This is a genomic window from Rhodovulum imhoffii, from assembly GCF_003046545.1.
In the GTDB taxonomy this organism is placed as follows: Bacteria; Pseudomonadota; Alphaproteobacteria; order Rhodobacterales; family Rhodobacteraceae; genus Rhodovulum; species Rhodovulum imhoffii.
The window spans coordinates 1-57,671 of the sequence record NZ_QAAA01000003.1 but is presented as its reverse complement, the minus strand read 5'-3'; the positions used below and the strand labels follow the sequence as shown (position 1 = coordinate 57,671).

Annotated in this window: 40 protein-coding genes and 3 pseudogenes (1 of these 43 running past the window's edge); 20 read left to right on the top strand and 23 right to left on the bottom strand. The window is 61.3% G+C overall.

Features of this window, described 5'->3' with window-relative positions; translation table 11 throughout:
* The 4 genes from C8N32_RS03305 to C8N32_RS03290 all read right to left on the bottom strand — a co-directional run.
* On the bottom strand, window positions 1–363 hold the start of the coding sequence (locus C8N32_RS03305) for a BMP family ABC transporter substrate-binding protein (protein WP_107891239.1). Its footprint begins 711 nt before the window's first position; the window shows 363 of its 1,074 coding nt (coding positions 1–363); the start codon lies at window positions 361–363; its stop codon lies beyond the left edge, outside the window.
* Between the two features lie 47 nt (window positions 364–410).
* Window positions 411–1,343 (bottom strand): ABC transporter permease, encoded by a 933-nt coding sequence (locus C8N32_RS03300; RefSeq protein WP_107891055.1) that lies wholly within the window; start codon window positions 1,341–1,343, stop codon window positions 411–413.
* Window positions 1,343–2,428 (bottom strand): ABC transporter permease, encoded by a 1,086-nt coding sequence (locus C8N32_RS03295; RefSeq protein WP_107891054.1) that lies wholly within the window; start codon window positions 2,426–2,428, stop codon window positions 1,343–1,345. Before C8N32_RS03295 ends, C8N32_RS03300 begins: the two co-directional genes overlap by 1 nt.
* A 135-nt stretch (window positions 2,429–2,563) precedes the next feature.
* Entirely contained in the window at window positions 2,564–4,084 is a 1,521-nt protein-coding gene (locus C8N32_RS03290; protein WP_107891053.1) for an ABC transporter ATP-binding protein, read from the bottom strand.
* Window positions 4,085–4,271: 187 nt separating this feature from the next.
* Between C8N32_RS03290 and C8N32_RS03285 the strand changes: the two genes are divergently transcribed.
* Entirely contained in the window at window positions 4,272–4,610 is a 339-nt protein-coding gene (locus C8N32_RS03285; protein WP_107891052.1) for a VOC family protein, read from the top strand.
* Window positions 4,611–4,650: 40 nt separating this feature from the next.
* Entirely contained in the window at window positions 4,651–8,151 is a 3,501-nt protein-coding gene (dnaE, locus tag C8N32_RS03280) for a DNA polymerase III subunit alpha (protein WP_107891051.1), read from the top strand.
* Here the strand turns inward: dnaE and C8N32_RS03275 are convergent.
* Genes C8N32_RS03275 through C8N32_RS03265 form a run of 3 tightly spaced genes read right to left on the bottom strand, consistent with a single transcriptional unit; the run spans window position 8,148 to window position 12,958 of the window.
* Window positions 8,148–9,269, bottom strand: a complete 1,122-nt coding sequence (locus C8N32_RS03275) for an ABC transporter permease (protein WP_107891050.1) — start codon at window positions 9,267–9,269, stop codon at window positions 8,148–8,150. The genes dnaE and C8N32_RS03275 overlap by 4 nt on opposite strands.
* A 1-nt stretch (window position 9,270) precedes the next feature.
* A complete protein-coding gene (gene rbbA, locus C8N32_RS03270) occupies window positions 9,271–11,985 on the bottom strand; it encodes a ribosome-associated ATPase/putative transporter RbbA (protein WP_107891049.1) in 2,715 nt (904 codons plus the stop codon).
* Window positions 11,975–12,958, bottom strand: coding sequence for an HlyD family secretion protein (locus C8N32_RS03265; protein WP_107891048.1), 984 nt, complete (start codon window positions 12,956–12,958; stop codon window positions 11,975–11,977). Before C8N32_RS03265 ends, rbbA begins: the two co-directional genes overlap by 11 nt.
* 149 nt (window positions 12,959–13,107) lie before the next feature.
* Between C8N32_RS03265 and C8N32_RS03260 the strand changes: the two genes are divergently transcribed.
* Window positions 13,108–17,031: a hybrid sensor histidine kinase/response regulator transcription factor gene (locus C8N32_RS03260; RefSeq protein ID WP_107891047.1), complete on the top strand. Its 3,924-nt coding sequence runs from the start codon at window positions 13,108–13,110 to the stop codon at window positions 17,029–17,031.
* Between the two features lie 428 nt (window positions 17,032–17,459).
* On the opposite strand, the gene C8N32_RS03250 is transcribed toward C8N32_RS03260, so the two are convergent.
* Genes C8N32_RS03250 through C8N32_RS03230 form a run of 5 tightly spaced genes read right to left on the bottom strand, consistent with a single transcriptional unit; the run spans window position 17,460 to window position 21,923 of the window.
* Window positions 17,460–18,521 carry a HesA/MoeB/ThiF family protein gene (locus C8N32_RS03250; RefSeq protein WP_242509625.1) on the bottom strand — a complete coding sequence of 354 codons (1,062 nt, stop codon included), beginning with the start codon at window positions 18,519–18,521 and terminating at the stop codon, window positions 17,460–17,462.
* Window positions 18,521–18,988, bottom strand: coding sequence for a dUTP diphosphatase (gene dut / locus C8N32_RS03245; RefSeq protein ID WP_107891044.1), 468 nt, complete (start codon window positions 18,986–18,988; stop codon window positions 18,521–18,523). The genes C8N32_RS03250 and dut overlap by 1 nt, the downstream gene beginning before the upstream one ends.
* Window positions 18,985–20,178 carry a bifunctional phosphopantothenoylcysteine decarboxylase/phosphopantothenate--cysteine ligase CoaBC gene (gene coaBC, locus C8N32_RS03240; protein WP_107891043.1) on the bottom strand — a complete coding sequence of 398 codons (1,194 nt, stop codon included), beginning with the start codon at window positions 20,176–20,178 and terminating at the stop codon, window positions 18,985–18,987. The genes dut and coaBC overlap by 4 nt, the downstream gene beginning before the upstream one ends.
* 57 nt (window positions 20,179–20,235) lie before the next feature.
* On the bottom strand, window positions 20,236–21,048 hold the full coding sequence (locus C8N32_RS03235; protein ID WP_107891042.1) for a ChaN family lipoprotein: 813 nt from the start codon (window positions 21,046–21,048) through the stop codon (window positions 20,236–20,238).
* Window positions 21,045–21,923, bottom strand: coding sequence for an RNA polymerase factor sigma-32 (locus C8N32_RS03230; protein WP_107891041.1), 879 nt, complete (start codon window positions 21,921–21,923; stop codon window positions 21,045–21,047). The genes C8N32_RS03235 and C8N32_RS03230 overlap by 4 nt, the downstream gene beginning before the upstream one ends.
* Window positions 21,924–22,127: 204 nt before the next feature.
* On the opposite strand from C8N32_RS03230, the gene C8N32_RS03225 reads away from it, so the two are divergent.
* Both C8N32_RS03225 and C8N32_RS03220 read left to right on the top strand, forming a co-directional pair.
* Complete coding sequence (locus C8N32_RS03225) at window positions 22,128–23,636, top strand: YifB family Mg chelatase-like AAA ATPase (RefSeq protein ID WP_107891040.1); 1,509 nt, start codon at window positions 22,128–22,130, stop codon at window positions 23,634–23,636.
* A 426-nt stretch (window positions 23,637–24,062) separates the two neighbouring features.
* Window positions 24,063–24,710, top strand: coding sequence for a WYL domain-containing protein (locus C8N32_RS03220; protein ID WP_170106720.1), 648 nt, complete (start codon window positions 24,063–24,065; stop codon window positions 24,708–24,710).
* A 257-nt stretch (window positions 24,711–24,967) separates the two neighbouring features.
* Here C8N32_RS03220 and C8N32_RS14920 read toward each other — a convergent pair whose 3' ends face one another.
* The 4 genes from C8N32_RS14920 to C8N32_RS03200 all read right to left on the bottom strand — a co-directional run bounded on the left by C8N32_RS14920 (window position 24,968) and on the right by C8N32_RS03200 (window position 32,653).
* Window positions 24,968–25,129 carry a hypothetical protein gene (locus C8N32_RS14920; RefSeq protein WP_170106719.1) on the bottom strand — a complete coding sequence of 54 codons (162 nt, stop codon included), beginning with the start codon at window positions 25,127–25,129 and terminating at the stop codon, window positions 24,968–24,970.
* Window positions 25,130–25,338: 209 nt separating this feature from the next.
* Window positions 25,339–26,493: a TIGR03032 family protein gene (locus C8N32_RS03215; RefSeq protein ID WP_201132421.1), complete on the bottom strand. Its 1,155-nt coding sequence runs from the start codon at window positions 26,491–26,493 to the stop codon at window positions 25,339–25,341.
* A gap of 25 nt (window positions 26,494–26,518) precedes the next feature.
* On the bottom strand, window positions 26,519–27,088 hold the full coding sequence (locus C8N32_RS03205; protein WP_170106718.1) for an invasion associated locus B family protein: 570 nt from the start codon (window positions 27,086–27,088) through the stop codon (window positions 26,519–26,521).
* 114 nt (window positions 27,089–27,202) lie between these two features.
* Window positions 27,203–32,653: an autotransporter outer membrane beta-barrel domain-containing protein gene (locus tag C8N32_RS03200; protein WP_146159678.1), complete on the bottom strand. Its 5,451-nt coding sequence runs from the start codon at window positions 32,651–32,653 to the stop codon at window positions 27,203–27,205.
* A gap of 467 nt (window positions 32,654–33,120) precedes the next feature.
* Here C8N32_RS03200 and C8N32_RS03195 point away from each other — a divergent pair.
* Window positions 33,121–33,308, top strand: a pseudogene (locus C8N32_RS03195) (IS6 family transposase); the annotation flags it as partial.
* A 24-nt stretch (window positions 33,309–33,332) separates the two neighbouring features.
* Here C8N32_RS03195 and C8N32_RS15265 read toward each other — a convergent pair.
* The 5 genes and pseudogenes from C8N32_RS15265 to C8N32_RS03170 form a co-directional block, all read right to left on the bottom strand.
* Window positions 33,333–33,431, bottom strand: a pseudogene (locus tag C8N32_RS15265) (IS6 family transposase); the annotation flags it as partial.
* Window positions 33,432–33,619: 188 nt separating this feature from the next.
* Window positions 33,620–34,462, bottom strand: coding sequence for a sugar phosphate isomerase/epimerase family protein (locus C8N32_RS03185; RefSeq protein WP_107891036.1), 843 nt, complete (start codon window positions 34,460–34,462; stop codon window positions 33,620–33,622).
* Window positions 34,462–35,613, bottom strand: coding sequence for a dihydrodipicolinate synthase family protein (locus tag C8N32_RS03180; RefSeq protein WP_107891035.1), 1,152 nt, complete (start codon window positions 35,611–35,613; stop codon window positions 34,462–34,464). The genes C8N32_RS03185 and C8N32_RS03180 overlap by 1 nt, the downstream gene beginning before the upstream one ends.
* Before the next feature lie 12 nt (window positions 35,614–35,625).
* Window positions 35,626–36,384, bottom strand: a complete 759-nt coding sequence (locus C8N32_RS03175) for a 3-ketoacyl-ACP reductase (protein ID WP_244905892.1) — start codon at window positions 36,382–36,384, stop codon at window positions 35,626–35,628.
* An 8-nt stretch (window positions 36,385–36,392) separates the two neighbouring features.
* Window positions 36,393–37,538, bottom strand: a complete 1,146-nt coding sequence (locus C8N32_RS03170) for an acyl-CoA dehydrogenase family protein (protein WP_107891033.1) — start codon at window positions 37,536–37,538, stop codon at window positions 36,393–36,395.
* 131 nt (window positions 37,539–37,669) lie between these two features.
* Here C8N32_RS03170 and C8N32_RS03165 point away from each other — a divergent pair, with 131 nt between their 5' ends.
* Window positions 37,670–38,683, top strand: coding sequence for an aldo/keto reductase (locus C8N32_RS03165; RefSeq protein WP_107891032.1), 1,014 nt, complete (start codon window positions 37,670–37,672; stop codon window positions 38,681–38,683).
* Window positions 38,684–39,164: 481 nt separating this feature from the next.
* On the opposite strand, the gene C8N32_RS03160 is transcribed toward C8N32_RS03165, so the two are convergent.
* Complete coding sequence (locus C8N32_RS03160) at window positions 39,165–39,887, bottom strand: TetR/AcrR family transcriptional regulator (RefSeq protein WP_242509621.1); 723 nt, start codon at window positions 39,885–39,887, stop codon at window positions 39,165–39,167.
* Between the two features lie 173 nt (window positions 39,888–40,060).
* Between C8N32_RS03160 and C8N32_RS03155 the strand changes: the two genes are divergently transcribed.
* From C8N32_RS03155 to C8N32_RS03125, 7 genes are all read left to right on the top strand, one after another.
* Window positions 40,061–41,173: a sugar ABC transporter substrate-binding protein gene (locus C8N32_RS03155; protein WP_107891031.1), complete on the top strand. Its 1,113-nt coding sequence runs from the start codon at window positions 40,061–40,063 to the stop codon at window positions 41,171–41,173.
* A gap of 91 nt (window positions 41,174–41,264) precedes the next feature.
* Window positions 41,265–42,263 carry an ABC transporter permease gene (locus C8N32_RS03150; protein WP_244905891.1) on the top strand — a complete coding sequence of 333 codons (999 nt, stop codon included), beginning with the start codon at window positions 41,265–41,267 and terminating at the stop codon, window positions 42,261–42,263.
* A 10-nt stretch (window positions 42,264–42,273) separates the two neighbouring features.
* Window positions 42,274–43,779: a sugar ABC transporter ATP-binding protein gene (locus tag C8N32_RS03145; protein WP_107891030.1), complete on the top strand. Its 1,506-nt coding sequence runs from the start codon at window positions 42,274–42,276 to the stop codon at window positions 43,777–43,779.
* A 58-nt stretch (window positions 43,780–43,837) separates the two neighbouring features.
* Window positions 43,838–44,731, top strand: a complete 894-nt coding sequence (locus C8N32_RS03140) for an ABC transporter permease (protein ID WP_242509414.1) — start codon at window positions 43,838–43,840, stop codon at window positions 44,729–44,731.
* Complete coding sequence (locus C8N32_RS03135) at window positions 44,728–45,756, top strand: zinc-dependent alcohol dehydrogenase (protein ID WP_107891028.1); 1,029 nt, start codon at window positions 44,728–44,730, stop codon at window positions 45,754–45,756. Before C8N32_RS03140 ends, C8N32_RS03135 begins: the two co-directional genes overlap by 4 nt.
* Window positions 45,757–45,825: 69 nt before the next feature.
* On the top strand, window positions 45,826–47,328 hold the full coding sequence (locus tag C8N32_RS03130) for an aldehyde dehydrogenase family protein (RefSeq protein ID WP_107891027.1): 1,503 nt from the start codon (window positions 45,826–45,828) through the stop codon (window positions 47,326–47,328).
* A gap of 10 nt (window positions 47,329–47,338) precedes the next feature.
* A complete protein-coding gene (locus C8N32_RS03125; protein ID WP_107891026.1) occupies window positions 47,339–48,943 on the top strand; it encodes a GMC family oxidoreductase in 1,605 nt (534 codons plus the stop codon).
* A 52-nt stretch (window positions 48,944–48,995) separates the two neighbouring features.
* Here the strand turns inward: C8N32_RS03125 and C8N32_RS03120 are convergent, their stop codons facing one another.
* Complete coding sequence (locus C8N32_RS03120) at window positions 48,996–49,814, bottom strand: aldo/keto reductase (protein ID WP_107891025.1); 819 nt, start codon at window positions 49,812–49,814, stop codon at window positions 48,996–48,998.
* Between the two features lie 123 nt (window positions 49,815–49,937).
* On the opposite strand from C8N32_RS03120, the gene C8N32_RS03115 reads away from it, so the two are divergent.
* From C8N32_RS03115 to C8N32_RS15535, 6 genes and pseudogenes are all read left to right on the top strand, one after another.
* Window positions 49,938–51,518: an acyl CoA:acetate/3-ketoacid CoA transferase gene (locus C8N32_RS03115; protein WP_107891024.1), complete on the top strand. Its 1,581-nt coding sequence runs from the start codon at window positions 49,938–49,940 to the stop codon at window positions 51,516–51,518.
* Window positions 51,515–52,345 carry an enoyl-CoA hydratase/isomerase family protein gene (locus C8N32_RS03110; protein ID WP_107891023.1) on the top strand — a complete coding sequence of 277 codons (831 nt, stop codon included), beginning with the start codon at window positions 51,515–51,517 and terminating at the stop codon, window positions 52,343–52,345. Before C8N32_RS03115 ends, C8N32_RS03110 begins: the two co-directional genes overlap by 4 nt.
* Window positions 52,302–52,613 carry a Dabb family protein gene (locus C8N32_RS03105; RefSeq protein ID WP_107891022.1) on the top strand — a complete coding sequence of 104 codons (312 nt, stop codon included), beginning with the start codon at window positions 52,302–52,304 and terminating at the stop codon, window positions 52,611–52,613. Before C8N32_RS03110 ends, C8N32_RS03105 begins: the two co-directional genes overlap by 44 nt.
* Entirely contained in the window at window positions 52,613–53,887 is a 1,275-nt protein-coding gene (locus C8N32_RS03100; RefSeq protein ID WP_107891021.1) for a glycerate kinase type-2 family protein, read from the top strand. Before C8N32_RS03105 ends, C8N32_RS03100 begins: the two co-directional genes overlap by 1 nt.
* 533 nt (window positions 53,888–54,420) lie before the next feature.
* On the top strand, window positions 54,421–57,183 hold the full coding sequence (locus tag C8N32_RS03095) for a hypothetical protein (protein WP_107891020.1): 2,763 nt from the start codon (window positions 54,421–54,423) through the stop codon (window positions 57,181–57,183).
* A gap of 89 nt (window positions 57,184–57,272) precedes the next feature.
* Window positions 57,273–57,500 (top strand): annotated as a pseudogene (locus C8N32_RS15535) (IS6 family transposase); the annotation flags it as partial.
* Window positions 57,501–57,671 lie beyond the last annotated feature (171 nt).

Below are 57,671 nucleotides of genomic sequence, written 5' to 3'. Positions count from 1 at the left end.
GGCGCGCTTGTAGCCGGTGGCATGTTCGAACTTCACGTCCGGGAACTTCGCGGCAACGTTCATCGTCGGATCCATGAACCCGAACGAAGTGGAAAAGATCAGGTCCGCACCCGACAACGCCATCTGGGTCAGAACCCGTTCGGCATCGGCCCCTTCGGGGACACTCTCCTGGTAGATGGTCTCCACGGCATCGCCGAACTTTTCCTCTACCGCCAAACGCGCAACATTGTGCTCATGCGTCCAGCCGCCATCGCCGATCGGCCCAACAAAGATGAAGCCCACCTTCGTCTTGTCCGCGGCGGCGGCAACCCCCGCCAACCCAAGAGCCAGCGCCAGACCGGCCAGAACAGGTTTCAGTTTCATTTGATCCCCCAAATTCATCCGGGCCCACGCCCGGCATCAGATCGCCCCTAGCTCGAGGCATGGAAAACCCGGCCCAGCGACGCGGGCGCGGCCACCGCCGCCCGGCCGCGCCGGGACGACATGATCACAAGCACGATAATTGTTATCAGGTAAGGTGACATCGACAAGTATTCCACCGGCACCGGCACCCCCGCCGCCTGCAGGTTCAGCTGCAACACCGCAACCCCGCCGAAAAGGTAGGCGCCCAGAAGAACACGCCCCGCACGCCAGCTTGCGAATACCACGATCGCCAAGGCGATCCAGCCCGCACCGGCGGTCATCCCCTCGGTCCATTGCGGCACACGGATCAGGCTGAGATAGGCACCCCCCAACCCTGCGCAGGCGCCACCGAAGGCGATCGCCATCAGCCGGATACGCACCACCTTGTAACCCAGCGCATGGGCGGCATCATGCCCTTCCCCCACCGCCCGCAGGATCAGCCCTGCGCGGGTGACCCGGAGAAATGCCCAAACCGCTGCGACAAGCCCAAGGCTGACATACACCATCGGATCATGGGAAAAGAGAACCCGCCCGAGAACCGGAATATCCGATAGCGGCCCAAGATCCAGCCGCGCAGTTGCGGGAGGCTTGACACCCTGATACCTCTGACCGATCAGCGCCGACAACCCCAACCCGAAAAGCGCCAATGCCAGACCCGTGGCCACCTGGTTCGACATCAACACCTGCGTCAGAAAACCGAATATCAGCGCCAGCCCCGCGCCCCCCAGCGCCGCGGCCAGAAACCCCAGTGCCGGACTTCCGGTTTCCACCGCTACGGCAAAGCCGCAGATGGCCCCGGCAATCATCATTCCCTCGACCCCGAGGTTCAGAACACCGGACTTCTCCACCACCAGCTCCCCGATCGCAGCCAGCAGAATCGGCGTTGCCGCCACCATCAGGGAGGCGGTCAGGATCACCGGGTTGATGGCAGACAGATCCATCACGCGGTCTCCCTGATACCAATACGCACGCGGTAATTCGTCAGCACATCAACCCCCAGCAGAAAGAACAGCAACATCCCCTGGAATGCCTGAATCGCCGCCGCCGGGATCTGCAACATGAACTGCGCAAGCTCGCCCCCGATATAGGTCAGCGCCATCAGCAACCCGGCGAAAAGGATACCGACCGGGTGCAGGCGCCCCAGAAAGGCGACAATAATCGCTGTAAACCCGTAGCCCTGGTTGAAGTCGATATTCACCTGCCCCGCCGGCCCCGAGACTTCGAACAACCCCGCCAGCCCGGCCAGAGCGCCCGACACCCCAAGACAGAAAACCACCAGCCGGTTCGCATTCACCCCAGCAAACCGCGCCGCGCGCGGCGACTGCCCCGCAAGCCGGATCTGAAAGCCCAGGATATGGCGGTGTAACAGGATATACGCCATGATGAGTGCGACAAACGCCACCACCACGCCCCAGTGGAGGCCAGTGCCGGAGATCAGCTCCGGGTTGGCCGCCGAGGGGTATTGCTGCAGGTTGCGGCTGCCGGGAAACCCCCCACCCTCCGGATTACGCATAAGCCCAAGCGACATCGACGCCAGAAACTGCTCCGCCACGTAAACCAGCAAAAGAGAAACGAGAATCTCGTTGGTGCGGAACCGCGTCTTCAAAAGCGCGGGTATCATCGCCCAGGCCCAACCACCCAACCCCCCGGCCAATACCATCAACGGAAAGACATACCACGCCTCCAGCGGATAAAACGCCAGGCCCACACCCGCGCCACACAAGGCCCCGACGATATATTGCCCCTCGGCCCCGATGTTCCATACTCCAGCCCGAAACCCCAGGGCCAGCCCGGTGGCGATCAGGATCAGCGGGCCCGCCTTTACCAAGAGCTGTGGGCGCGAGTAGCTGGCGAACTGCGCATTGAAAAGCGGGTCCCAGAAGATCGTGCGAATGGCGGCGACCGGGTCCTTGCCCAGTGCGGCAAACAACACCCCCCCCGCAAGCATGGTCAGCGCCACGGCCAACAAGGGCGTCACAACCGTCCAGAACCGCGATGGCGCGGCCCGTTTTTCCAACCAGATCATCAGATGACCTCCGTCGCACCAGAGACATCTGGCCTCCGGCGGGGATATTTTGGCCAAAGCAAGTCCCTTGCTGTGCCCCCCCCCGTCTTGCTTTGGAAGAAAATATCCCCGCCGGAGGCAGAAAAGTTTGTTCGCTCAGCCCACGGCATGGGGCACCTCCATATCATGGGCTCCACCCATCATCAGGCCGATCTCCTCCAAAGTCAGTCCTCTGGACGGGCGTGCGGGGGTCAGGCGACCTTCGTTCAGGGCGGCGAACCGGTCGGAGATTTCCATCAACTCATCAAGATCCTGGCTGATGACCACCACTGCGGCACCGCTTTCGGCCAAATCCAACAACGCCTGGCGGATCGACGCGGCGGCAGCAGCATCCACGCCCCATGTCGGCTGGTTGACCACCAGGACTTCGGGTTTTTGCAAGACCTCCCGCCCGATCACGAATTTCTGCAAATTTCCCCCCGAAAGCGAACGCGCCACGTTTCCGGGACCGGGGGTGCGTACATCGAAGGTTTCGATCACCTTTTGCGCGAAGGCGCGGGCGGCGGGCCATTTCAGGAACCCGCGTTCAGCCAACCCCTGCCGGATCGCAGCGGTCAGCAGGGCGTTTTCCGTCAGACTCATGTCCGGGGCTGCGGCATGGCCCAGCCGTTCTTCTGGGGCGGAGAGCACGGCAATGCGACGCCGCGCCCCCGGTCCCAGCGCGCCGATCGGCTGTCCGAACAGGCGGATCGTGCCCGCGCTGGCAATCGCCTCTCCGGACAAAGCGGAAAGCAGCTCATCCTGCCCGTTGCCCGCAACGCCGCCGATGCCCAGAATCTCACCCCGGTGGACAATAAAGGAAATGCCGCGCAAACTGGTGCCAAACGGATTGACCGAGGGCAGGCTGAGTTTTGCGACCTCAAGCATGACCTCTCCCGGCGCACTGGCGGCACGCCTCGGCACCGAAAGCTTGGCCCCCACCATCATCTCGGCCAGTTGGGCGGCGGATTTTTCACGCGGATTGCAACTGTCCACCACCCTGCCACGCCGCAAAATCGTGGCACGGTCACACAACCTGCGGATTTCTTCCAGCTTATGGGAAATATACAGAATCGCCGTACCCTCGGCAGCCAGGGTGCGCAGGGTTGCGAAGAGAATCTCCACCTCCTGGGGGGTCAGGACGCTGGTCGGCTCGTCCATGATCAGAAGCCTGGGATCTTGGAGCAGGCAGCGCACGATCTCGACCCGCTGGCGTTCTCCTGCGGAAAGATCGCCCACCAGCCGCTCCGGTGACAGGGGCAGACCATAGGCTTCGCTCACAGCGCGGATGCGCTCTGCCAGATGGCCCATGGGTGGCGGGTTTTCCATGCCAAGCGCGACGTTTTCCGCAACGTTCAGCGCGTCGAACAGCGAGAAGTGCTGAAAGACCATCGCCACACCCGCCGCACGGGCGGCGCGGGGTTCTGCCGGTGTGTAGGGCTGACCTCGCAGGACCATCCGCCCGGAATCGGGCCTGACCAGTCCGTAGATCATCTTGACCAGTGTCGATTTGCCCGCGCCGTTTTCGCCCAGCAGGGCGTGGATCTCGCCCTCGGCGATATCGAAGCTGACATCGTCATTTGCCACGACGCCCGGATAGGCCTTGGCCAGGCCTTCGACTTTGAGAAGAGCGGTCACCCGGCGATGCTCCAGAATCCCCAGTTGCGCGGGTTAGTAGCGCGGGGCCGGGGCAATGCGCAATGGTTTGCGAGTCGTGATAACCGTTCCGCACCACGAAATGGCCATTTAGACGCAATTGCAGACAAATCGGGCGGGTTGTACACAACTACAGGCGGGTTAAGCTGTTGGAGAAGAGAGGCCCACCATGTACCCCCATGCGCTGCATCATGTTCAGCTTTCCATCCCGCCGGGGGGCGAAACCACGGCACGCGCCTTTTACAGCGACCTGCTGGGATTGGAGGAAGCGCCACCCCCCGAAGGCCGCACCGGGCTGTGGTTTTCACGTGGCGAACTGTACCTTCATCTGGACGTATCGGAAAATTTCCGTCCTGCCCGTAGCGCGCACCCGGCCTTCCTGGTGCGCCGGCTCCCCCCCCTGGCAGAGCGTCTTGGCCGCGCCGGCGTGGCGGTGGACTGGGCGGAAGACCGCTTCTTCCTGAACGATCCGTTCGGCAACCGGATCGAGATCATCCCGGAAGGGTAACGCACTGGCTTGCGCCGACGTGCTGGGCTAGCCTGAACCGATGACACAGCCCCGATTCATCCACCTGCGCCTGCATACCGAATACTCCCTTCTGGAAGGGGCTGTGCGGCTGAAAAAACTGCCCGCCCTGTGCGAAGCCGCGGCGATGCCCGCGGTGGCGGTCACCGACACCAACAACCTGTTCGCCGCGCTGGAATTTTCGGTTCTGGCCAGCAATTCGGGGATACAGCCGATCATCGGCTGTCAGGTCGATGTCGCCTACGACCCTCCGGCCCTGGGCGAACGTCCGCGCCCACCCGCGCCCGTGGTTCTTCTGGCCCAAAACGAAGCCGGCTACCTGAACCTGATGAAACTGAATTCCCACCTTTATGTGGACAAGAACGGCCAGCTTCCGCAGGTTACGCTGGAGGAACTGGAGACCCATTCGGCGGGCCTGATCTGCCTTACCGGCGGGCCGGACGGGCCTGTCGGGCGTCTGCTGCGCGCTGGCCACCCCGCCCGCGCCAAGGCCCTGATGAAGCGCCTTGCCGCCGCCTGTCCCGGTCGGCTTTACGTGGAACTTCAACGTCATCCCGGTGAAGGCGGGACCTGCCCCGAAGCCGAAACCACGACCGAGCGCCCTCATATCGAGATGGCCTACGCCATGGGCCTGCCGCTGGTGGCCACGAACGACGTCTACTTCCCCAAAACGGACATGTACGTGGCCCATGACGCGCTGCTGTGCATCAGGGACGGCGCTTATGTCGATCAGGCCACGCCGCGCCGCCGTCTGACGCCCCAGCATTATTTCAAGACGCCCGAGGAAATGGCCGCCCTGTTTGCCGATCTGCCCGAGGCGCTGGAAAACACCGTGGAGATCGCCCGCCGCTGTGCCTTCAAGGCAGAGAAGCGCAAGCCGATCCTGCCGCGCTTCGCCGCCGACGAAGTGGAGGAACTGCGCCGTCAGGCCCATGAGGGGCTGGCCGCCCGGCTGGCGGTGATTCCCCATGCCGCCCCGGTGGAGGAATACGAGAAACGGCTGAGATTCGAGCTGGACATCATCGAAGGCATGGGCTTCCCCGGATATTTCCTGATCGTGGCCGATTTCATCAAGTGGGCGAAGGATCACGACATCCCCGTCGGCCCCGGACGTGGCTCCGGGGCGGGCAGCCTTGTGGCGTACGCCCTGACGATCACCGACCTCGACCCCCTGCGCTACAGCCTGCTGTTCGAGCGGTTTCTCAACCCCGAGCGGGTTTCCATGCCTGACTTCGACATCGACTTCTGCATGGACCGGCGCGAGGAGGTCATCGGCTATGTTCAGCGCAAATACGGCCGTGAAAAGGTTGCCCAGATCATCACTTTCGGTGCGCTGTTGTCGAAGGCGGCGGTCCGCGACGTGGGACGGGTATTGCAGATGCCCTACGGGCAGGTGGACAAGCTGTCGAAGCTGATCCCGGTGGAAGGGGTCAAGCCCGTGTCCATCGCCAAGGCACTGGAGGAGGAACCCCGCCTGCGCGAAGCCGCCCGCGCCGAGGAAGTCGTGGAACGGTTGCTCACCTACGGCCAGCAGGTCGAGGGGCTGTTGCGCAATGCCTCCACCCACGCCGCTGGGGTGGTGATCGGGGATCGCCCCCTCGATGAACTGGTGCCGCTCTACCGGGATCCCCGCTCGGACATGCCGGCAACCCAGTTCAACATGAAATGGGTCGAGCAGGCCGGGCTGGTGAAATTCGACTTCCTCGGCCTCAAGACCCTGACGGTGATCCGCAATGCCATTGAGCAGATCCATGCCGCGGGCCGGAACCTGCATGAGGGTGCCGACGGCACCCGCCTTTACGATCCTGCCGAGGGGGCGGAAAACGATATTGGCCATATCCCGCTGGACGACGAGAAGACCTACGATCTTTACGCCAGTGCGAAAACCGTCGCCGTGTTCCAGGTGGAAAGCTCCGGCATGATGGATGCGCTGCGGCGCATGAAACCCACCTGCATCGAGGACATCGTGGCGCTGGTGGCGCTTTATCGTCCGGGACCGATGGAAAACATCCCCAAATACTGCGAAGTCAAGAACGGCCTGTCGGAACGCGACCGCCTGCACCCACTGATCGACGACATTCTCGATGAAACGCAGGGTATCATCGTCTACCAGGAACAGGTGATGCAGATCGCCCAGAAAATGGCGGGCTATTCCCTGGGCGGCGCCGATCTGCTGCGCCGCGCAATGGGCAAGAAGATCAAGGAAGCCATGGACGCCGAGCGTCCCAAGTTCATCGACGGGGCCAGAAAGAACGGCGTTGACGACGCCAAGGCGCTGGAAGTGTGGAACCTGTTGGAGAAATTCGCCAATTACGGTTTCAACAAGTCTCATGCCGCCGCCTATGCGGTGGTCAGCTATCAGACCGCATGGCTGAAGGCGAACCACCCGGTGGAGTTCATGGCCGGGGTGATGAATTGCGACATTCACCTGACAGACAAGCTGGCCGTCTATGCCGAGGAGGTCCGCCGGGGCCTGAAAACCGGGATCGTGCCGCCCTGCGTGAACCGCTCCGCCGCAACGTTCGGGGTGGAGGCGGGGCGGTTGGTCTATGCGCTGGGGGCGCTCAAGAATGTCGGTGTCGACGCGATGAAGACGATCGTCGCGGCGCGGGCGGACAAACCTTTTGCAACGCTTTACGATTTCGCCCGCAGGGTGGACATGAAGCGCGTCGGAAAGCGTCCTCTGGAAATGCTGGCCCGCGCCGGAGCGTTCGATGAACTGGATCGCAACCGCCGCCGCGTTTTCGACAGCCTCGACGTCCTGTCGGCCTACTCGGCCGCGGTGCATGACCAGCGCGCCTCGAACCAGGTGTCGCTTTTCGGCGAAGCCGGCGCCGACCTGCCCGAACCGCGCCTGCCCCCGGTCACCGACTGGCTGCCCAATGAGCGCCTTGCCGAAGAACACAAGGCCGTTGGCTTCTACCTTTCCGGCCACCCGCTGGACGACTACATGCCCGCGCTCCGGCGAAAGAAGGTTTCCACCCTTGCGGAAGTGGCAGAGGCGGTGAAATCCGGCCCCCGCGTGACGAAGATCGCCGGGGCCGTCTCCGGCCGGCAGGAACGCAAATCCGCCAGAGGCAACCGTTTTGCCTTTGCCCAGCTTTCAGACCCGACGGGGCTGTACGAGGTCACGATCTTTTCCGATGTTCTCGAGGCTTCCCGTGACTTGCTGGAGGCAGGCACGAACGTCGTTCTGGTTGTCGAGGCCACTTACGAAAGCGAGCAGATCAAGCTGCTGGCGCGCGGGGTGCAACCGATCGACCAGGAAGTCGCCGATGCGGGGGGCGCGGGACTGCGCGTGTTCGTCGAGAACGAACCGGCAGTGGCCGAGGTCGCCAAGCTTCTGATCCGCACCAAAGGCGAAAGCGGTCTGCGCGGGCGCGGCCCGGTGTATTTTTGCCTGCTTGCCCCGGACCTGCCCGGTGAGGTGGAGATGGCCCTGCCCGGCCAGTTCCCGGTAACCCCACAGATCCGCGGCGCGATCAAGTCCCTGCCCGGTGTCGTGGCCGTAGAGGAATTCTAGCCCACCGACATGGTGCGCCGGAACCGGTACAGCGCCAGGGCACAAAACACCGCCCCGATGGCGGCCACGGCCAGAAGATCCCGCCAGACCAGATCCAGCCCCGCGCCCCGGTACAGAACAGCCTGCGCAAAACTGGTAAAGTGGGTTGCGGGGGAAAACTGCATCCCGGTATGCAAGGGTTCGGGCATTGCCTCAAGCGGGGTCATCCCCCCCGACAGCATGTAGAGAACAACGAAAACCGGGATCGCCAGCAACCCGAACTGGGGCATCGTGCGCGCGAAGGTGGCCAGCATGATTCCCAGCGAGGTTACCGCGAACAGATACACCCCCGCCCCCATGGCGAAGACCGCAACCGATCCCGGCACCGGGATTCCCAACACCCCCCGCACAACCAGAACCAGGGACAGAACCGCCGCCGACACGATCACCAGACCGTTGGCCCAGATCTTGGCCAGCATGATCTCGATCGGGCGCAAGGGCATGACCAGCAGGTGTTCGATGGTACCGTGCTCACGCTCCCGGATCACCGCTGCGCCGGACAGGATCACCGACAGGATCGTGATGTTCCCCGTCACCTGCATCACGGCCAGGAACCACTTCGACTCGAGATTCGGGTTGAACCGCGCCCGGCTGACGATCTCCGCGGGCAAAACGCTCTGCCGGCCGTCCTCAGCCACGAAGCGCTCCAGTTCCGTCTGGACGATACGCTGGATATAGCGCGTCCCATTTCCCGCCAGCGTCATCGCCGTGGCGTCGACATTCAACTGGATCTCGGGCTGTTTGCCGGCCAGCAGATCACGCTGAAAGCCGCTGGGGATGGTCAGGACGAAACTGTAATCCCCCCGGTCCATGGCCGGGTTCATCTCTTGCGAAGAGATCACGCGGGGCGGCTTGAAATAGGGCGGTAACAACGCTCCGATGATCCGCGACGAGATCCCGGAGCGATCCTCATCCACAATGGCGACGGCGGCGTTGCGCACCTCGGTCCGCACGCCATTCGCAACGGTAAAAACGGCAAAGGTGAATGTGTACAGGATCAGCCCCATCAAGACAGGGTCACGCGCGAGGCTGTACAATTCCTTTACCCCAAGGCGGAAAATATTGCCCAGGGCCCGCATCCTATGCCTCCTGCTTTTTCAACAAAACCACCGCCAGCACCCAGAACAGCACGCAAAACCCTGCCAGGGCCAGGTGATTGGGATACAGCGCCTCGAACGGCAGACCCTTGTTGAAGACGCCGGTGCTGATGCGCTGAAAGTAAAGTGGCGGGAAGGCCTCCCCGATCAGGCGCGTGCCCCGGTCCAGCGTGGAAACGGGATAAAGCATCCCGGAAAAATTCACCGTCGGGATCATGACGATGATCGAACTGGCGAAAATAGCCGCAATCTGGGACCGAACGAAGCTGGAAATCACAAGCCCGAAACCGGTCGCTGCGGTGACGTAAAGCACCGCCCCCCCCACCAGCGCCCCAAGACTGCCCTGAATCCGAAGACCGAATACTTCCAAAAGCATCGCCAGAAGCAACACAAAGCTGACCATGGCCAGCAGGATGTAAGGGGCCTGCTTGCCCAGAAGGAACTCCAGCTTTCGCACCGGTGCGGCGTAAAGGTTGGTGATCGATCCCATCTCTTTTTCCCGGACGATGCCAAGCGCCGTCAGCATGGTCGGGATCATGATAAGCATCATCATCAGAACACCGGGAGGGATCGCATAGGCCGATTCGAAAGACTGGTTGTAGCGAAACCGCGGCACGACCCGGGCAGAAGACAGAACCGGCGTGGTACCGCTCTCCCCCCGCGAAAGCTCCGCAAGGTAGGACAGAAACGCCGCTTCCACGTAGCCGCGTGCGGTCTCCGCCCGCACGGTGTTGGACCCGTCCAGCCACGCGGCCACCTCGGGGCGCTCTCCGCTCAACAGGTCATGCCCGAAGCCCGGCGCAATCACCACCGCCAGGGTAATGTCGCCCGCGCGCAGGCGGCGGTCGATCGCGGCAAGGTTTTCCATGGGCGGCTTCTCCGCGAAATAGGTGGAACTGGACAACTGGCGCAGAAAAGCGCGGCTTTCGGCGCTTTGGTCCTGATCCAGCGCGGCATAGGTCAGGTTCTTCACATCGAAGGAAATGCCGAACCCGACCGCCAGCATCAGCACCATCGGGCCCAGCAGCGCGAAGGCCAGGCGGATGCGATCACGCAAAAGTTCCACCGCCTCCCGGCGGGCGAAGGCCCAGATCCGCCTGGGCGACAGCCAGCCGGACGCACCGGGAACCACCCCTTGCGGGGGGGAGGGGGTACCGGTGTCCTCCTGTCCGCCCGCGTCTTCGAGATAGGCGATAAAGGCATCTTCCAGCGTCCCGGCGCCACGCATGTCACACAACTCTTGTGGTGTCCCGACCGCCAGAACCCTGCCTGCATGCATGAACGAGATACGGTCGCACCGCGCGGCCTCATTCATGAAATGAGTGGAGATGAAAATCGTCACACCGTCCTGTCGCGACAAGGCGATCAGCAATTCCCAGAACGCATCGCGCGCTACCGGGTCAACGCCGCTGGTAGGTTCGTCCAGGATCAGCATCTCTGGCTCATGCAGCACCGCGACGGCCAGTTGCAACCGCTGGCGCAGGCCCAGGGGCAGGCTCTCGGGGCGGGCCGACGCCACGTCCGCCAGGTCGAACCGCTCCAGCAGTTCCGCGACCCGCGCCCTCTGGCGAGCGGGCGACAGCTGGAACAATTGCGCATGCAGGGACAGGTTTTGCCGGACAGACAGTTCGGAATAGAGCGAAAACGACTGCGACATGTACCCCACCCGCCCGCGAATGGTCAGGTCAGCGGTGTCCACCTCCTGCCCGAACAGGTGCGCGTGGCCTTCGCTGGGGGTCAACAGGCCGGTCAGCATTTTCATCGTTGTGGTCTTGCCGCAGCCATTGGACCCGAGAAACCCGAAAATCTCCCCTCTCTCGATACGGAAGCTGACATGATCGACCGCGGTAAAATCGCCAAAACGCATGGTCAGGCCATCCGCCTCGATGGCGATCGCGCGGTCGGTGCGATCCCGCGGCGGCAGCACCACCTTGCGGTGTCCGGCACGCTTTTCCCGGGGCAGCAGAGCAACGAAGGCGTCTTCCAGCGTCGCGCAACCGGTACGGGATTTCAGCTCTCCCGGGGTGCCGGTGGCCAGGACCCGCCCCGCATCCATGGCGACAAGATGATCGAACCCCTCCGCCTCGGACATGTAGGCGGTCGCGGTGATCACCGTCATGCCGGGACGGCGGGTGCGGATGCGGGCGATCAGTTCCCAGAATTGCCGGCGCGAAAGCGGGTCCACTCCGGTGGTCGGTTCGTCGAGGATCAGCAGATCCGGATCATGGATCAGCGCACAGCACAACGAAAGTTTCTGCTTCATTCCCCCCGAAAGCTTCCCCGCAGGGCGCTCCGCGAAGGGACCAAGCCCGGTGCTGTCCAGAAGTTCGGCGATACGTCCGGCCCGTTCGCGGGCGCCCTGCCCGAACAGTCGACCAAAAAAATCGACATTCTCCCGCACTGAAAGCGTCGGGTAGAGGTTCCGCCCCAAACCCTGCGGCATATAGGCGATACGCGGATAGGCGGTGGCACGGTGGGCCGGGTCTGCCATATCCCCCCCGAGCACCGCGACATACCCATGCTGAATTTTGCGCACCCCGGCAATCAGCCCCAGAAGCGTGGACTTGCCTACGCCATCGGGCCCGATCAAACCCACCATCTGCCCTGCGGGCAGGGTCAGCGAGACATCCTCCAGCGCCTGAATGGGGCCGTAGCGGTGGCTGACCCTCCGCAGGCGAAGACCGGCCTCATCTGGCATCGGGCAGCCTGACGGCCAGATCCCCGGGCCACTGCGCTGCAGGGTCCACCTGCACGGTGGCCACCCCCGGCACACCGGTTTTCACGATATCCTGATGGGCGCGCAACACCTCCGGCGGCAGGGTCAGCTTGACGCGGAACATCAGGTTTTCCCGCTCTTCTGCGGTTTCCACGTATTTCGGAGTGAACTGGGCCTCCCCCGCCACGAAGCTGACGGTTGCGGGCACCACGAAATGCGGCGCGGCATCGAAGACGATGCGCGCCTGTGCCCCGTAGGCCAGACGCCCGGCGGCAGCGGTGGGCAGGTAGATGGTCATCGAAACATCGGTCAGGTCCAGTAACGTGACCACCCGCGCACCGGGGGACAGAACCTCACCCGGCTCGGCCAGCCGGTACTGCACCCGCCCCGCCCGCGGCGCGGTCAGGGCATATTCGTCCAGATCCGCGTCCAGGCGGTCCACGGTGGCCTGCGCCGCCTCGATCCGCGCCCTGGCGGTCGCCACACCGGCCTTTGCCGAAGCCACTGCCGCCTCTGCCGCAGTCAGTTGCGTGCGGCGCAGATCCACGGTTTCTGCGGGGGTATGCCCACGCTTCTGCAAGGATTCGGCGCGAAAAAGCTCCTGCCGGGCAAAGGTCAGGCCGCTTTCACGCTCGGCCAGGACCGCGCGGGCCTCCGCCAGCCCCTGTTCGGCGGCACGCACACCGGCCCCGGCCTCGCGCAACTGGGCCTGCAACTGGGTGGAGTCGAGCCGTGCCACCACCTGTCCGGCGGCGACTCGGTCCCCTTCGGCCACGGTGATTTCCGCCAGCCGCCCGCCGAAACGGGTGGAAATGTCGATCCGTTCAGCCTCGATCCGGCCATTGGACTGGGCAAATCCCGGCGGCAACCGCCCACTCGTGCTCTGGACCCAGATCCAGCCCGCGACGAGCGCAACCGCGACAAGGCCCAGAATGGCAAAGGCCCGAGATTTCATGATGTCTTCCTTTCAGATCCGCCCCGCTCTTTTGCATGTATGTTCCGGCTTCGGAAACACCAAGGCCCGTCGGCATTTGCGTATTGGTTGGACAGGGAAACTGTGCAGAATGTGCCTGACCGCAACCTGACTTTACGGAAAGGACCGGTATGCCGAAGTCCCTTGCCTGTGTGGGTTTTCTTTTCGGACTGCTGGTGACCTTTTCGCCCGCGATGGCGGATGTTCCCAAGACCGTGCACAGGATTTCGATTGAAGACGGCCTGTCGCAAAGCACTGTATCGGGCATCGCACAGGCCCGCGACGGACGCATCTGGTTCGCGACCGGCGACGGGCTGAGCATTTATGACGGGGCGGGATTCACCTATATCCACCGGCAGTTCGGAAACGACAACGGGCTGCAAAGCAACTATCTCAGCAGCGTCTTCAGGGACAGCCGCAACCGGATGTGGGTTGGCACGATGGGCGGTGGCGTAACGGTATTCGACACTGCCGGGCAGGTTCTTGCCGGGTTCCAAACGGCCAACAGTGCCCTGCCCAGCGATGACGTCTATGACTTTGCCGAAGACAGCGCCGGCCGCATATGGGCGGGCACCGAGCGCGGGGTCGCAATGTTCTTGCCCGAGGGCAGTTCCTTCACCGTAAGCAGCGCCACCCTGCCGGACTCCGGCGGTGGCGCGCTGTCCGTCCGGGCCGTACTGATCGACCGGCGCGGCGCGGTTCTTCTGGGCACGGCCCGGCAGGGGCTGCTGCGGCTGGCCATCGATGCGGGCAGGGCGGAGTGGTTCACCCCCGAACAGGGAGGGTTACCTGGCCGAAAGGTCAACACCCTGTTCGAGGACAGCAACGGCGGCATCTGGATCGGCACCGAAGATGCCGGGTTGAACTTCATGGATCCGGTCACACGCGCCATCAGCCGTCCCGTTGTTCTGCCCGACACGGATGTCGGCGCGATTGCCGAGGGCGATGACGGGCGGTTGTGGTTCGGCACATGGGCGCACGGGCTGTTCACCTACGATCCGGTGTCACGCCGGCTGGAAAACCATCGGGCCTCGATTGCCCAGCCGTATCGCTTGCCCAGCGACAGCGTCATCGCGCTTTATGCCGCACGCACCGGGCGGATGTGGATCGGAACCTACGATCAGGGCGCGGCAAACGTCTCGCTCCTGCCCGACGCATTCCTGAGCTATTTCGAAGATCCGGCCGATCCGGCGGCGGGGCCGCTTTCAGGGGCTGTCTGGGCGGTCGCGCAGACCGGCGATGGGGTGGTCTGGATCGGAACGAAGGGTGGTCTTTCCCGCTTCTTGCCCGACGAACATCGCTTTGAGGCGGTCCCGCTCGGCTCAAAGGCCAGAGATGTGCGCGCCTTGCTGCCCTGGAATGGACGGTTGCTGATCTCCTTGCGCGGGCATGGGCTGCTGAGCTACGACCCCGCGACCGGGACCATCGATGAGCCGCGCGGCCCCGGCGGGCGAAACCTGTTCGAAAGCCGCGTGATCCGGCTGCTGGAGGCCGACCATGACGGTACCCTCTGGGCCGGAACAGAGTCGGGGTTGCTGCATCTCGATGAAAACCTGAACGTCCTCGAAAACCTCGGCACGCGGGCCGGGCCGGGCTCTCTGCCCCATGATCGCATCCGCGGCCTCTACGAGGCCCCGGACGGCGCATTGTGGATCGGAACAAGCGGCGGCCTGAGCCGGCGCGACCCCCAGACAGGGGAACTGGAAAGCTATACCGCACCCCATCTTCTGCCCGACCCCGATGTGCGCGACGTCCTCCGCCTGCCCGACGGTCAGGTGCTGGTGGCAACGGGCGGCGGCCTGTCGATCCTCGACCCGGTCTCCAGGACCGCCCGCTTCCTGCTGCGCGAACACGGCCTGCCGAACGAAACGCTTTACGGGCTGTTGCCCGAAACCGATACCGTGGTCTGGATCACCACCAACGGCGGACTGGTGCGGCTGGACCTCACGGATGACAGCCTGAACGTGTATCATGCAAGCGATGGCTTGCAGAGCAGCGAATTCAACTTCAACGCCCATGCGGTTCTGCACGACGGGCGTCTCGCCGTGGGCGGGGTAAAGGGGCTTTCCGTCTTCGATCCGGCTACGGTCGGCACCAACATCCGGCCGCCCATCGTTTCCTTCAGGGCACGCCCCGCAGACGGAACCGAAAGCGGTGAGGGCACGGCCCTTGCGAGTGCCCCCGCAGATGTGGAATTCACCTTTGGCGTTCATCATTTCGAACGCCCCCAGAGAAACGCTCTGCTGTGGAAACTGGAACCGCTCGATTCCACCTGGTCGCGTGCGACCGGCGTGCACCACGTACTCCATCGCCCACGGCTGGGCCCGGGCCGGTATGAGATCAAGTATCAAGGCGAAAGCGCCGCCGGAGCCCGCACCCCGGTGCAATCCTACAGCTTCACCGTGGCTCCGAATGTTTTCCGGCGCTGGTACGCCTACATCTATTACGCCTTCATCGCCGCAATGGCCCTGTTTGCACTGTCGTCCCTGCGGATGATACGAATGCGCACGCGCAATGCCGAACTGCGCCGCAAGGTAGAGCAGAAAACCCGCGATCTGGTTGAAATCAACGCGGAACTTACCCGTTCCGCGCAGGAACGCGCCCAGTTCTATGCCCGCACAGCGCATGAAATCCGGACCCCCCTGTCGCTGATGCGCGCCCCGCTGGAAACGGTATTGCGCAGCCCCAACCTTCCGCCCGAGGAACACAGGTTGATAGATCTCGTCGGCCGGGCCACGGCGCGGCTGGTACAACTGACTGAGGAAATGGCCAATGTCGCGCAGGAAAAGGGCGGGCTGAGAAGCGGCCATGCCAGTGTCGATTTCGAAGCCTTCATCGACCCGGTGCTGCAACTTTACCAGGACGTCGCCCATGAAAAAGGCGTGCATCTGGCCTGTGTCCTGGAAAATATCGGCGCAATCACCATCGACAGCGCCGCCTGCGAAACGCTTTTGCATAACCTGTTGTCGAACGCGGTACAAAACACGCCCGCGGGCGGCCACATCAGGCTGAACTGCGCCCTGCGCGATGCAAAGCTTGAAATCCGGGTCCAGAACGACGGGCTGGAAATTCCCGAAGACGTGGCGGCCCAGATGGGCCTGTTCGCGCAAAGCGCCAACACCCGCCCTGCCAGCAAGGGGGCAGAGATCATCGGTGCGGTGCTGGCGAAATCCGGCGGATCCTTGTCGATCGACCGGGAAAGAAACGAGATCATCGCCCGCTTTCCGGTGCATGGACAGGCCTTGCCCGGCCCAACGGATACGCCCCCCCCAGAAACCGGCCTGCCCCCGGTCCTGATTGTCGAGGATGACGGCGAAATGCGCAATTACCTTGCCACGCTGCTGAACGATATCGCAGCGCCGCATGCAGTGGCTTCCCTCGCCGCCGCGCGCCGTGCTGTGGCCACCCGCGCCTTCGACCTGATCCTGTGTGACGTGATGCTGCCGGACGGGTCAGGGTTCGACTTTGCCCACGAGGTCAAGGAACATGCCGAAACGGCCCATATCCAGATCGTCTTCCTGACCGCGCTGGGCAATGCTGACGCCCGGCGCAGCGGGCGGCTGGCCTGGGCGGACGACTACATTACCAAGCCATTCGAGGTTGACGACCTGCGCGACCGGGTTCAGATCCGCCTGCGCGCCGGAACAACGTTGCGCAACCATGTCAACCGCCAGATCAACACCCTTGGCAACGACACTCCGACCGCAAAGGGGGTGACGACCGCACCCCGTGATCTGAGCTTTGCCGAGACGCTGGCCCTGGCGCTGCAGGCGGGCCTGTCCGATCCGGATTTTGGAATCGACCAGGCTGCGGCAGCCTGTGCAATGAGTCGGCGCGCCTTTCAACGCAAGACGGACCAGATTTACGGCAAAGGATTTTCCGCCCTCCTGTCAGAAAAAAGGATGGAGCATGCCGCCCACCTGATTTCCTCCGGGGTCAGTGTCACCGAAGCCGGAAAAAAATGCGGCTACGGGAATCTTTCGAGTTTCTCAAGAAAATTCAAAAGCTTCCACGGAGTTTCCCCTCGAAACTTTGCATCTGGCGACAAAACTTGACTTTGCATTGCGGGTTCTTTTTGTGCGGCTCGCGCCAAGTTTGCAGATCGATCCAACCCCAGGATTGATCGTTCGCCGAGTTCCCGGCATAGACACCTTGTGTTGCAGCGCGTTACGCCGTATTTGAGCATTGGCGCTTTTCAGGATCTATTCTCGCGTCACCGCTGCAACACGCCAATTACCAAGGCCAGAATTTCAGAGTCGATAGATGCGTATATTTGCGGGTTCAATTGCGGTTTTCCTTTTGCTTCTCACAATCGGTGCCCCGGTCCACGCAGGCGGTGTCAGCAGCATATCGGAGGACGGAAAGTCGGGCGGCAGTACGGCCTATCAGGTCATTTGCACGAACGGCAAAAAGTTCCGCATCTGGAATGACGGATCTCAGTGGCGCGACGCGGTCGGCGCGCAGGGCGGCAAGGGGCGGAGCATCACCCAGCAGGCGGAGTTTCTCTGCCGCTGAGACCTCCGCAAACCAGGCAGTTTGGTGTCGGGCGGGTCCGGATTTCACGCCAAATCGCACCTGAACCATCGTAGATCAGCATCCTGCCGCGCAAATCTTCCCCCGCACCTGTCAGGAACTTGACGGCTTCCAGCGCCATCATCGTACCAATCACGCCGGGCAATGGCCCCACCACGCCGCCCTCCGCACAGGATGGCGCCAGCCCCGGTGCCACGGCTTCGGGAAAAACGCAGGCATAGCACGCCCCCCCGCGTACCGGGTCGAACAGGCTGATTTGCCCCTCCCACTGGCTGACGGCACCCGAAATCAGCGGCGTCCCCAACGCCACCGCGACCTCATTGATCAGGTAGCGGGTCTGCGCATTGTCGCTGCCATCAAGGATCAGGTCATAACCGGCAAGCAGGTCACGGACATTCCGCCGGGTCAGGCGGCAATTGTGGGGCTGAACCGTCACATGGGGATTCAGCGCCGTTACCGCTGCCTGCGCCGAAATCACCTTGGCCTCGTCCCGCCGCGCGTCGGTGTGAACCACCTGCCGCTGGAGGTTGGACCCCGACACCACGTCATCATCCACCACTCCCAGGGTTCCCACACCGGCCGCACCAAGATAAAGCAGGACAGGCGATCCAAGCCCCCCAGCCCCGACAACCAGAACACGGGCAGCCTTCAGCCGTTTTTGCCCCGGACCTCCAATCTCGCGCAGGACGATATGACGGGCGTAACGGTCGAGTTCATCCGCAGTAAACGGCCCCTCGGGGACAGGAGCGGGGTTCCGGGCCTCAGCCCGGCGGTGCAATACGCGCACCCCCGCACGGTAAAGGGCCAAAAACCCCACGATCACGCCCAGGGCCGCCCATCCCCGCGGTGTTCCGCCGATGGCCACGCGCAACGGGTGGGCGACCGGCATCGACACCTGTATCACCAGCACCCCCACATATACTGCGACAATTGCCACCCACCGGGTGCGCGGCGCAACTTTCAGAACCGCGCCCAAAACCCACAGACCCAGCGCAAGCGCCAGAACCGCCATCAGTCACGCCCCGTGGAGCCGAACCCGCCCGCGCCGCGGGCGGATCGGCTGAGCCCCTGGGCCACCTCGAAATGTGCCTGGACCACCGGCGCAACGATCATCTGGGCGATGCGGTCTCCATGCCGAACGGTGTAGCTCTCTGCCCCGAAGTTGATCAGAAGTACGCCCAGCGGGCCACGGTAATCGCTGTCGATGGTCCCTGGGGTGTTGGGCAGGCTCAGCCCGTGTTTCAGCGCCAGGCCCGAGCGGGGCCGGATCTGCACCTCAAACCCCGGCGGGATTTCCAGCCGCAATCCGGTGGGCACGATCCGGCGTTCCATCGAAGCAAGGACCAGCCCCACGGCACGAAGTTCGGCTGGCAGGTTGGCGCGAATATCCGCCCCGGCCGCACCTTCGGTTTCATAGGCCGGCAAGGGCAGGGAACGATCCGCCCACTCTTCCCACACAACGTGCAGAACCGGGGTCATGCCAGTGCTCCGGCGATGCGCGCGGCCAATTGCCTGGCGGTTTGCTCCTTGGTCATGCGCGGCCAGGCCTCCCCCCCTTCGGCGGTGATCAGAGTCACCTGATTTTCCGCCCCGCCCATGATGCCGGTCCCCGGCGAGACATCATTCGCCACGATCCAGTCGCACCCCTTGCGGGCAAGCTTCTCGGTCGCATGGCGTTCCACGTCATGGGTTTCGGCCGCGAACCCGACAACCAGGGACGGACGCCCGGACGCCATCCGGGAAATGGTGGCAAGGATGTCCGGGTTCTCGGCGAATTCCAGAACCGGCAGACCCCCGGCATTTTTTTTCATCTTCTGTCCGGAGGCATTGGAAACACGCCAGTCCGCCACAGCGGCAGCAAAGACCGCCGCATCGGCAGGCAACGCGGCCTGAACAGCCCTTAGCATTTCCGACGCGGTTTCCACGGGCACCACCTTCACGCCGGGCGGCGGCGGCACCTGCGCCGGTCCGGTGACGAACACCACCTCCGCCCCCAGCCCCGCCAATGCCCCAGCCAGCGCCGCCCCCTGCGCGCCGGAAGACCGGTTGGCGATGTAACGCACCGGGTCAATGGATTCATGGGTCGGGCCGGAGGTGACGATAATGCGCCTGCCTGCCAGCGGGCCATCGGCCAGCGCGTCGCGAATGGCATCCAGAAGCTGCGGCACTTCGGCCATGCGGCCGGGTCCATGCTCCCCACAGGCCATGTCGCCGGTATTGGGGCCAACAAGGCGCACCCCGTCGGCCTGAAGGGTCGCAAGGTTGCGCCGGGTCGCCGGATGCTGCCACATCCGCACGTTCATCGCCGGGGCCAGAAGCACCGGCGTATCCGTCGCCAGAAGCACGGTGGAAGCCAGGTCGTCCGCCTGCCCGGAGGCCATCTTTGCCATCAGATCGGCCGTGGCAGGAGCGGCCACGATCAGGTCCGCCACGCGCGAAAGCTGGATGTGACCCATCTCTGCCTCGGAGGTGAGATCGAAAAGGTCGGTATAAACCTTCTCCCCCGCCAGGGCCGAAACGGACAGCGGCGTGACGAACTGCGCCCCGGCACGGGTCAGAACCGGGCTCACCCGTGCGCCTGCCTCACGCAGGCGGCGGATGAGATCCAGCGACTTGTACGCGGCGATGCCTCCTGCGACGATCAGAAGAATACGTTTGCCTGCCAGCATGGAATCCCCTTTGAAACCTTCCTTTCTGTCTAGGCGGCGGACAGGCATGGCACAAGCTTACTTGGCGAAGGCGGCACAGGGGTCTTCCCGCTCGGCAGGGGCGGTGACCAGCCACAGGTCGAAAGGTTGCGCACCTTCGGGCACCGCCTCGAACTGGGCGACGGACAGCACGGTAACCGCCGGTGCCCCAAGCGCCAGCGCCGCCGGAACGCCCCAATCCAGCCGGGCGTGGCCATTGCCGGTAATGACCGCCACCGGCCCGCCCGTTTCCGCCACCGCCTGTGCCGTGGTGCGAGCCAGCACGGCATCGCGCAGGCGCTGGGCCTCAACCAAACCGGACAAAAGGGTTTCGGGCAAGGCGTTGCAATGCGCCTCCATCTGGTTGGCCTCGCGGGCGGCCTTTTGCGCGGCGGGCAGGGGAGCGGCAAGACCCCAGGCCTCCGCCTCCGGACCGAAAACGGTGGCCGCGCCCTCGGTCACCGCGCGGCGGACGGTGTCTCGGGGAAGGGCGGCACCATAAACGGCCGCCTGCGGTGCCGCGGCAAAGATGGGGTGATACATGTCGAAATCGGGCCATCCGGACCCGGCCCAGCCCAAAGCTTTGCCAAGCGCGACCGCATCGCCGCGCAGATCGTCGGTGACACGGGCGGCCTGATCGGGTGTCAGCATCTCGAAGACAAGGGCGACGGGGCGCAACGCCGCCACCGCACGGGCCTGATTTACATGGTGATGGGGGTTGTCGTGCACCTCCCCCAGAACGACGACATCGGCCCGGGGCAGGCTGGCGATGGCCCCCGGCGCGATTTGTTCCGCCCCGGCGGGGAATGCGGCCAGCACCGCACAGGCGGCGGTTTTCATCAGTTTCCTCATGCGAGGAAGTGATGCACCTCCGCCGATTCGGTTTCAAGGGTCTTGCGCATCTTGCCGAAAGCGGCCGCCTCAAGCTGGCGGACCCGCTCCTTCGACAGGCCAAGCTCCCCCCCGAGACTTTCCAGCGTGCGCGGTGTGTCACGCAATTTACGCTCGCGCACGATGAAGCGTTCGCGCTCATTGAGATCCGCCATCGCCTGAACCAGCCAACCGCGCAGCCTGGTACGGTCGTGGCGATCCTCGACCAGCGCCGCGGCCTGTCGGGACTCGTCCTGGATGGTGTCGATCCACTCGCGCCCCTCATCCTCGGCGGACTGGGTTGCGTTGAGCGAAAAGTCGCTGCCCGCCAGGCGGCCCTCCATCATCTCCACATCCTGAAGCGGAACACCGACTTCCTGCGCGATCATCTCGCGCAGCTGGTGACGGTCGAGTATCTCGCCACGGGCGGAGGCTTCACGCTCCAGCCGGGCCTGCACCCGGCGCATGTTGAAAAACAGAGACTTCTGGCTGGAGGTGGACCCGGTACGCACCACAGACCAGTTCCGCATCACGTAATCCTGGATGCTGGCCTTGATCCACCACACCGCATAGGTCGAAAAGCGCACCCCACGGTCCGGGTCGAACTTGTCAGCGGCCTTCATCAGACCCAGGCTTGCCTCCTGGATGAGATCGTTCATCGGCGCGCCATAGCGTTTGAACTTTGCCGCCATCGAAATGGCCAGCCGCATGTAGGCTGTGATCAGGCGGTGCAGCGCGGCCTCGTCGCGCTCATCGCGCCAGGCGCAGGCAAGCCTGAATTCGGTTTCCGCATCCAGCAGTTCGGCCTGCATGGCATGACGGGAAAGATTGGCAGAGTCGAAACCTGTGGTCGCCATTACGCCCTCCGGCTGATTCGATCCATTAACTGTTACGGTTCGTCGCAGGGTATTACGTCGCACTACAAGGATCGGATCACATGTGTGTCACATTGGTAAGCATAGCATTTCGAACTTGTGCTGTTCAAATTTGCACAGCTTTGAAGGAATTTACTTTTTGTAAATAAAGGCCGGCCACAATCCCCTGAAAGTCGAGGGGTCGGAATGGTTGCGCGCGCCTACACGGTGGCCTTTGAAGGGGCCGAGGCAAGGCTGGTAGAGGTGCAATGCGCCATTTCCCCCGGCCTGCCTGCCTTCACCATTGTCGGCCTGCCCGACAAGGCTGTCAGCGAGGCCCGTGAACGGCTGCGTGCCGCCTTGGCGGCGATGGATATGGCGCTGCCATCCAGGCGAATCACGGTGAACCTGTCGCCTGCCGACCTGCCCAAGGAAGGGTCGCATTTCGACCTGCCGATCGCGCTGGCGCTTTTGGGGGCGCTGAATGTCGTCTCGCCCGAAGACATCGCGGCAACCGTCTCGCTGGGGGAATTGTCGCTGGACGGATCACTGGTGGCAGTGGTCGGTGCACTGCCCGCCGCGCTGGCTGCCGCAGAAGCCGGGCGCGCCCTGATCTGCCCCCGCGCCTGCGGGGCCGAGGCTGCGTGGGTCGGGGCCACACAGGTATTGGCGGCACCGGGGCTGGCCGAGGTCGTGCGGCACTTCACCGGCCATGCCCCCCTGCCCGTGGCCGAACCGGGGGAGGTTTCCCCCCCGCCCGCGCCCAAGGACCTGTCCGATGTAAAAGGACAGGACCGGGCCAGGCGCGCGCTGGAAATCGCCGCGGCGGGGGGGCACCATATGCTGATGGTCGGCGCTCCGGGGGCGGGAAAATCCATGCTTGCCGCACGGATGCCGGGGGTGTTGCCCCCGCTTTCAGCGGCGGAGGCGCTGGAAACCTCGATAATCCACTCCGTCGCGGGACTGCTGGATGAAGGCGGCATCTCCCGCAACCGCCCGTTTCGTGCCCCGCATCACACGGCCTCGGTTGCCGCGATGGCCGGTGGCGGACGCGGGGCAAAGCCGGGGGAGATTTCGCTGGCACATAACGGCGTTCTGTTCATGGACGAACTGCCCGAATTCCCGCGCGCGGTTCTGGAAACCCTGCGCCAGCCGCTGGAGACGGGGGAGGTCTGTGTTGCCCGTGCAAACGCTCATATACGTTACCCAAGCCGGGTTCTGCTGCTGGCGGCGGCCAATCCCTGCCGCTGCGGTCACCTTGCGGATCCGGCACGCGCCTGTTCCCGCGCACCGGGCTGCGGGCAGGACTATCTCGGCCGCATTTCCGGCCCCCTGATGGATCGCTTCGACCTGCGGGTCGAGGTTCCCCCGGTCGATTATGCCGATCTCGACCTGCCGGCGGACGGGGAATGCTCTGCTACCGTGGCCGAAAGGGTCGCGGCGGCGCGGGCGGTGCAAGCCACCCGGTTTGCCGGGGCCGAACCCCGCGTGAATGCCGGGGCGGAGGGCCGCCTGCTGGAAGAGATCGCCACCCCCGATGCCGAAGGGCGGACCTTGCTGGCACAGGTGGCGGAGCGTTTCGGCCTGTCGGCACGCGGCTATCACCGGGTGCTGCGTGTGGCACGCACGATCGCGGACCTTGACGAGGCCACCTCTGTCCGGCGCCCCCACGTGGCGGAGGCGGTCAGCTTTCGGATCAGCTTTACATGCGTCTAGGGCCAGAAGCCAAAGTTCGGAAGTTGAGTTCTGGGTTCGCGGACAGAACCGTTTGACCGCCGCGGGGATTTCATCACCGGCTTCGCCTGCCGGCATGGTCTGGCTGTCTTTTGGCCCTCGATAGGGGCGTATGCCGGCCTCGGCTTCGACCGTGGAGCCATGTCTGCCCCGTTGAAATTGCTTTCGGCGGCTTTGCAAAGCGCTCTGGACCTGCGAATCCACGATCCGGATGGGGCGGAAAACGGATATACCAGTGGGGTCGGCGCGCGGGCCTTGGCCTGATCCTGGGGTTTTGTGAGCGGCGTGGCTGCCCATGGCAAAAATGAAACAGGCCACCGTTCGATGGCACGCTTGCCTGCAAAAAACTTGACCGGAATACTCACGACATGCGATTTAACGTCCCTTTCGCCCCAAGGAGGAATCATCATGCGCCCCGGTCGTTCCCGACCCCTGACCCTGACACGCCGCGCTCTCGGCACCCGGTTTGCCGGTGCTGCTGCCGCGATCGGCTTCGGGAACGGCACTGCGGCCAGCGCCATGCAAGACCCGGTACCGGTCCTGAACCCCGATCTGCGCGATGCGGCCCTGCGCGGCCTGGCTCTTGCGGGCTATCGTGGCGATCCGGTCACCGCAGCCGCCGCGAATGCCGCGATCGAACGGCTGTCTGAGTCCGACCCCGAGGGCGCGCTCCTCGCCCGCATCTACCAGATGCTGGACGTGCGCCCGGCACAATACCAGCCGGAATACGTTCCCGAGGCCGCGGCGGCGGACCTGGCCACACTGCACGCGGCCATCCGGGCCTGCCAGCCGGTGGCGTTCGGCTATACCGACCTGTCCGGAAACAAAACCACGCGCACAGTCCTTCCGCTGGCACTGGTGCATCCGCCGCAAGGGGTGAAGCTGCTTGCCAGGTGCGAGGAGCGCAAGGATTTCCGACAGTTCTTCGTGCGCGCCATCAGGGATCTCGGCCTGCGCGCCGGCAATTTCACCGAGGAACGTCTGGCTCTGCTGGAAGGTCTTCTGGAAAAGGAAGCCGGACGGTCCAGGCCCCCCGGATTTCCTGCCGCCTCCTGACCGGGGCGGCAGAGACCCGCCAAACCCCGACTGTCATGGGATGGGGGTCTACGATGCTTCTGGTATCCCCGTTGAAAATACCAACCTGACGCCCCCCTGCCCGGCCGCATCCGTTCTGGAAAGCGGGAACCAAAAGCGAAAAGGGGATGGGGCCGCACCTGCCGATTACTGTCCCAGTCCTGCCGCCACGATGAAACACAGGCCGCGGCGATCCCGGTCAACTGAGCCTCCCCCAGTGAAGTGGCCCGTCGTCATGGTCAGGAAAACGGGGACCCGGAATGGCTGCCAAGCCGCACAAGCCGGACGGGATTGTCACGAAGCTGCGGCAGGTGAAGTACTTGCCGGTCCTTCGAAAGTGTCATCTCGATCTCACGCAGAAGCTTCAGGGCGTCCTTGCCCGAATACCGTTTCCGGGCCATCTCCCGTCCGCCTTCCTTTCCTGGTTCAAACAATGGCCGGTTCCAGGGGGCGTCACAGATGACGATGTTCTCCGGATCATGGGCCAGTCGTGAGAGCGTGCGCGGGTCTGCCGCGCTTCCGGCGCGTGCGGCGTGCCTGGCCTGTCATTGTTTTTGGGAATTTCGCCTGGCTTGGGCGGATGTCCTGGGTGGGGAAGGCGGCGGAATTTTCAATCCTGCTCTATTGTCAGAAAGTTTTCGAGTTCCGGTGCGCCCAGGGGGATGACCATGGGGGTAACAAAGCCGGGCACCAGTTCGGTATCGTAAAGCTCGGCGACCTCGCCATCGATATTGAACCAATTCGAGCAATTCTTCTTTTTCAGATCAAGGATCTGTATGCCGCACCACGGATCGCTGTCGGTCTTTTTCAGCCGGTCATCCAGTTCCAGGCCCTCGAACCGTTTATAGCGGGGCTTGGACAAGCCCACGATGGCATAACCATTGTGAAGGACAAGGCCGCGCAGAAATCCGGGGCAGAAAAAGCGTGGCTCGAACCGGCCCTTGCCGCTCTCCAGATCGGCCACCACGCCGACCTCGCCCGTGCCGGAATTCAGCAGCCACAACTCACCGTCATGCCAGCGCGGCGAATGGGGCATCGACAACCCCTCGCAGACAACCGCGCCGCTGGCCACATCGATCACGACCCCGCCGTCGCGGCGTCGTTCGCGCCAGCCGTCGATCGTATCCGACCGCGACAGCGCCGTCGCATAAGCCGGCGCCCCATTGCGCATGGCCAAACCGTTGAGATGGCAACGGTCCTCGTCAACCAATCCGCTGATGAAACCGGGGCGCCAGACCGGACGAAAGCTGTGCCTGACCGAAGGTGTGGCCAGGCAGTTGAAGCGCGTGTTGACGAAGACAACCTCATCGTCCTTGTCAACTCCGACATCATGCGCATCCAGGGCGCCGGTCACCAACACCCTGCGCGCCACGAAACAGGCGTCAAACGTGCCGTTCACGCGCTGATCGGAGCGCAAGACGTTTTCAAAGCGCAGGATGGATGACTGGGAAATGACTGTCATCTTGCCCCGACCATGGTAGCTGATCCCCATCGGGCGCGGGATGCTGGCCTGATGCAGATGCACGCCGCCATTCGGGTTCAGCCCCAGACTGTAAAGGATCCCTGACTGGTAGGAACTGAACACGATACTGGCCTGTTGCTTTGCAATCCATGCAGGCAGGCCGGCAGAGAAGGCGTAGTCCGTTGTCTTTTCCGTTGTCTTTTCCGTTGTCTTTTCCGTTGTCTTTTCCGTTGTCTTTTCCGTTGTCTTTTCCGGTTTCTTTGCTGCGGAAGCGGGTTTCCCGATCTCGTCCTCAAGCGCCATGTTTTTGCCTGTTTTCATTTCGTATTTATTCTGATGTCAGGTCCGACAGGGCCGCGGCGAACCCCGCGTTGGCAAAGGTGACCCGCAACGGCTCTGCCTCGTCCAGGCGCGGGAGGCCGATTGTAAGCGTCTCGTTTTGCGACATGATCTTCTGCGCCTCTGGGGTCAGATCCGCGCGCAGGATACATCCGGCAGGCACACAGGTCCGGAATTTTGCATTCAGGAACACCCCGTTTTCCGTAAGCATCTGCGCCTGTTGGTTCAGATCCAGACCAAAAGGCCCCAGGATCACCAGAACAAGCCCTTCATCCTGTTCCTGCACGGACAATGCCAGAATCCGCCGGCCTGTTTTTTCGTCGCTGAGCGTCTGTCCCATTTCACAGACCTGGCCGGGGGCTTCCCCGCTGCCATCCGGGGCCGCACCGGCCGTCTGGGCGCGGCACCTGACCGTCCAGGTGCCGAAGACACGGGCGCTGGCTTCCGGAGTGGCGTTCGGCGTTTCTGCCCGTGCCACCTGGACGGCCGCGGGCACAATCGCCACGCCCCACGCCAGTATCGTCCCATGCAACAGAGTGCGGATGAAATCCTTGGTCATGGGCAGCTTCCAACTCACAAGACGACCCGCGGATAACAGGTCACGGAAACAGGCATATGTCATGTCCTGCAGCAAACCCGGGGCTTTCGCCCCGGGCTGCTTTCTCACACCGGTTCAGAAGCTCCACCGGACGCCGATATTCCCGCGCACGCTGGTGTCGCTGTCAAAGCTTGTGCTGCCTGCAACCTCGCCGAAGACATGCGCATTGGTGCCGACCTTTGCGTCCACGCCAAAGCCGACCTCGAAACTCAGATCTTCGGTCGAGTTGGACAGTGAAACGCCCGACACCCTGACCTCCGTGCTGTCGTCGAAATTGTAGTAGACGTTCATGAGCCCGTAGACAACGTCGCCCGGGGTGTCGCCGATCTGCTGTTCGGCGGTCAGACCCACCCGCAGCTCCATCTTGTCGCCGTCCCCCGCGGAAACCCGGGCACCGCCCGGACCGGTGAATGTGTCGAAATCCACATCGGTATACATCAGCTGTGCCTGTGGGGTCAGGATCAGGCCATCTTCCAGGCCGATTCTTTGACCCAGTTCAAGCGAGGCGGAAATCCCGTTGCCATCGCGGCTGTTTTTAAGCTTCCCCAACCTGCTGGACTTCAGATCCGTGCTGAACCAGCTGTAGCGCAACTGCGCGTCGGCATAAAAGCCGTCGTAGCCCGCATAGGTCGCGGTCAGACCGATGCCCACGGCATCCGTGTCGATATCGCCATTGCCAAAGCGCGACCGGACATCCGTGGAAGCCTGACCATAGGACAGGATGACACCGCCATAAAGCTTGCCCGTTTCCATCTCCGACAGTTGCGTATCAAACCCGGCTTCGATCATGAACCGGTCGATATCGCCTTTGGCCCCTGTGGTACTGTCATCGAGCGCGTGGTCGATATGGCTCCCGCTGAGGCGCAGCCAGAACGGGCTCTCTTCCACCGGACCGGGCACATTGCTGTTCTGGTTCATCAGGCTGGAATAGTTCTGGCTGCTGCGTATGGCGCCCAGCCGTGTGCGATAACTCGGCAGACGCGCAAGCGCGTAAAGATTGTTCAGATAGAGCTCATAGACCGGGGCGGCCGGCTGATAGAGCGGCTTGCTGGGCGGCTCCGGCGGCACAACGGGCGGCTCCGGCGGCACAACGGGCGGCTCCGGCGGCGGGGGCGGCGGCGGCGGCGGAACCGGGATCTCTTCTGAAAGCAGAACCAGATTGCCGCCGGATTCCGCCAGAGTATAGGCGTAGGCTCCGGCAATGACCGCAGGACGCCCATCCGTGGTGGTGTAATCGCCCAGCAGCGTCTGCGTGCCGCCCAGCGTCCCGCCGACATCCACCAGCTTGATCCCCAGAGACGTCACATCGCCGCCGCCGCCGATATTGGCGACCGCGATGTTCGAAGTCCCGCTGAAATCGCCGTTGACCACGATCATGTCGCTGGCGCTGGTATCGTCTCCCAGGACGGTATCGAAACTCAGCGTGCCGCCCGAGCCGGTGAAATTGCCGTTTATCGTCAGCACATCGCCCGGGGCCCCGTCCTGCAAGGTGATGGTTCCGGCATTGGTCACCGCGCCATTCAGGGAAATCCCGCCCGCGGAGGCGTTGAAGGTACTGCCGGTCCCGACGTTGAAGAACCCGGTAAACGAAGAGGCGGCGCCGGCCGTGACGTTGGCCCCGTTGAGAAGCGAAAAACCGGTGCCCGGCGTTCCGTCCCCCACGGTGTAATCGTCGCTCCCCACCGTGAGGTCGACGCCGTCGACCTCCAGCAGTTCCCAGTTGGTGAAGACGGAAAGATCGAACGCGCCGGCCGACAGATCGACCGGGGCGTTAATGGTGATCACGTCGATGAAGCCATCGGCGGAGGATGTATCGTCCCCCCCGTCGAGCAGGGTCAGGCCCGAAAGGTCCCCGCCCCTGAAGACGAACCGGTCGCTGCCATCGCCCAGCAACACCTCTCCGGTCACTGCCGAACCCGCATTCATGGTGAGCGTGGTATCGGCAGCCCCTTCGACGATGGCAACGCCGTTGCCGCCGCTTACATCCGCGCCGCCGTTCAGCGTCACATCGACCGTTGACCCGGCCTGGGCGTCGATTGCAATACCATCGCCGGTTGTCGCGGTGACGACCCCGCTCACCGTGATTGCCGTCGACCCCGCACCGGCGTTGGAGGCATAAATCCCGCGGCTGACGCCACTGACATCCGCCGCCGTGACCGTCAAATCCGTGCCGGAGGAGGCGTTGAGGGCCACAATCCCATACCGCCCGCCGCCGGTCACGGCGCCGGTCGCGGTGACGCTGAGCGCGCCGGTGCCGTCGTTCCGTGCGGCGATGCCGTCATATGTGGTGCCGGTCGCATCCGCCGCCGTGACCGTCAGATCCGTGCCGGAGGAGGAGTTTGTGGCCAAAATCCCATTCCGCCCGCCGGACACGGCGCCGGTCGCGGTAACGCTGAGCGCGCCAGAGCCGTCGTTCCCTGCGGCGATGCCGTCTCCTGTGGTGCCGGTCGCATCCACCGCCGTGACCGTCAGATCCGTGCCGGAGGAGTAGTTATTGGCCAAAATCCCATACCGCCCGCCGGACACGGTGCCGGTCGCGGTAACGCTGAGCGCGCCGGTGCCGGAGTTCCCTGCGGCGATGCCGTCATATGTGGTGCCGGTCGCATCCGCCGCCGTGACCGTCAAATCCGTGCCATAGGAAGAGTTTGTGGCCACAATCCCATTCACTTCGCCGGTCACGGTGCCGGTCGCGGTGACGCTGAGCGCGCCGGTGCCGTCGTTATATGCACTGATGCCGCTTATTGTGGTACCGGTCGCATCCACCGCCGTGACCGTCAGATCCGTGCCGGAGGAGGAGTTTCTGGCCAAAATCCCATTCCGCCCGCCGGACACGGCGCCGGTCGCGGTAACGCTGAGCGCGCCAGAGCCGTCGTTCCCTGCGGCGATGCCGTCATATGTGGTGCCGGTCGCATCCGCCGCCGTGACCGTCAGATCCGTGCCATAGGAAGAGTTTGTGGCCACAATCCCATTCACTTCGCCGGTCACGGTGCCGGTCGCGGTGACGCTGAGCGCGCCGGTGCCGTCGTTATATGCACTGATGCCGTTGCTTGTGGTACCGGTCGCATCCACCGCCGTGACCGTCAGATCCGTGCCGGAGGAGGAGTTTCTGGCCAAAATCCCATTCCGCCCGCCGGACACGGCGCCGGTCGCGGTAACGCTGAGCGCGCCAGAGCCGTCGTTCCCTGCGGCGATGCCGTCGCTTGTGGTGCCGGTCGCATCCACCGCCGTGACCGTCAGATCCGTGCCGGAGGAGGAGTTTCTGGCCAAAATCCCACTCCGCCCGCCGGACACGGTGCCGGTCGCGGTAACGCTGAGCGCGCCGGTGCCGTCGTTCCCTGCGGCGATGCCGTCATATGTGGTGCCGGTCGCATCCGCCGCCGTGACCGTCAGGTCCGTGCCAGAGGAGGAGTTTCTGGCCCAAATCCCATTTCTTTCGCCGGTCACGGTGCCGGTCGCGGTGACGCTGAGCGCGCCGGTGCCGTAGAGATATGCATTGATGCCGTCGCCTGTGGTGCCGGTCGCATCCACCGCCGTGACCGTCAGGTCCGTGCCGGAGGAGGAGTTTGTGGCCAAAATCCCATTCCGCCCGCCGGACACGGCGCCGGTCGCGGTAACGCTGAGCGCGCCGGTGCCGTAGTTCCCTGCGGCGATGCCGTCATATGTGGTGCCGGTCGCATCCGCCGCCGTGACCGTCAGATCCGTGCCATAGGAAGAGTTTATGGCCACAATCCCATTGGTTTTGCCGGTCGCGGTCCCGGTCGCGGTGACGCTGACCGCGCCGGTGCCGGAGTTGTTTACACTAATGCCGTTGCTTGTGGTGCCGGTCGCATCCACCGCCGTGACCGTCAGATCCGTGCCGGAGGAGGAGTTTCTGGCCAAAATCCCACTCCGCCCGCCGGACACGGTGCCGGTCGCGGTAACGCTGAGCGCGCCGGTGCCGTAGTTCCCTGCGGCGATGCCGTCATATGTGGTGCCAATCGCATCCGCCGCCGTGACCGTCAGGTCCGTGCCAGAGGAAGAGTTTTTGACATAAATCCCATTCACTTCGCCTGTCGCGGTCCCGGTCGCGGTAACGCTGAGCGCGCCGGTGCCATCGTTACGCGCATAGATGCCGTCTCTTGCGGTGCCGGTCACATCGGCCGCCGTGACCGTCAGATCCGTGCCAAAGAGATAGTTGGCGGCAAAAATCCCATCCGTGCCGCCGGTCACGGTGCCGGTCGCGGTGACGCTGAGCGCGCCGGTGCCGTAGTTAAGTGCGGAGATACCGCTCAATCTGGTGCCGGTCACGTCCGCCGCCGTGACCGTCAGGTCCGTGCCAAAGTTTCCGGCAGAAATCCCAAACCACCAGCCGGTCACGGTGCCGGTCGCGGTGACGCCGGTCGCGCCGGAGCCATCGTTACGCGCGAAGATGCCGCTGCTTGTGGTGCCGGTCGCATCGGCCGCCGTGACCGTCAGGTCCGTGCCATAGGAAGAGCTTCTGGCATAAATCCCATTCACTTCGCCGGTCACGGTGCCGGTCGCGGTGACGCTGAGCGCGCCGGTGCCGCGGTTATATGCACGGATGCCGCTGCTTGTGGTGCCGGTTACATCGACCGCCGTGACCGTCAGATCCGTGCCGGAGGAGGAGTTTGTGGCCACAATCCCATTCACTTCGCCGGTCACGGCGCCGGTCGCGGTGACGCCGGTCGCGCCGGTGCCGTAGTTGCGTGCAAAGATGCCGGTGCCTGTGGTGCCGGTCACGTCCGCCGCCGTGACCGTCAGATCCGTGCCGGAGGAAGTGTTGATGACCCGAAACCCATCCCGCCCGCCGGACACGGTGCCGGTCGCGGTGACGCTGACCGCGCCAGAGCCGGAGTTGCGTGCATATATGCCCTCGATTGTGGTGCCGGTCACGTCCGCCGCCGTGACCGTCAGGTCCGTGCCAGAGTTTCTGGCAAAAATCCCAAACCGCTCGCCGGTCACGGTGCCGGTCGCGGTGACGCCGGTCGCGCCGGTGCCGTTGTTGCGTGCAACGATGCCGTCTCTTGTAGTGCCGGTCGCGTCCGCCGCCGTGACCGTCAGGTCCGTGCCGGAGGAGGAGTTGAGGGCATAAATCCCATGCGAGTCGCCGGTCACGGTGCCGGTCGCGGTGACGCTGACCGCGCCGGTGCCGTAGTTACGTGCATATATGCCGTCGGTCGCGCCGGTGATGTCCGATGAATAATTGTCCACAAAAGCGATGGATCCGCTGGCATGGGTATTCACCAGGGCTATTGCGTGACCTGTTGTGGTGGTAATTCCAAACCCGGCCACCGTACTGACATCCAGCACGCCCGTGGTGGGAGAATTGGAGGGGGATTGAGTCGTGTCGGTCCCCGCGACCGCGCCGCTGCACGTCCAGACCCCGGTCCCCGCGCCTGTTTCCGCACAACTGCCGGCAAGCGCCCCCGGAGGGATTGCCCCGATCAGCGCCGAAACCGAAACCGTCGCGGCCAATTGCGCCAGACAAGGCGACAGGCTGGCCACCTGCCCTTTCCATTTCGTCATGCGCCCGCCCCGCAAAACAACAATGCCCTGTGAGGAATGGGAAACAGAACCGTTCGGCATCTTTAAGACCCTCGCAACTTGGTAAACCGGATAGATGAATTCCTGAAACCCGCGGAAACCGGGGGGGTTTGCGGCCTGACGCTATCGCCCAAAGAAAACCCCGGAAAAAAGCCTTGCCGCAATCCCGATGCGGCCCTCCGGCGAAAAATTCTTTGCGATAAACTTATGCACATTTGAGATTTATCGGGCGAAAGAGACGTTGTGTCAATTATTAAGTTCTACGTGTACATACCGGGATTCATTTGGTTCAGGGATTTATTGATTTAGGGTCAGGAGGGGCCTTGTTGCGCAAATCGGGCGAGGGATTCAAGAACCCGAAGCACCGCCAGCAATGGCGCAACACGATTGAAACGGGACTGTTGCATTATTCGGCATGCGCGGCCAGGTTTGGCTCTTTGAGATTCTACATGCCGCGCCCTTCACCATTCAAGCATCATCGATTTCCGCGCGAGATCATCCCGTGCGGTGGTACCTGCGTTACCCACTATCCTATCAGGATGCGGTCGATCTTCTGGCAGAGCGCGATGTCATCGTTGACCGGTCGACCATCTATCGCTGGGTTCAGAAGTTCAGCCCCGAATTGACGAAGCGAACCGAGAAACACTTGCGCCGGGCGAGTGTCGATCATGACGCCGCGCTCTTCCAGGAGGTCTACTACGTCTTGGTACGATAGCGGGTAACGCAGATACCATCGCACGGCGCAGAGAATGATTTGCGCGGAAATCGATGATGCTTGAATGGCGATTTACGTGGCATGCTCAACCTCGAAAACTGTAAATTCCCAAAAACCCGTGATTAATGCAACAGTCCCGGCAAGGGATGGTTTATGTAGCGTTCGTCCTCGACGTCTTTGACCGGAACGAGCGCCTTCACAGCGATGCTTCTTCATTATATTTGCGGTTTCGTTCAGCAAACTGTCTGAAAACGCTCCACGATTATGTCGAGGACCTGATCGGGAGAACGCTTCCACCAGGTGTCTGCCGAAAAGATTTCGACCTCGCATAAGCCGTCATATCCGGCACCTTCAACGGCGCGACGGATTGCTTTCAAGTCGGCCACGCCATCGCCCATCATTCCACGGTCGAGCAACATATGAGACGTGTTTTCCAGCCAATCACAGAGGTGATAGCCGAATAAACGGCCTGTCGCATCCTTCAGAGTTTCGGGCAAGGTCCGGTCCCACCAGACGTGGTAGACATCGACAGCTATTCCGAGATTCGGCACGTTTACTTCGGAGCATATCCCCAATGCGTCCCGCACCGTGAACAGGCATGTCCGGTTTCCGCCGAACATCGGGTTGAGCGGCTCCAGGGCCAGTTTCACCTTGTTTTGTGCTGCATGTTCCGCATGGCGTGCGACACGGTCCGTCAACCGCTTTCGGCTTTCCTCCAAACCCAAAGTGCCCGGCTCTGTCCCACCGGTCACGATCGTCAGAACCGGTGCGCCGAGCGCGGAAGCCATATCGATGGAGGCCTTGATCTCATCGTCGCTGCCGGCCTCACGGCCGATAAGGTATGGCGTACGGCAAAGGCCCGCAACATGCAGGCCGGCGGCACGCACCCGCTCGCCAATTTCGAAAGCGCGCGTCCCGATCTCCCGACACCAAAACACAATACCGCCATAGCCACGCGCGGCACAGGCGTCGATCACCTGTTCCGGCGACCAGCCTGCCCCATACCCATCGATGTTGTGTCCCAACGTCGCTGTGTTCAAAGCAAGTGGCGAATGATCCTGTGAAAAATCTCGCATCAGGTGGCGCAATACATGGCCAGCAACCGTTTCATCCGCGTGATTGCAAGTTCAGGATCGCGCAGCAGTCCACACCCATCGGCGAGGCGGAACACTTCGGTGAAATACGGCAGCGGGCGCATCGCCTGCGCCCCGTTCAACATGACGAAGTGGTCCTGGAAACCGTTCAGCCACGCCAGAAAGACCACACCTGTCTTGTAATATTGTGTCGGAGCCCGGAAAATCAGCCGCGCCAGGGGCACCGTCGGATCGAGCGTGGCGCGGAACCCAACGGCATCCCCCTGCCCAAGCTGGGTCACAGCATGCGCGGCGGCTGGCGCCAGTGGATCGAAAATCCCCAGAAGCGCGTGGGAAAAACCCTGATCGTCCCCCTCAATCAGTTCAGGGTAATTGAAATCATCTCCGGTATACATGCGCACGCCGTCAGGCAGGCGGCGGCGCAAAATGACTTCCTTGTCCTTGTCGAGCAGGGAGATCTTGATGCCATCGACCTTGTCGGCATTGGCGTCGATGATCGCGACGACTGTTTCCAACGCGCTTTCGAAGTTATTGCCGCCCCAATACCCCGCCAAGGCCGGATCGAACATGTCGCCCAGCCAATGAAGGATCGCGGGATGGTCGCAGGCGGTCAGCAACTCACCGTAAAGTGCGATGTAGTCATCAGGCCGCGACGCGACATGGGCCATGGCCCGACTGGCCATCAGGATGACCCGCGCATCCAGCGCCTGAATGACCTCAAGCTGTTCCATGTAGGCGCGTTTGACATCATCAAGGCTGCGCGCCTTCGGCGTATCCAGATGATCGGTCCCACACCCATTGGCGACCAGGGCATCGGGCAGTTCGGACCGCGTCCGACGGATGAGCTCCAGCGCGCCACCCCAATCCAGACCCATGCCACGTTGAGCAGTGTCCATGGCTTCGGCAATCCCAAGGCCCAATCCGTGAAGGTGATGGCGAAAACGCATCGTCGCGTCCCAATCCACGGTTGCTGGGCCGGACGGATCGTTGGCAGTGAATGGATCGGCCACCACATGCGCGGCAGAATATACGATACGGGCGGGGTTTGCTGGCAGCCGCGCCTCGGGCAGTGGCTGCCCGACAAGCGTGTAGTCGGTCAGTTTGCCGGTGTCATCGGGCAAAGAAATTTTCATGGCAAACGTCCTTCAGAAGCGCGGGACAAGCATCCCGGCATCCGCCGAAATCGCCTGTCCGGTTGTGTATGGGAGTTTTCCGGAGGCAAGGGAGGCAATGATACCGCCCATATCTTCGGGTTGCCCGACACGTGGCATCAAGGTGAGTCCCGCTTTGGCACGCTCCTCGTACTGCGCAATCACGGGTGCCGTCATTCCGGTGGCAATCAGACCCGGCTGCACATCATAAACGGCAATATTTTCGCGGCCCAGCCGCACGGCCCAGGCTTTGGAAACCATGGCAGCGGCGGCCTTTGACACACAGTATTCGGAACGTGGTTCGGCCACGGCAACCGCGTTGGATGATGTTACGTTGACAATGCTATGAAACAGCGACACATCGCGATCGCGCGCCAAAAGCCTGCGGGCAAAGGCCTGGGTCAGAAAGAACATTGCCTTTGTATTCACCGCGAGACAGCGATCATAACTGTCTTCGGAAACTTTTAGGGGGTCCCCTCTCTGCATCACGCCGACACCCGCGTTATTGACCAGTGTCGTCAAGGGCCCCAAGGCGTCTTCTATCTCTCCAAGCTTATGATCATGAGCAGAAAGGTCCGTTACGTCAAAAGGTGCTGCAACCGCGCGGACACCTGCACGCTGTACAGTTCCCACCGCCGCTTTCAATTCGGCATCGTCCGCAGGCCCATTGACGGCGATGGCGAAGCCTTCGCGCGCCAAAGCCACTGCGGCGGCCAACCCAATACCCCGGCTCGATCCAGTGATCAGCGCCACCTGCCCGCTCATGCTGTTGCGCCTTTCGCCAGCAATTCACGTGCGATGATCATGCGCTGAATCTGGTTTGTGCCCTCATAGATCTGGGTAATTTTCGCATCGCGATAAAGTCGTTCGACTTCGAACCCCCGGATATAACCGGATCCGCCAAAAACCTGCACAGCGTCCGCGGTACGTGCGACGGCCATATCCCCTGCAAAACATTTTGCCATGGAGCAGTATTTCGTGGCGTCGGCGCCGGTGTCGATTTTCTGCGCCGCGTTCAAAACAAGAAGACGTGCAGCCGCTACGTCTTTGGCAATATCGGCCAACAGCCATTGAACGCCTTGAAATTCCGAGATCGGTTTCTTGAACTGCTTCCGCTGCCGGGCATAGTCTACAGCGGCTTCCAGTCCGGCTTGCCCGATCCCCACCGCCAGCGCGCCGATGCCTACACGTCCCTTGTCGAGGACACTCATCATCATGTGAAAGCCGCGCCCTTCCTGCCCCAACAGAGCTTTTGCGGGCAGACGCACATCGTCAAAATTGAGCGCGCCGACTTGGCTGGCGCGCTGACCCATCTTGTGTTCCTTGGGGCCGCGCGACACGCCATCTGCGTGCAGGTCAACGACAAATATCGACATGCCGCGATGCCCTGCTTCTGGATCCGTGCGGGCAAGAACGAACCCGACATCTGCCACAGGTGCGTTGTGAATCCAGATTTTATCGCCATTGAGCACCCAACCGTCGCCATCCCTTTTGGCCACGGTTCTAATACCGGAAACGTCCGTGCCGGCCTCCGGTTCGGTAATGCAGTAGGCGCCCCGGAGCCTGGCCGTCATAAGGGCCATAAGCCATTGGTCACGCTGTGCGCCAGTACCATGCCTCACCAACAGGGTCGAAAGCAGCTCAACCAGGCCACACTGGTCTGCGACACTGGCATAGCCGCGTGACAGCTCTTCCATGACAAGTACATAAGCGACCGTGTCGAAGCCTGCCCCCCCCATCTCTTCAGGGACGCCGATACCAAACAGGCCCAGTTCACCCATCTGGTCATATATCTCGCGCGGGAACCGTTCTTCGCGATCAAGTTCTTCTGCAACAGGGCGGATGACATCTTCGGCGAACTGCCGTGTCATTTCTCGCACCTGGCGATGGGTTTCAGTCAGAAACATATGGCCTCCCGCAGTAACTGAGTGGTTACTTTTAGGCTCGGATGTTGCCCCGGTCAAGACTTTCATAAGGGTTGATTTATTAAGCGGAATATGTGCCATTTAACCATATGGTTACTTATGGGAGGAATGGCATGCAGCCGGACAGCAAGGTGAAATTCGGGCGCGCGGATCTGAAGGTGACCCCCTTCGGCTTCGGCACGGCCCCCATCGGCAACATTTTTCGCGAGATCGACGAGGAAACGTCCGACGCGATGTTTCAGGAGGCCTGGGCACAGGGTGTCCGCTACTTCGATACGGCGCCCATGTACGGACATGGCCTGTCCGAATTGCGCACCGGCCATTCCCTGCGTTGGAAAAACCGTGACGATTTCGTACTTTCATCAAAGGTGGGCCGCATTCTCAAGTCTGCGCGCAAGAAAGATATCGATTATGCCCCCTGGACCAATGCCGGTCGCTTCACAATGCATTTCGATTACAGCTATGACGGCACGATGCGCAGCGTCGAGGACAGTCTCCAGCGGCTGAACCTTGAGCGGATGGATATCTGCTTCATCCACGATATTGACGTTTTCACACGCGGCGATGAGCAGCCTGAGGTTTTCAAACAGGCCATGGACGGGTCATGGAAAGCTCTTTCTGACCTGCGCGACCAGGGAGTGGTCAGGGCCATCGGCGTCGGGGTGAATGAATGGGAAGTATGTCACGCGGCCTTGCAGCAGCGCGATTTCGACTGTTTCCTCCTTGCGGGGCGCTACACTCTTTTGGAACAGGACGCCCTGAATGAGTTCCTGCCGCTTTGTGAAGACCGCGGCGCCGCCGTGGTCGTGGGCGGCGGGTTCAATTCGGGGATTCTCGCCACGGGGGCGAAAGAGGGCGCAAAATACAATTATGCCCCTGCCCCGGATGACGTCATGGCCAAAGTCCAAAGAATCGAGGAGGTCTGCAAGGAATACGGCGTTCCCCTGCCCGCCGCCGCGCTGCAATTCGTGGTGGCGCATCCGGCTGTCCCGACATTCATGGCCGGCACAAGGACGGTTGAGCAGTTGCAGCAAAACATCGCGTGGTTCAGCCACCCGATACCTGATCAGTTCTGGGCAGACCTGAAAACCAAAGGGTTGCTGCGCGAAGACGCTCCGACACCGTGATCGCCCGCACACTGGGGCCAGGCCGCCACGGCTTGGCCACATCAAAGTAGAAGCGATTGCTTTGTTCGGGCAGGATGCCAGCACGGGCCGCGAACGCTTTTGGGATCGCATAAATCCGGCCAAACTCGACGTCTTTGTCCTTGAAAGTGTCCGTCCGCAACTCGACGGCCTCATAGTGACCTGCCCCTTTTTTCAGGGCCACTCGTAAATCGAGTTTGCTCTTCATTTGAGTGCCATCATTCGGCGGCGTGAGCAATGGGCGCGGGCGCGGAGCCCTCAGATAGCTCAAGCGGTTGTCTGCGATCTCTACTCGTCTCACGAATGCTGGAACTACTTCAAGGCGGCCGGATATGCCTCAGGTTAAAGGCGCGAGGCTTTAAGGTCTGAGCCTATTGATTTTCCGCCGGGGTCGCGGTTCACAGCTTTTTTGCGCGTGAGGAACGCGGTCGCGCCTGAAATCAGTGGGTCCTGGGCCTGGCGTTCAGGGGTTTACGCAGACCATGCGCATGATGGTTTCGATGTTGAAGGCCAACCTTTCCTCCAAAGCCTCGGGGGCCATCAAGTCACGTTGGAATACGAGCGATCCTGTGAAGCGGTTGGTGAGGTAATAATACCCGATGGCCGCGATCGTGATATTCAGCTGTACGGGATCTATTCCAGGGCGGAACACGCCCTCCTCCACACCCCGGTCCAGAAGAGCGCCGACCATACCAACGAACCGCTTGAACAGTATCTCGATCTTGCCCGACTTCTTCAAATGCCGCGCCTTGTGGAGATTCTCGCTGTTCACCAATGTGATGAATTCAGGGTTCTTCAGGTAATATTCCCAAGTAAACCGGATCAACTTTTCAAGCGCATCGCGGGCAGGCAGATGCTCCAGTTCCAGTGCCTGTTCGGCGGTTCGAATATCAGTATAGGCCTCTTCCAGAACGATTCGAAACAAATCTTCCTTGTTGCCGAAGTAGTGGTAGATCATCCGCTTGTTGGCTTTCGCACGGTCAGCGATTTCATCCACGCGTGCTCCGCCCAGGCCATTTTTGGCGAATTCTTTCTTGGCTGCGGCCAGAATCCGCGCCTGCGTCGCATCCGCATCGCGAATTTTCCTTGTTGTTTTCACTGCCATGCCTCCACCGAGCCTTGTCACTTTCTTATGCGTGATGCCCATTTCCGCCCGGACAACCAAAATCCAATTCCGAAGCAGCATTTTATGCGCGACGCAACTTTATCATAGGGCTTGACGGAGGGACCCGCAAGAAAGTAACTAGTTAGTGCGTTGTGTGCCTTTTGACCTGGCGACACGGGTCGCAGAGACCAAGGCGTCGAATGTAGCGGCCTGATTGTCCTGTTCCAGCTTGAAGCCGATAAGGGAGGAAACCAATGTCTACGTTCATCAAGGACTTCATCGAAAAAGAGAAAATCAACCGACGGAACTTTCTGTTTACCTCTGCCTGCGGGCTTGGTGGCGCCGCAGCCATGGGAGTTCTGGGCCCCGGCATGGCACGTGCGGCGCTGACCGATCCGACCATCGCATGGTCCTATCGCAACCGCACCAACCCGTACTGGAACGAGATCGTTTCCGGCGGCGAGGCGTTTGTCGAAAGCCTGGGCATGCCCAAAGACGCGCTAACCCACCTGATCAACGAAGGCTCGTCAGAGAAATCGCTGGCCGATGTCAAAGCGATCCTGGCCAAGACCGGCGGCAACCTGGCGCTGGCCATCGACACGAATGACGCACCAAACGCGCGTCCCGTCGTTGGGGCCGTGGCGGAAGCCGGGGCCTATGTGTCGACCTTGTGGAACAAGACCGACGATCTTCATCCCTGGGATTTCGGGGACAACTATGTCAGCCACATGAGCTGGTCGGATGAAGGCCCTGCGGAACAGACGGCGCGTGTCCTTCTGGAGGCCATGGGCGGCAAGGGCGGCGTGGTTCATTTGGGTGGCATCGCCTCGAACAACCCGGCCATCGAGCGCCTGAACGGCCTGAAGAATGCGCTCAAAGACTATCCCGATGTCGAACTTCTGGCGGCTGAACCGGCAGACTGGGACACCCAGAAAGCCAATCAGGTGATGAGCGCCTTCCTTACCCGTTACGGCGACGAAATTGCCGGTGTGCATTGCGCCAATGACACCATCGCCTATGGCGTACTCGAAGCCCTGCGCGCCGAAGGCATCGAGGGCATGCCCATCGTATCCTACGACGGCAACCCGCAGGCGGTTCAACTGGTCGCCGAGCGCAAGATCCTCGCCACGGTGTTCACCAATCCCCATTGGGGTGGCGGCATCACCGCGGCGCTTGCGTATCATGCGGCCATCGGCACCTTCAAACCCTCCGAAGAGCCGAACGAGCACCGCGAGTTCTACGGTCCGACGATCATGGTGCAGCCGGACGACGCGCTGGAATTCAAGGCAAACTACCTCGATAGCGTGCCGACCTACGACTGGACGGATTTCTGGGGGCCGTCGAACGGACCCATCGTCTACAAGTAAGGGCTGGTCGGCCGGACCCCGCGTCCGGCCGGCCCACTCCGCAAGTCATCGCCGAGAAGGTGGCGCTGAAGCGCTTTTGGGAGGAAGCACCTTGGCCAAGACACTGACAGCCGACAAAGCAGGCACCGGGTTCAGCATCAGGCGCGAAACGCTGGTGAAATGGGCCCCGCTTCTGGTTCTAATCGTGCTCTGCGCCTTTTTCGCCGTGATGGAGCCACGGTTTCTGTCGACACGGAATTTTGCACGCATCCTTATCGCCGCCTCGCCCGCACTCATGGTGGCCATCGGCGTAACCTTCGTCATCATAATGGGGTCGATCGACCTGTCTATGGAAGGCACTGTGTCTGTCTGCGCCGTCGCCTTCGCGTTCTGTTTTCTTTGGCTGGGTGGCACCTTGGCCAGCTGGGCATGGCTTGCTTTGCCGTTTGCAATGCTGGTCGGAGCGGTACTTGGCTTCGTCAACGGGCTGATCCACGTCAAGCTCAGGATTCCGTCTTTCATGGCCTCGCTGGCGATGGGCTTTGTCGGCACGGGTCTGGCCATGGTGATGACAGGCGGTGATCGAATTCGCATCGAAGACGCGTTGTTCCGATCCCTTCTCACCGAACGAATTCTCGGATTCCCTTTGATGGTCTATGTCGCTGGGGTTTTCCTGTTGGTTGCCTGGTTCATTCAGACGCGCACCACGCTGGGCCGCAATTTCTATGCGGTCGGAGGCGGCGAGGACCTGGCCATCGCGTCGGGTCTGAACGTGAACCGTGTCCGCGTCCTGGGCTTTACGGTTGCCGGCGTTTTCTTCGCCGTGGGCGCATTGCTTGCCGTGGGGCGCATCGGGATCGCGGAGACCGCAACCGGCAACAACTTTATGTTCCTGTCCATCACCGCGGTGGTTGTTGGCGGGACGGCCTTGTGGGGGGGGGTCGGCGGGGTCTGGAACACCTTGGTGGGCGTGCTGATCGTCTTTGTCATTGGCAACGGAATGGTGGTGATCGGACTGCCCGGATACGTGCAGGATGGGGTGCTGGGCATTCTGGTGATCCTCGCCGTCATCCTGTCGACCGACCGCAAATCCATCAGCTTTGTGAAATAGGGGCGGATCGATGTACCAGCTGAATAAGGTCGACAAGAAATTCCCAGGCGTTCATGCGCTCAAAGCTGTGGATTTCAAGATCGGACGCGGCGAGATTGTCGGGCTCATCGGAGAAAACGGCGCAGGAAAATCCACCCTGATGAAAGTGATATACGGTGCTTACCAGCCCGATGGCGGCACCGTGACAGTCGACGGCAAGACCGTACGTTTCCAGAATCCGCGCCAGGCAATGGATCACGGTATCGGGATGGTTTTCCAGGAGCAGTCCCTGATCACAAACCTGACCGTGATGGAGAACATTTTTCTCGGTTTCGAACGGCAATTCGTCCGTTTTGGCGTGATCAACTGGACGGCCATGGCCGAGGCGGCCCGGCACCAACTGCGGAAAGTGAAATTGGATATCGACCCTTCCACGGTGACGTCGAAATTGTCCTTTGCGCAGCGCCAGCTTGTGGAACTGGCCAAGGTACTGACCCTGGAAGAACGTATCGACGGCGACCTGGTGATCCTGCTTGATGAGCCGACCTCGGTTCTGGCCAAGGAGGAGGTCGAGCTACTCTTCTCGCTCGTGCGCGAATTGACCAGCAGGGCGTCTTTCATATTCGTTTCACATCGCATGGACGAGGTGATGGAGCTTTCCGACCGGATTTATGTGATGAAGGACGGTGAAGTCGTCGATGTCGTGGCTCATGACGCGGCAAACATCGATGCGATCCAGCACAAGATGGTGGGGCGCGAAGTCGACAAACAATACTATCGCGAGCAGAAGCAACGCCCCTATGATGGCAGCAAGGCGCTTGTCCGGTTCGATCGCGTGGGCGTTGCCGGAAAATTCAACGACATCTCGTTCGATCTGCATCCCGGAGAGGTATTGTGCCTTGTGGGCACAGAAGGGTCCGGGCGCGAAGCGATCCTGCGCACGATTTTTGGGTTGGAAAAGCCGGGCACGGGTACGGTCGAGATCAAGGGCCGCCCCTTTGAGCGGACCAACGCCCAGGAGGCGGTCGCTCGTGGTGTCGGGTATGTGCCGCGCGAACGCAAAGTCGAAGGCATCGTCAACGGCATGAATGTCTATGAGAACATGACGCTGAGCCAGATGGGGAACTATGCATCAAAAGGGGTTTTGCGGATCGGCGAAGAAAAGGCTCTGGCCGAAGAGTGGATCAAGCGCCTCTCGATCAAGACGCCGGATGTCTACAAGGATTGCGGCGGCCTGTCCGGTGGCAACCAGCAGAAGGTGGTTCTGGCCAAGTGGCGGTCCGGCGGGTCTGACATCTTCCTGCTCGATCATCCGACGCGCGGCCTTGATATTGGCGCCAAGGAAGATGTCTACGACATGATCCGGGAAATGTGCGACGACGGCGCGGGTATCGTGCTGGTTGCCGACACGCTGGAAGAAGCCATCGGCCTCAGCCATACGATCCTCGTTCTGAAGGATGGGAAATTCCAGAAACGATTTGCCGGTCCACCAGGCGACAAGCCTTCGCTCTATGACCTTGTTCATCACATGATCTGAGGTATTCGATATGTCGGTCGAAAAACTGAAACCGTATTTTCCCTGGATCACCTTGACGATGCTTGTACTTCTCGTCGGGGCGTTCAACCCTTCCTTTCTGAACCCGGCAAGCCTGGTTCAACTGGTCGCGGATATCGTGCCGCTCTTCATCATGGCCTTGGGAATGACTTTTGCGATTTATATTGGCGGCATCGATCTGTCGATGCAGCAGGTCGCCAATCTCGTAACCGTCGTTGCAACGGTTTACCTGGTGCAATACGGGATCTTCGTGGCGGTGCTGTGCATCGGCGCCGGGTTCGCGATCGGAGCCATCTCGGGGTGGATCACGACACGCCAGTTCGTACCGTCTTTCGTCGCAACTCTCGCCATGGGCTTTATCGCGTTGTCCGGCGCCCGGTTCCTGTCGGGGGAGCGGGCACTTTCAATGAACGCCGAGGCCCGCGATGCCAGTTTTGGCTGGATGTTCGGAAACACCGCAGGTGTCCCCCATGAATTGGCCATTGCGGGGCTTTTGCTGGCTGTTGCCTGGTTCCTGCAAACCCGCACCACATTCGGCCGCGCACTTAAGGCGGTCGGAGCGGGTGAATTGGCTGCGGTGGCCTCGGGCCTCAAAGTGGACCGGATCAAGATCCTGGCCTTTGCGCTCTCAGGCACCTTTGCCGCTATTGCCGGGCTTATGTTCTCGGTCAAACTGTCGGGCGGCGATGCGAATCTGGCCAATGGCTTCCTGATCCTTGCAATCGTCGCCGTTCTTGTTGGCGGCACGCCTCTGACAGGCGGTGTCGGAGGGGTTATCAACACGCTTGTTGGCACACTGATCGTTGTCGTTATCCGGTCGGCCATGGTTTATCTCGATGTCGATGCGACAAAGCAGCAGATGATCTTTGGCATTATTCTGATCGTCGCCATTGCAATGACGATTGACCGCTCCAAGATGCGGATTGTGAAATGATGCGCGCCGCCGTCCTTGTCGAACCTGGACGGTTCGAGATACAGGCGCGCCCCATCCCGAAGCCCGGACGGGACGAGGTATTAATCAAGGTTGCGCAAGCAGGAGTTTGCGGGGCCGATCTGCATATATTTAATGGCCATTATGCGGCGGATAGTCTCCCGATGATCCCCGGTTACGAATTCACCGGGACAATTGCGGCAGTGGGCCCCGGCGTCACAGGTTTGCCGTCAGGTGGCAAAGCCGTCGTCGACATGAATATCGGGTGTGGCCGATGTTTCTGGTGCCGCCGCAACGAAATCCTGAATTGCCCGGATATGCGGCAGATGGGAATTACGATGGACGGCGCCTTTGCCGAATACATTGCTGTTCCTGCACGACTTGTGATCCCGGCACCTGACGATATCCCGTTCGGGGTCTTTTCACTGACCGAGCCTCTGGCTTGCGTCGTGCGGGCCGCGCGCAAGTCGGACATCACCTTTGGCCAATCGGTCGTCGTTATCGGAGCCGGTCCTGTTGGAAACCTGCATGTGCAGTTGCTGCGCGCCAGCGGGGCCGCGCCGATCATCGTCACGGACCTGTCAGATGACCGTATCGCGATCGCTCTCGACTGCGGCACCGATATTGGTGTGACTGATCCTGCCCAGTTGCAGCAAGCCGTCGTGGACGCAACAGGGGGGCGCGGGGCTGATGTCGTGATCGAAAGCGTTGGCAACCCCACGCTGTACAGGGAGGCGTTGCGGTTAATGCGCAAAGGTGGACATCTGGCCGCCTTTGGCCTGACCGGACCCGGCGAGACGCTGGCACTTCCGATCCTCGACACGATCTTGCAGGAGAATTCCGTCAAGAGGTCAGTCGCGGGGATGGGGCAAGACATGCATGACGCGCTGACGCTGCTTGTGCATGGCCGTATCCGGATCGCGCCATTCACGCGGGCGAGTTACCCGCTGGCCGAAATCCAACCTGCCTTCGAGACGATCGCGGATCGCCCGAAAGACCTTAAGACACAAATCGTGTTGGCGGCCTGAAGCATGAATTGAGAGCCAATACCGCGCAGGACCGGTCGGCCAAAGGAGAGACCAAAAGGAGAAACCAAAATGGACAAAAGCAGCAATCGGCTTTCACTTCCAGCAAGCCCCCGCGAATTCGGATTCTATGTAAACGGCGCCTGTATTCCCATCGGTTCGCGCGAGGTATTCAGCCGGAACTCTCCGGGTCACGATGTCCCTGTGACGCGCATCCCGAAATGCACAACGGATGATCTGGACATGGCGGTGGATGCGGCCCGCGCGGCCTTTGACGACCGGCGCTGGTCCGGTCTCAACGGTCAGGCGCGGGCGGCCGTGCTGTTGCGCACCGGGGCGCTGATCCGCGAACGTTCCGAAGAAATCGCCTATTTCGAGACGCTGGAAAACGGCAAGCCGATCAGCCAGGCCCGCGCCGAAGTTGCAGGTTGTGCCGACATGTTCGAATACGCTTCCGGCCTTGCGCGATCCCTGCACGGGGATAGCTTCAACAATCTGGGTGATGGGATGTTCGGGCTTGTCACGCGCGAACCGGTGGGCGTGGTGGGGATCATCACGCCATGGAATTTTCCTTTCCTGATCCTGTGCGAACGGGTGCCGTACATCCTCGCCTCTGGCTGCACGATCGTCGCCAAGCCATCCGAGGTCACCAGCGCCACGACCCTGATCCTGGCGCAAATCCTGACCGAAGCCGGTCTTCCCGATGGCTGCATGAACGTGGTAACCGGTTCTGGATCAACCATCGGGCAGGCGCTCATCGAACATCCGCATGTAGACATGCTTTCGTTCACCGGCTCCACCGCCGTGGGCCGCCGGGTCGTCGAGGCGGCCGGGCGCACCAACTTCAAGAAGCTGGGGCTTGAACTGGGCGGCAAGAACCCGCAGATCGTGTTCGCCGATGCCGATCTGGAGGATGCCGCGGATGGCGTGGCCTTCGGGATCGGATTCAACACCGGGCAATGTTGCGTGTCCGGATCGCGGCTGGTCGTGGAACGGTCGGTGGCGGATGCGTTCGCACAGAAGATACAGGACAAGTTCGCCAGGGTCGTCGTAGGCGATCCGCTGAACGAGGCCACACAGATCGGGGCCATCACCACCGATGCGCAAAACCGCACGATCATGTCCTACATCGAAAAGGGGAAAGCTGAAGGCGCCAAGTTGATCTGTGGCGGTGAACAGATGGACTTCGGTCGTGGCCAGTATATCTCGCCAACCTTGTTTGGCGATGTCACCTCCGAAATGGCGATCGCCCGGGAAGAGATCTTTGGCCCAGTCCTGGCAATAATGCCCTTTGACTCTGTCGAAGAGGCTATCATGATCGCCAATGACACCGAATATGGCCTGGCTGCCAGTGTCTGGACCAAGAACATCGACAAGGCGCTAATGGTGACGCGGCGTGTGCAGGCCGGGCGGTTCTGGATCAACACCACGCTCTCGGGCGGACCGGAATTGCCGCTTGGCGGGTTCAGACAATCCGGCTGGGGCCGCGAGGCGGGCATGTATGGCGTCGAGGAATACACCCAGATCAAATCCGTGCATATCGAGATCGGCAAACGCACGCCTTGGATCGCGTAAAGGGGGCATCATGGCCGAGGGATACGATTTCATTATTGTCGGAGGTGGATCTTCGGGTTGTGTTCTGGCTAACCGACTGACCGAGGACAGCACCTGTCGCGTGCTTCTGTTGGAAGCGGGGGGCAAGGATTGGCATCCCCTGATCCACATGCCCGTAGGCTTTGCAAAGATGACGACCGGCCCGCACACCTGGGGGCTGGTGACTGCGCCGCAGAAACACGCGAACAACAGAGAAATCCCCTATGCTCAAGCCCGGGTCATCGGCGGCGGTTCTTCGATTAACGCCGAGGTTTTTACGCGTGGCAACCCGGCCGACTATGACCGTTGGGCTCGGAACGAGGGATGTGAAGGCTGGTCTTTCGCTGAAATCCGAAAGTATTTCCTGCGCTCCGAGGGCAACACCTTTCTGGCCGGCGACTGGCACGGAACCGATGGGGAACTCGGTGTATCGAACGTGCCGGAACCGCAGCGCATGACATGCGCATTCGTACAGGCCTGCCAGCAACGCGGGATACCCTACAACCCGGACTTCAACGGTGCCGTTCAGGAGGGCGCGGGAGTTTACCAAACCACCACGAAAAACGGGAAACGCTGTTCTGCAGCGGTTGGATATCTGCGCCCGGCGATGACGCGCGCAAATCTGACGGTCAGGACAAACTGTCTGGTGCATCGTGTCGCGATTGAAAAGGGCCGTGCCATTGGTGTGGAGTATTCGGACAAATCCGGGCATCAAACCGCCCGTGCCGGTTCAGAAGTGCTGATAACCTCAGGTGCGATAGGAACTCCCAAGTTGATGATGCTGTCCGGGTTGGGGCCTTCAGCGCATCTGCGCAATCATGGGGTTGATGTCTTGCAGGACTTGCCAGGCGTAGGTGAGAACCTGAACGATCATTTTGGCATCGATATCGTCGCGGAACTGACCGGCCAACAAAGCCTCGACAAATACAACAAGCTGCATTGGATGGTTTGGGCGGGCGCTCAGTATTACCTCTTCGGCAGCGGGCCAGTGACATCAAATGTCGTCGAAGGGGGGGCGTTCTGGTATGCCGATCCGGCGCGCCCGATACCCGACCTTCAATTTCACTTTCTTGCGGGAGCCGGGGCGGAGGCTGGTGTACCAAGCGTACCGCCGGGGTCTTCGGGGATCACATTAAACAGCTATACTCTCCGCCCGAAAGCTCGGGGGACGGTCAGGTTACGTTCCGCTGACCCCGCGGCGCTGCCAATCGTCGACCCGAATTTCCTGGGCCACCCCGATGACCTGAAAACCTCGGTCGAGGGCGTCAGGATAAGTCGCGAGATCTTTGAACAATCGGCGCTGAAGAAGCATGTTCACAAGATCCGCTTCCCCGATGAAAATGTGAAGACGCAAGCCGATTACGAGGCCTATGCCCGTCAATACGGGCGCACATCCTATCACCCGACATGCACCTGCAAAATGGGCGCAGACAACGACCCTATGGCGGTGGTGGATTCCCGACTCCGGGTGCGCGGAATCGATGGCCTGCGGATCTGCGACAGTTCGGTCATGCCCAGCCTTGTAGGTTCGAACACCAACGCCCCCACCATCATGATCGGCGAAAAGGCCGCTGACCTGGTGCGAGAGAATCGTTGATACTTTTCCTCCCTGTCAGCACTGGGGCGGCGTTGACGCCGCCCCTTCTTTGTTAGTCGAAATCCGGTGCGTAGGGCACAAGGTCTTTCCCAACGATGCGATATCCTGTCTTTGTCATCTCTTCGATTCGGGCCATATCGACCGAGGATAGCGTGAAATCCATCACATCGAAATTGGCCCGAATGTTTGCAGGCTTGGTGGACATCGTGTTGATGCTGACGCCTTTCTGGAGAATCCAGCGTAAGACAACCTGTGCGGCACTCTTGCCATAGGCGGCGCCGATTTCGCTAAAAATCGCGTGCCTGAACACTTCGCCCCGTGCGACGGAACAATAGGATGCCAGCGGAATACCGGTTTCCGTCGCCACTGCCAGCAGCTTGTCTTGATTGAGCAGAGGATGGAATTCGACCTGGTTCGTCACAATCGGCACATCCACAATGGACTTGGCATCACGCATCATTTGCGCCGTATAGTTGGAAATACCGATATGTCTTGTCAGCCCTTGATCATGTGCTTTTTGCAATTGTTCCAGGGATGGCCCGATATTGCCGCCTGGTGTCGGCCAGTGCAGCAGAAGCACATCAACCCGATCAATCTGAAGCTTGCGAAGGCTCTCTTCCACGGAGGGAAGAAATTTGTCCGGGCTGAAATTGGCAATATCCACCTTGGTCGTTATGCACAGATCGTCTCGGGGCAGTCCTGTCGCCTTGATGGCTGCGCCCGTCTCGGCTTCGTTTTCATACATCTGAGCGGTGTCGAAAGCGCGATAGCCAAGCTCGGCGGCGGCCTGGACGGCGTCGTGTAGTTCCTGGCCTTTCAGAGGAAAGGTTCCGAAACTGCGCTGGTAGGTCTTTTCGAAATATATCGTCATCGAGTGCTCTCCCTGTGATATGCCGAAGCCTTCGCGGACATTTAGCGGAAATACGGGTCTTGATTGACACGGAACCCGGCCGCATATTAAAAATAACCAGTTAGTTACAAGAGGCAGCTGAAGATGTCCAAGATCGCAACCGCAGAGGAGGCTGTTCGCCACATCAAGGACGATTGCATCATCGCTGTTAATTCGTCCAGTGGCTTGTGTTGCCCGGACGCAGTCCTGGCGGCCTTGGGTGCGCGCTTTGACTCTGAAGGGGCCCCGCGAAACCTGACATCAATTCACCCAATTGCTGCGGGCGACATGTTCGGCACGCCAGGTGTCGACCACATCGCCAAGCCCGGGTTGCTGACGAAGATCATCGGTGGGTCCTATCCGTCGGGTCCGACAAAGGCCAAGCCTCCGAAAATCTGGCAGATGATTGCTGCAGATCAGGTGAAAGCCTACAACGTTCCGTCGGGAATCGTCTTCGATATCCTGCGCGAAGGGGCGGCAAAGCGGCCGGGCGTTCTGACAAAAGTCGGCTTGAAGACCTTCGTCGACCCGGACCTTGAAGCCTGCGCCATGAATGACGCCGCACGCGACGACCCCCTCGTGTCTCATCGCGACTTCGAAGGAGAAGACTGGCTGTTCTTTCCCGCAATTCGACCCGATGTCGCCATTATCCGCGCCACAACAGCGGATGAACGCGGCAACCTGAGTTTTGAGCACGAAGGCGCATACCTGGGTGCTATGGAAATGGCTTTGGCCGCACGAAATTCTGGCGGTTTCGTGATCGCGCAAGTCAAACGCGTGGCGCAAAACGGATCGATCCGCCCGCATGATGTTCGTGTTCCGGGGATTCTCGTTGATTTTGTCGTGGAGGCGCCCGAGCAACTCCAGACAACCGCTACGCAATACGACCCCGCCATTTCCGGCGAATTGATCCGCCCGTTGCACAGCTTCAGGAATGCCGAATTCAATGTTGGTAAGGTCATTGCGCGCCGGGTGGCGCAGGAATTGCGGGACGGCTGGGCGGTCAACATCGGGTTTGGTATCTCTGCTAACGTGCCGCGCATTCTTGTCGAAGAGGGTCTGCACGGCGCGGTGACCTGGATGATCGAACAGGGTGCAGTTGGGGGTGTGCCGTTGCTGGATTTCAAGTTTGGGTGCGCCGCCAACGCTGAAGCCTATGTCGCGTCTCCCCATCAGTTCACGTATTTTCAGGCTGGCGGCTTCGACGCATCGCTTTTGTCTTTCCTGGAAGTCGGCCGGGATGGCTCGGTCAACGTTTCGCGGCTGCGTGGTGTGCCGCATCGAACGGCCGGCGCCGGGGGGTTCGTGGACATCACAGCACGGGCGCGAAAGATCATTTTCTCCGGCAACTTCAATGCAGGTGCAAAGATGCGGATTGAAGATGGCCGTCTTGTCATTGACACCGAAGGCAAGGTTGCGAAGTTTGTAGAGGATGTGGATCAGGTGTCGTTCTCGGGTATCCGGGCACGGGAACTGGGGCAGGATGTCACCTATGTGACCGAACGCTGTGTGATCCGCTTGCTGGACGGAGAACTCGTCGTGACAGAGATTGCGCCGGGGCTGGATCTGCAAAAGGATGTGCTGGATCAGGCGGCAACCGGGTTGAAAGTATCTGACAGTCTGAAGACCATGGATGCACGTTTGTTTGCATCAGGAGCCATGCAGCTCAAGCTGGCAAAGCCATGACACGGAGCAGAGATTTTTCCCTGACTGTTCAGGACCGCATCGGCGTTTTGCGGATCGAACGGGAAAGCAAGCGCAACGCGCTTGACGCGGACATGATGGACCAACTCGCGGATCTGTGCCGTGAAATCGAACGCTGCGATGACATCGGCGCTCTGATTCTGACGGGCACAGGCAATTCCTTTTGCGCGGGGGGTGATATCGCGGCGTGGAGCGATCAGGCGCCCACCGCTTTCGCGCGCCATTGGGTGCGCAATGGCCATGACAGCCTTGATCGTCTGGCCCGGCTTCGGCAGCCGGTAATTGCCGCGATCAATGGCCATGCACTTGGTGGCGGGCTGGAGCTTGCGGCCTGTGCCGACTACCGCATTGCCGAAGGGCAGGTGAAATTCGGTCAGCCGGAAACAGGGCTGGGTATTATCGCAGGCTGGTCCGGAACGCAGCGTGCCGTGCGCCGTTTCGGTCAGCAGATCGTGCGGCGCATGGCATTGTTTGGCGAAGTCCTGTCCGCCGAAAACGCCCTTGCCGAAGGCCTGGTGGACAAGGTTGTGGGTCAAGGTGAGGCGCTTGGCGCCGCCAGGGAAACGGCGGCCGCCGTTCTCAGGCGTAGCCCCCTTGCCACGGAGCTCACCAAAATGCTGCTCAACGCTGCCGAAGGTGAAGAGCGTGAGCGCGTTTTGGAATCCCTGGCAGGACGAATAGCGGCGGCCAGCGCCGATCTGCGCGAAGGTGTTGCAGCGTTCAAAGAAAAGCGCCCGGCCGATTTCACGAAAATGGAGAAGATCAATGATCCGGCACCTCGTTCATCTACGGTTCCGCAAGGATATTGATGTCAGCCAAAAAAACGCCCTTTATGAACGGCTTGAGGGCCTCACGCCACGGATCGACGGCATCGGAGGTTTTCACCATCATGCCAATATATCCGTTGAAACACCCTTGGTCCGCAATTTCCTTGACATGTTCTGGTTCGATTTCCGCGACGCCGACGCGCGCGATGCCTATCTGGCGAATGAGGAACATCAGACCATCGGTGCCGATATCGTCGCCTGCCTCGAAGGTGGCGCTGACGGCATTTTTGTCTGCGATATAGAGTTGTGATGACGCCCGAAGACAAATCTTTTCTTATCTCGCTTTTTGATGCCGCCGTAGCTGCGGCCGACCCGATCAGGGCTTTGCGCGCGCATCTGCCCGAACGGCCCAGGGGGCGGACGATCGTGGTCGGTGCGGGGAAAGGCGCGGCACAACTGGCTGCCGCATTCGAAAACCTCTGGGGCGATCCTGTCGACGGAAGTGTCGTCACACGATATGGCTACGCGGTGCCCTGCAGGAAAATCCACGTTCTGGAAGCGGCGCACCCGGTGCCGGACAGGGCGGGTCTGAAAGCCAGTGCCGCGTTGTTTGAGGCGGTTTCGAACCTGACCGAAGACGATCTGGTCGTCGCGCTGGTTTGTGGTGGAGGGTCTTCTTTACTTCCTGCGCCCCCCGAGGGGCTAACCCTGGAAGACGAACGGGTGCTCAATTCCGCGCTCTTGCGCTCCGGTGCTCCAATCGGCGTGATGAATGCAATCCGCAAACATGTCAGCCGGATAAAGGGTGGGCGGCTGGCTGTTGCGGCTTTTCCAGCGCGTGTCGTATCGCTGGTGGTGTCGGACGTGCCGGGGGACGATCCCGCTGAAGTCGCATCGGGACCTACCGTGCCCTCGTCAACAAGTCTTGAAGACACTCTCAAGCTGATCGAGAACCATCGGATTTCGTTGCCGGGCAGGATCATGGCTCATTTGGCGCAGGAGGCGGCCCGTGCCCCTACTCCAAACGATGCCGTGTTTGCACGCACGCAAACACGGGTGATAGCTTCGGCACGGCTGTCGCTAGAGGCGGCGCAACGCGAAGCAAACCGGAAGGGCGTGCCTGCCGTGATCCTGTCGGATGCAATTGAAGGTGAGGCGCGTGATGTTGGCTTGGTTCACGCCGCACTGGCACGTGAGGTGGCAACCCGGAACCGTCCGTTTTCTGCGCCCGCAGTCTTGCTTTCCGGCGGCGAAACGACGGTGACGATCCGGGACAAAAGCGGAAAGGGCGGGCGAAACAGTGAATTCCTGTTGGCGTTTGCCACGGCCATCGACGGTACTGAAGCTATATCTGCAATGGCCGCGGACACGGATGGAATTGATGGATCGGAAGACAATGCCGGGGCTTTTGCAGACGGACAGAGCGCAGAGCGCATGCGGGCCGCCGGCATCGATCCGGTGACCGCACTGTCCGGTCATGACGCCTGGAGTGCATTCAACGCACTGGAAGACCTTTTCGTGCCAGGCCCTACTGGCACGAATGTCAACGACTTCCGGGCGATCCTGATAAGGCCTCATACGTAGATCATTGAACCGCGCCGGGTTTGCCGGTGGCTCCAACTCCTGAGTAGGATGGAGGGGACTGTTGCATTAACCGCGCTATTTGGCGAAGCGCAAGCACACGAACAACGGCATGCTGTTGCCCGTTGACTATGAGATCAGACAGCACAAACTGAACCAGGAAGGTGTCTAGGAAACTCGGGGCACCTCAGTCTATCTCGACCGCGGCGCCAAAATCCTGAAGATGAGAGAGGAGATCAAGAAGCAGACAATCCGAAACCGTCGGTTGCAGCACGAAGCCGTTGCCGCCTAGAATGAAACAGAAACCGAACCAGAGCCTCCGTTACGAAACAGCCCAAAATGTCCGAAAAACTCCGACGACGGACACGCGACTGTCCAGCCGGCCCCTTCTGGTCAAGACAATTCGCGGTTTGTGCGGGCAATGGCCCAAGGGTATCGCTGCGGCGCGCAGGCCGCAGGAGGTGCTGTCGACGAGACGGTTCTTAAAGTGCGCCCAGGTGCGGTTCTTGCGCCGACGAAACAACTGCAGGTAACGGATGATACAGCACAGCACGCTGCGCGCGGTCGGTCGCACATTGCGAGCCCATCAAGGCAATGATCGGCTGACAGGTGAGCAGGTTTCCGAGATTGAGCGCTTTCTTCGATCGCGACCTTTCAAGGATTGCGACAGGGTGCAACTGGCGGGCTGTGTCAATGCGCTTGTCATGTCGGGCAGCGCCAGGTCGACAGCCGATCTGCTGATGGAATTTCTGACCGGGGCGCTCGCCCGAGCATCCGACATGAATGTCCGAAATATGCTGTGCAGGGCATTCGACATCTGCCTCTATGAAAGCTTCAGGCAGGGGGAGAATCTGAAACTCGACGCTGCGGAAGATTTTCTTGCATGTCTGAAAGCCGATATCGCCGGATTTCGAGAATGTTCGATATCTGATACCGGACGTCTTTCCGAAGAGCAGCAGCAACATCTTGGTGAAATATTTCAATCGGCCTCGCTGTGTGTTTCCCTTCTGAACAGCGAGCATCAAACGGCAGCCGCGGATGCCCTGCTGGATTGGTTCGCGTGCCTTCATCAGGTCGGCACCCATCAGGTGCCGGCCGTCTTGCTGGCCGACATGATCCGCAGATGTACGTCTCTGAGCAGGACGTTCTTCGATCTCGACGCGCAGGCCGAATTGCGCCAGACGGCGCAGGACACCGCTCGGCTGTGGCTGGATCAGCATGAGCCCGGCAAGGCCAACGAAGCATTGGCGGATCGCGCGATCGCGCTCAGGTTTGTGCTGTCCAGCGGCGATAGAGAGCGCCAGAGCAAAAGCCTGCAGGGCCTATTTGATCCTGCAGAGGAAAACCAGGATGACGAAAGTCTGAACCTGGCGACCAACTATCTGTCATGGCTGCTGGAAACGACTCTTGACCCGACGCTGACGTCAGAGGGCGAAAGACAATTTAAGGCAATTTCCAGGATTCCATCGACGCACACGTATCTGGCGATGGCGATCCGCATGGGCGATCGCGAGCGTGGCGAGCGCTGGCTGGCTGAAAACGCCAGCCGCCAAGCCACGATCTATTCGAGATATCTCGAGGCACGCTTCCGTCTTGCTTTCGCCGAGCCGGAGAAAAGCCTGGCTGCCGCCGGAAAACCGCTTTCCGTCTATGCGGCGTTTCACGAACAGGGATCACCCGATCAGATTGAGCGATCCGGCGGAAACCACCTTTCCGCAGTTGACCCGTTGGTTCTCTATAATCTTGTACGGACGGCGCATGAGGCATCCTTTCTGAAGGACATGCACCGGTTCGTACGCAACTGCCGGTCTTCCCATGCCAGTGAAGATAACGGTCGAACGATCATTCTTGCGCCGAATCATCTGAATTTCGTGACTCAGCTTCCGGTCGCCGCGATCGAAAAGGCAAGATCCCTGGGTGCAGAGGTCGTCAGCATGGTGACCGGCACCTATCCGCATTCGGATCAACTGACATCCGGGGCGGAATCCCTGCGCGACGTCATCATGCCGGGCTTCTACTACAACCGCCGCAATCCGACCTGCGCGATCTCACCGGAATGGGACGTGCGGCCGCACGAGAAGAAGCTGATCTACAAGGGAACCAACTACTTTCATGGCGTTCACAATTCGTTGGGAATTCATTTCCGAAGATTTTCTATAGATTTCGAGAATGCTGTCGAGAACAGACAGATGCGAATAAATCTGGCCATGATCCAGGGCGTGCATGATGCGTTCGAGAAATTCCTGTCGGCCGCAGACGGCAGCCGCATATATGTGTTCGTGGCTATCGGTTTGCAGGCGGGGCTGGGTAGCGCCCTGAGGACGCTGGTCAACAATTCCAGGCGCTCGAATATCCGCATCGTCCATGCCTGCAACGGCTTTGAAACCTTCGACCCGGCATTCATGGTTGATCCGGTGGGCGGCAATGCCATCGCCTCGTATCACAGCGTGACAGACCTGACCGATCATCCCGACACACCGCTGGGTTTTCGTCCCTCGCCGGACATGTGCAAGAAGACCATCTTCCGGTCCGAACGAAGATATCGGGACAGGAATGCCTGTCTCGACCAGTATCTGACCAAGGTCGACACCCGCGCCGCCGTCGCCCGCGCGCGGGGTATAACACCGCCGGGTGGGCGACGGCGAATCCTGGTGATCGGAACAATTCTGCCAGACCTGTCAATCCCGCATGATCACGGTCTGGCGCATGACGACATCGCCGATTGGGCACGCCACACCGCCGAGATCGCGCTGCGCCACGATCTGGAACTGGTCATCAAGCCTCACCCTGCCGAAATCGATCAGAAGATGGGCTTCTATGTCTCCGAGAAATTCGCAGACCTGTTTCCAGACGATCCCAATATCTCCGTGCTCCCATATGACGCCAATTTTCACGATGCTGTCCTTTCGTCGGATCTGGTGATCATCTGGTCGGGCACTTCGGTCATTGAACTGACGCTGATGGGTCGTCCCTACATCGCATGCAGCCGCTTTGCCCGTGAGGAATATCCGATCTCGGTCCGGCAATTTGACAGCCGTACCGGATACGAGGCCTTGCTGTCAGGTGCCAGGCGCCCGCAGGCAAATCCGCGCGGTCGCCTGCAGGCGATTGATGTCATCCATCGGATCACGACCTCGCCGTTTCGCGAAGCCTCGGTCTGGCCAAAACGGCAGTTGCTGAACGGCCATGTCTGGCCTCCGCATATCGACCCGTCCGTTGCCGTCGCGCTGCAGTCGCAGGTATCGACCCTAAACCTCGCGCGCCGACTATCCTGCTTCGACACGGCACCGCACCGGTAGTTCTCGCGATGGTCTCTGCGTCGGATGATTGTGGGGACTGTAGCATTAACCGCGCTATTTGGCGACCTTCCTGCTTTTTGCGGTCGATCATGGCGCGTCAGTCACCGTTCAAGCATCACCGTTTTCCGCGTGACATCATACTTTGCGCGGTGCGGTGGTATCTGCGCTTCCCGCTGTCCTGCCAGGACATGGTGGATCTGCTCGCAGAACGCGGGATCACCATTGATCGGTCGACCGTGTATCGTTGGGTTCAGAAGTTCAGCCCGGAGATCACCAAACGAACTGAGAAGCACCTGTGGCCTGCCCCTATCGGGTGGTCCGGTTTCAGTCTTAGTGCATGACGGGTCTTGGTGCCAAGGTAGATGCCTGCGGCGGGGCTGTGTCCACTTAACCTTTTGGCTTACGAATGACATGACGGTTTGGACGGGCCGTCTGCCCTGGTTTCTGTAGCCGAGATGCGGGCGCTCGGTGTTGTAGTGGTTCAGCCA

Bases quoted from the DNA above. Each gene is read 5' to 3' on its own strand.
- C8N32_RS03135 (WP_107891028.1), top strand. From the start codon at position 44,728: ATGATGCGCGCCGCCGTCCTTGTCGAACCTGGACGGTTCGAGATACAG.
- C8N32_RS03160 (WP_242509621.1), bottom strand. From the start codon at position 39,887: ATGCTGCTTCGGAATTGGATTTTGGTTGTCCGGGCGGAAATGGGCATC.
- C8N32_RS03300 (WP_107891055.1), bottom strand. From the start codon at position 1,343: ATGGATCTGTCTGCCATCAACCCGGTGATCCTGACCGCCTCCCTGATG.
- C8N32_RS03265 (WP_107891048.1), bottom strand. From the start codon at position 12,958: ATGAAATCTCGGGCCTTTGCCATTCTGGGCCTTGTCGCGGTTGCGCTC.
- C8N32_RS03140 (WP_242509414.1), top strand. From the start codon at position 43,838: ATGCTTGTACTTCTCGTCGGGGCGTTCAACCCTTCCTTTCTGAACCCG.
- dnaE (WP_107891051.1), top strand. From the start codon at position 4,651: ATGACACAGCCCCGATTCATCCACCTGCGCCTGCATACCGAATACTCC.
- C8N32_RS03170 (WP_107891033.1), bottom strand. From the start codon at position 37,538: ATGTTTCTGACTGAAACCCATCGCCAGGTGCGAGAAATGACACGGCAG.
- C8N32_RS03105 (WP_107891022.1), top strand. From the start codon at position 52,302: ATGATCCGGCACCTCGTTCATCTACGGTTCCGCAAGGATATTGATGTC.
- C8N32_RS03220 (WP_170106720.1), top strand. From the start codon at position 24,063: ATGCGCCCCGGTCGTTCCCGACCCCTGACCCTGACACGCCGCGCTCTC.
- rbbA (WP_107891049.1), bottom strand. From the start codon at position 11,985: ATGCCAGATGAGGCCGGTCTTCGCCTGCGGAGGGTCAGCCACCGCTAC.
- C8N32_RS03250 (WP_242509625.1), bottom strand. From the start codon at position 18,521: ATGGCGGTTCTGGCGCTTGCGCTGGGTCTGTGGGTTTTGGGCGCGGTT.
- C8N32_RS03295 (WP_107891054.1), bottom strand. From the start codon at position 2,428: ATGATCTGGTTGGAAAAACGGGCCGCGCCATCGCGGTTCTGGACGGTT.
- C8N32_RS03200 (WP_146159678.1), bottom strand. From the start codon at position 32,653: ATGACGAAATGGAAAGGGCAGGTGGCCAGCCTGTCGCCTTGTCTGGCG.
- C8N32_RS03235 (WP_107891042.1), bottom strand. From the start codon at position 21,048: ATGAGGAAACTGATGAAAACCGCCGCCTGTGCGGTGCTGGCCGCATTC.
- C8N32_RS03145 (WP_107891030.1), top strand. From the start codon at position 42,274: ATGTACCAGCTGAATAAGGTCGACAAGAAATTCCCAGGCGTTCATGCG.
- dut (WP_107891044.1), bottom strand. From the start codon at position 18,988: ATGACCCCGGTTCTGCACGTTGTGTGGGAAGAGTGGGCGGATCGTTCC.
- C8N32_RS03260 (WP_107891047.1), top strand. From the start codon at position 13,108: ATGCCGAAGTCCCTTGCCTGTGTGGGTTTTCTTTTCGGACTGCTGGTG.
- C8N32_RS03120 (WP_107891025.1), bottom strand. From the start codon at position 49,814: ATGACGATATATTTCGAAAAGACCTACCAGCGCAGTTTCGGAACCTTT.
- C8N32_RS03095 (WP_107891020.1), top strand. From the start codon at position 54,421: ATGATACAGCACAGCACGCTGCGCGCGGTCGGTCGCACATTGCGAGCC.
- C8N32_RS03180 (WP_107891035.1), bottom strand. From the start codon at position 35,613: ATGAAAATTTCTTTGCCCGATGACACCGGCAAACTGACCGACTACACG.
- C8N32_RS03230 (WP_107891041.1), bottom strand. From the start codon at position 21,923: ATGGCGACCACAGGTTTCGACTCTGCCAATCTTTCCCGTCATGCCATG.
- C8N32_RS03165 (WP_107891032.1), top strand. From the start codon at position 37,670: ATGCAGCCGGACAGCAAGGTGAAATTCGGGCGCGCGGATCTGAAGGTG.
- C8N32_RS03285 (WP_107891052.1), top strand. From the start codon at position 4,272: ATGTACCCCCATGCGCTGCATCATGTTCAGCTTTCCATCCCGCCGGGG.
- C8N32_RS03100 (WP_107891021.1), top strand. From the start codon at position 52,613: ATGACGCCCGAAGACAAATCTTTTCTTATCTCGCTTTTTGATGCCGCC.
- C8N32_RS03155 (WP_107891031.1), top strand. From the start codon at position 40,061: ATGTCTACGTTCATCAAGGACTTCATCGAAAAAGAGAAAATCAACCGA.
- C8N32_RS14920 (WP_170106719.1), bottom strand. From the start codon at position 25,129: ATGGCCCGGAAACGGTATTCGGGCAAGGACGCCCTGAAGCTTCTGCGT.
- C8N32_RS03185 (WP_107891036.1), bottom strand. From the start codon at position 34,462: ATGCGAGATTTTTCACAGGATCATTCGCCACTTGCTTTGAACACAGCG.
- C8N32_RS03125 (WP_107891026.1), top strand. From the start codon at position 47,339: ATGGCCGAGGGATACGATTTCATTATTGTCGGAGGTGGATCTTCGGGT.
- C8N32_RS03205 (WP_170106718.1), bottom strand. From the start codon at position 27,088: ATGACCAAGGATTTCATCCGCACTCTGTTGCATGGGACGATACTGGCG.
- coaBC (WP_107891043.1), bottom strand. From the start codon at position 20,178: ATGCTGGCAGGCAAACGTATTCTTCTGATCGTCGCAGGAGGCATCGCC.
- C8N32_RS03130 (WP_107891027.1), top strand. From the start codon at position 45,826: ATGGACAAAAGCAGCAATCGGCTTTCACTTCCAGCAAGCCCCCGCGAA.
- C8N32_RS03110 (WP_107891023.1), top strand. From the start codon at position 51,515: ATGACACGGAGCAGAGATTTTTCCCTGACTGTTCAGGACCGCATCGGC.
- C8N32_RS03275 (WP_107891050.1), bottom strand. From the start codon at position 9,269: ATGCGGGCCCTGGGCAATATTTTCCGCCTTGGGGTAAAGGAATTGTAC.
- C8N32_RS03225 (WP_107891040.1), top strand. From the start codon at position 22,128: ATGGTTGCGCGCGCCTACACGGTGGCCTTTGAAGGGGCCGAGGCAAGG.
- C8N32_RS03215 (WP_201132421.1), bottom strand. From the start codon at position 26,493: ATGGCGCTTGAGGACGAGATCGGGAAACCCGCTTCCGCAGCAAAGAAA.
- C8N32_RS03115 (WP_107891024.1), top strand. From the start codon at position 49,938: ATGTCCAAGATCGCAACCGCAGAGGAGGCTGTTCGCCACATCAAGGAC.